This window comes from Providencia burhodogranariea DSM 19968 (assembly GCF_000314855.2).
Taxonomy (GTDB): domain Bacteria; phylum Pseudomonadota; class Gammaproteobacteria; order Enterobacterales; family Enterobacteriaceae; genus Providencia; species Providencia burhodogranariea.
Window position 1 is genome coordinate 57,672 of record NZ_KB233226.1, and the last position, 57,671, is coordinate 115,342.

Consider the following 57,671-nt stretch of genomic DNA (forward strand, 5'->3'; position numbering starts at 1 on the left):
AAAGCTATTGGTGGCACCACGAGCACCAGAATCTAATACCTCAACATTTTGATACAGCTTCTTCACAAACTCTTTTGCTTTTTCTGGGTCTTGCTGGTTTTTATCCAATGCATAGCCCCATGCTGCAAGGTAGTTCCAACGAGCGCCACCAGAAGTTTTCGGATTTGGTGTCACGATAGAAACATCTTGTCGGATAAGATCATCCCAGTCTTGAATATTTTTAGGGTTCCCTTTACGCACAAGAAAGACGATTGTTGACGTGTAAGGTGCCGAGTTATCTGGCAGGCGTTTTATCCAATTTTTATCTATTCGACCACTTTCCGCGATTGCATCCACATCATAGGCTAAGGCTAGCGTCACAACATCAGCCTCCAGCCCATTAATGACGGATGTTGCTTGTTTACCAGAGCCACCATGAGATTGACGGACAGTGACTGTATCACCGGTTTTATCTTTCCAGTGTTGACTAAATGCTTCATTATATTGTTGATAGAATTCTCGAGTTGGGTCATAAGAAACGTTCAGTAATTGAATATTTTTCGCCCATGCTCCGGTTGTCAGCACTAATAAAAATGCTGTTGTTGCCTGCCATTTCTTCACCATTCTGCCATTCCTCTTTGTTTTAATGTTAAGGCAGGCTGACAGATCTCCTAGATAACCGGAAATAATTAAAAATGACCACTTATATTATACTGGAATATGTCTATTCATTTTAAAATAAATAACGTGAATGATTAATTTCATAAAATATAAATAGATTATGAATGTAAGAAAAAAATAAAAAACAAACTCCATATTATTTTTTATTATCTGAACATGATTTCTTTTGAATACTAAAAGTCTTTATAGACCCGAAAATAAAGTTTTAATACTGTTGTAGCACTTTTAATACCAAATCATAAATAAAAGCAATTTAATTCACCTAAAACATAACTCAATTTATCAGTTTGATTAGTAGACACAGCTAAGTTACAGCTTGAGATATGACAGAAAATTTTTATTCATTTATCACTAAGGAAATCGTATATGCATCGTATTACTCCATCTAACACATCACGACTCACATTCACTTCTTCTAACAATGAACGTACTTTTAGTAATACAAATTTGACACCTTCCCCCCTCAAAAAAAATGTTACTAATGTTAGTAACAAAAGTAACAGCAATAAAATAACTCAAGCTAAAAAACTAACTAATAAACAACAACCAGTCTTGACCTCAGACCAACTTCATAAAACATGGCAACAATGGCAAAAAGAAGCACCCTACACAGAAAAACAATCAAGAGAAAAAGTAGTAAAAAAGCTCATCGAAAATTTAAAAACCCAAAATTCCTCTCTTAATTTGGCACGATGCCAAATAAGTTCTTTACCTATCCTATCTCCGCACGTCACGGAATTAGATATATCATCTAATAAATTAGAGATATTACCAGAAAGTATTAGTACATTGGAGAAATTAACTTGCCAAAATAACAAATTGAAAGTACTACCACCATTATTTCAAAACATAATACATTTAGATTGTTCTAATAATTTATTGGAAGAATTACCACTATTTTCTAATACAATGAAAAAATTAGATTGCTCGAGTAATAAATTGAAAGAGATTTCATTATCTTCGAGTAATTTAACCACCCTCAATTGTTCTAATAATCAGTTAGAAAAATTATCAATATCTAAAAACACACTGAAAACATTAGTTTGTTCTAATAATCAGTTAGAACGATTAGCAACACTTCCTAACACACTGATAAATTTATACTGTTCAAATAATAAGATTAAAGAATTACCAAACATTCCTAACAGCGTACAAACCTTGAACTGCGCTAATAACCAATTAAGCAAATTATTGGCTCTTCCGGCGAACCTTGATTCATTAGACTGTAAAAATAACAGACTAGAGGCTATATCAGAGTTTCCATCTAATCTAAAAAAAATTGATATTGAGAATAATCAATTAAAAGAACTACCTCAATTTCCCAATGAATTAACTTACCTAAATTGCAAAAATAACAAACTAACCGACTTACCAGAGATATCTTCTAAGCTCATTGCACTTTATATTGATAAAAATAAGCTAACTAACTTAAAGGATATTCCAGCCAGTCTCGAAATTTTAGAGTGCCATGACAACCTTATCAGCGAAATATCAGAAACGATAGTTAACATATTTAAGCATGAGTACGGCAGACTATTTATTGGAATTAATCCGCTATCTGAACAAGCAATCGAACATCTCAAAAAAATAGTTCTGTTGAGCGCTAACCAACATATCTCTGCTGAACAATTAAAATCACCAAAAACGCCTTATAACCCTTATAGCCTGACTCAAGCAGGATAATTGGTGTTTAAAAACAAATGAATAGTGCGAGTTATTACATAAAGTATGATGAAATTGATACTTTATTATAAATAACTCGCATTACAGCTAGGTGCCTAATAAAGCGATACTCATAGTCGATAAATTAGTACAATTTTTTCGCAGTATCGTACCAATCTTTCTTAAATACGCGTTTCATATTCATGACTGCATCAATAATATCATGATGGATCAATTTTTCGTTTTGAATACCAACACAACGACCACCATAACCTTCCAGTAGCAATTGAATTGAATAAGCCCCCATACGCGACGCTAAAATACGGTCATAGGCTACAGGAGAACCGCCACGCTGAATATGACCAAGCACTGTCGCACGAGTTTCGTGATGTGTTTCTTTTTCGATATATTTTGCTAATTCATCAACATCACAAACATGTTCAGTAATAGCCACAATTGCATGGCGTTTACCTTTTTCAATGCCTTGTTTAATCTCCGAAAGTAGTTCTTCACGGTCAAATGGCATTTCATTTTCAGGTAAAACTAAGAATTCACAACCACCCGCAATCGCCGCAGATAGCGTTAAATCGCCGCAGTAACGCCCCATCACTTCAACAATAGAAATACGTTTATGAGAGGTCGATGTATCACGTAGGCGGTCAATGGCTTCGACCACTGTTTCAAGCGCAGTAAAATAGCCAATGGTATAATCCGTTCCAGCAACATCATTATCAATTGTGCCTGGTAGGCCGATACATGGGAAACCTGCTTCTGTTAGCGCTTTTGCTCCGAGATACGAACCATCTCCGCCAATAACCACCAGCGCGTCAATATGATTTTTTTTCAGATTATCAATGGCAATAGCACGAACTTTTTCATCACGGAATTGAGGGAAACGGGCAGAACCTAAGAAAGTACCACCGCGGTTAATCATGTCAGAGACACTATAACGGTCCAGCTGTTTCATACGATTTTCGTACAAACCGAGGTATCCATCATAAATACCCATCACTTCTAAACCTTCACCTAATGCAGCACGTACAACACCACGAATAGCAGCATTCATACCTGGTGCATCACCACCACTCGTTAAAACCCCAATTCTTTTAATCTGTTTGACCATGATGACCTCTGACTAATGAATATAAATTGCAAATCTCCGAAAAACACAGCCTTACCGCACTTTCCCAAACCAAATTCTATTATAAATCGTCAGTGCTGAATTGTTTCACCTAACAGAATAATACGGTAAAGCTACATGCATCCACCTGTTCTCAATCAAAATTTAATGCTTTATTGTGACCTAGCTAACATAATTCTAGCGCATAAAATCGTTCTGCGCGGAAAAGCTGGCCTACTATATCTGGAGTTGTCTTGCTTCGAAACAAAAACTAAGTATGAATAATAGCACTTAATTAATACAGTTACGTCATGCAAGGAGTGAAAGTAGGAAGTGAGTTACTGGTTGTCAGTGAGTATTACTGAGTTAAATATAGCTGCGGAGTTTCTTCGAGCACCCTGTTAATCGAATTACATCGCTATCGACCATAGCTTCACTTATTGCTTAGAAATTAATGCGACTACCTCGCCATAAACGGCGAGGGTTTCCTAATTATTTTTGCCCGAGCAAAAAATAAAAGCACAAATATAGCAACTCACGTATTAAGTATAAAAATATCGAGTAAGATGAAAAAAGATTGGCGCAGCAAAACATAACGAATCGATACGGTCTAACATGCCACCATGCCCTTCAATAATGGCACCAAAATCTTTAATTCCGCTATCGCGTTTAATTGCCGACATGCATAGTCCACCAACAAATCCCATTAAAGTGATCGCCAAAGACATTAATCCTGCGACCCACCAGCTAAAAGGAGTAACCCAATATAAACAGATACCAATCAATACCGAGGAGAGTATTCCCCCAATAAAACCTTCAATGGTTTTGTTCGGACTAAGTTTTGGCACAATAGGATGCTTACCAAACAATTTACCAAATACATACTGTAAGACATCGGAGATTTGTGTCACCACGATCAGAAATAGCAATAACTTCACATTCTCGCCTTCATAACCTTGGATATCTAACATCAGTAAGGCAGGAACATGACTTAAACAGAAGACAGTAACTAACATTCCCCACTGAATTTTCGCCGTACGCTCAAGAAAATGGTAAGTATCGCCAGCTAATGCAATTCGTGTTGGTAAGAAAAGAAACACAAATACCGGTACAAAAATTGAAAATAAACCATACCACTGAATACCGACTAAGACATATTGCAGTGGTAAGAAAATAAAGAAGCACCAAAATAAAGCTTCATGATCACTACGTCGGGTTGGCGCTAAGGTTATAAACTCCCTCAGAGCAAAAAATGAGATCAGCGCAAATAAGATCACCACGCCAATATTGCCGATAACCACCGCTAATACGCAGATAATACACATCAACCACCAAGCTCGTATTCTGGCATTTAAGTTATCAATGGTTGGATTACTGTTTGCACCTGAATATCGATAGGCGAGGATCCCACCAATCACACTCGCTACAACAAGTATGCCAAATACAACTGATAGCAATAACGCTATTTCGCTATCCCACATACTCATGGCATCAGCTCCTCTAATGCAAGTTTTGCACGCTGTAAAAATTCTGTTTTAAGCTCATCTTCACCTAACGGGGTTAATGGTTTCCCGACAATTGCCGAGCAAATAATTGGCACCACTAACTTAGAGCCTTTTGGTAATACACGATTTAAATTCTCAAGATAAACAGGAACCACTTCTACGTTAGGATATTTTTTAACTAAATGGTAGATACCACTTTTGAAATTATTTAGTGATTCACCATCACCACGAGTGCCTTCAGGAAATAAAATTAATGATTCCTCTTTTTCTAATATGGCTTCCAGTGGTTCTAATACATTTTCTTTTACGGAGCCTTCGCCCTTCCGCTCAATTAACACTGCACGAAAAACTTTATTGACTAAATAACGACGAAATGGTGTTTTATCCCAATAATCTTTAGCCGCGACTGGGTGAACGGAATGACGCATTAGCGGTGGTAGCCCAGCCCAAATAACAAGTCCATCAAGATGGCTAGAATGATTAGCATAGTAAATACGTGAAGCCATTGTAGGCTGACAACCAACCCAACGCGTGCGTACTCCTGTCAACAAACGACAAGTGAACGACAACAACATTCCCATCGTTTTTGCCAGCAGAGAAACCCTCTGTGCTTTTTCCATCTTTTTCCCTTGTGATAGTTTTTTTATTTTCTCGATTGGATCATTCAGTGATAACCAAAAAATAAGTTTTATCTACTCTAAATAATTCGAGTTGCATGTAAGCGACAAATCGAGTGTGGGCAACAACCATGCAAGTTGAAGTATGACGAGTTAAGATAAACAGGGATATCTAATAGTACAACAGGTAAGGTCTGATTTCGTTTATTTTGAGATAATACTCTCAAACAAACTTGGAATAACAAAAACAACAGAGCAGCTGATATTTTAGGTAACCCGAAATATGGCTGAAGAAAATGCAAGAAAATAAACGCATTAATATTACTTAATTTATTTTAATATTTAAGGCCAATATGAATGATAAAAACAACAACGAATTGTAACTTGAAAATAAAGGCACCTTAAATAATTCAACAGTGCCTTAATAACCTAAAGCATACCCAAGTTAGATACTTGGGTCGCTAAATATTATACTGCTTGAGATATCACTTTTTATCCGCAGCGATACGGTCGCGAATATTTTGAGCACGTTCTGCTGATGGTGGATGTGAATCAAACATACTTGTTTCACCGCCGCCCAGTTTTGCTAATTTATCAAAACTAGTTACTAGACCTTCTGTCTTAATACCGCGTTTTTTCAGCAAGTCATAAGAGAAGTTATCAGCTTGGCTTTCTTGGAGTTGAGAGAATTGAGAGTTAACCAATTTTTCGCCCATCGCAGCAACTTGAGAAGCACTCAATTGCTCAACGACGCCACCTGCTGAAGCTGCTGCGGTACGTGCTGCAACAGTAGCATAAGCGACTTGCATTGCTTTACGTGAATGACCCAGTGCTACGTGACCCATTTCGTGACCAAGGACACCTTCAACTTCGTTGTCATTCATCAGATCCATCAGACCACTGTATACACGGACACAGCCATTCGCCATTGCCCATGCGTTAACATCATCAGTTTGATAAACTTTATAGTTAACCGGCGTCCCATTAACTTCATTACCTAATGCTTTAGCAATTTTATCTAAACGTTTAGAGTACGTGCTTGAAGCTGGAGCAATTTTATTTTGTGCATCCATCTCTTTACATGACTGATCACTTAATTGTTTAACATCATTATCAGTCAATGTTGCGGCTTGCAGTAATTGCATACCGGAGTTAGTTAGCATCCCTTGATCTAAATTTTTACAACCAGTCAAAATGACAGCTGAGACAGCGATAGCAATAAGCGCCTTCATTTTCATAAAATTATTTACCTTAATAATATATACAACTCTTCTTTTTAAGCGTTAAAGACTATAAATTCTGGGGAAAATAACAATAGGAATATAGTGAGATAATAATCATTATTTCAATTTAATCCATTTATTATTTTCATAACGAAATCGACAGTATAATAAATCACACTATCCAAAATAAAACAAAATAATATCATTATCAATTAAGAGGTATAACACCAATTAAAACAATAAAAAAGAAATTGAAACCCACATTAAACTAAATATAAATATAAAACCTTTCATAAATAATAAATTAAACAATTAATATTCTTATTACTAACGTTTGGTGTGATTTCATCACTATATAAGAAAAATGTTTATCATGTATCGATAAGTATAATTCGCTATTTTGGTTCTAGTGATTCAACTATGCGTATAACTATGCTTCCTGAAGTATGATGAATAACCGACTTTCTGTAGACATCATGATGCAAATTTTGGCGTATTCCACAATATGACGGGGACTCAAATACCACTCAAACCCAAATAATGATTAAAACAGCCTTTGCAAGACATTGTTTATTTAGGGCGGATCAGCGATAAAAAAAAAAAAGCCCCTAAAAGGGGCTATAAAAGACAGGGATGGTGTCTATGGCAAGAAAAAACTCACTTATTGCTACTTCACTACTTCAGTCAATAGAATCAAGGATCAAAAGATTCAATTAAATTCGTTTACTGCAAAGCCTGATATTGAGACATTTTTTGTTGATGTATCTGTTCAAGTTGGGCTTTTTGCTCCGGTGTTAACATCAGGTACAATTCATGATGAATACGAGCCATTTCAACACGCTGAGCTAATTCTTTTTGCAAACTATGTTCTAGCTGATCACGCACCGCTTTTTCATCAAACTGGTCCGCGACGATTAAATTGTGTAGTGCTTCACGCTCTTTCACTGAAACTGGATTATCAAACTGATAACGACGCTGTGTTGCCATTAAATCACGTAATTGCTGACGCTGTTTTTCATTTAACGTGATACCATTAAACATAAATGTGCTTATTTGTTCTTCACTATTAAATAACTCATTATGTTGCAGTTGAGTCATTAATTGACCTGAAGATGTTGGCTCATTTTGCATTTGCAGCATCAGAGGGGCTGACGTCTCACCAGTTAACATTGAATTTTCTGGTGTATCCCCAAAAGCCGTCACTGACCCGATAATGAATGCAGAAGCTAACGTCAACATTACTGTTGTATTTGCTGTTCTTTGCATTCTGTACTCCTTGTTCCCGGACAGTGCTCGTGATTCAATGAGGACAACTATACGCTGGCGCCTGCAAACTAGCGTCAGAGCATGTAAAAGAACGTAAAGTCATGGAATCGTGAAGATTGTTATCGTATAACGGCAGTCGGAGGAGTTAAATATATGCATAAAATCCTATTAGTTGATGACGACCGTGAACTCACGTCGCTCTTAAAAGAACTGCTGGAAATGGAAGGTTTCAATGTTGTCATCGCCTATGATGGTGAACAGGCATTACAACAGATCGACTCATCCATTGACTTGTTATTGCTCGATGTCATGATGCCAAAGAAAAATGGTATTGAGACATTAAAAGAGCTACGTCAAATCCACCAAACCCCGGTTATTATGTTGACTGCGCGCGGTAGCGAACTCGATAAAGTACTCGGTCTAGAGTTAGGTGCAGATGACTATCTACCTAAACCGTTTAATGATCGTGAATTGGTTGCGCGTATTCGTGCGCTGCTACGCCGTTCAAATTGGAGCGATCAAAACCAAGGTGACAATAGCAATACCCCAGTCCTACAAGTCGATAAACTGCAACTTAACCCTGGTCGTCAAGAAGCCAGTTTTGACAGCGAAATTCTTGATTTAACTGGAACCGAATTCACTTTGCTGTACTTATTAGCACAGCATCTTGGTCAAGTGGTTTCAAGAGAGCACCTTAGTCAAGAAGTGTTAGGTAAACGCCTAACCCCATTTGACCGTGCAATCGATATGCACATTTCGAACTTACGTCGTAAGCTTCCAGAACGTACAGATGGCCAGCCTTGGTTTAAAACATTGCGTGGTCGTGGATACCTGATGGTCTCAGCAACATGATAAATAGCTTAACCGCAAGAATATTTGCGATTTTCTGGTTTACCCTCGCACTAGTACTAATGCTAGTGCTGATGGTACCCAAGCTTGACTCTAGGCAGCTCACTGTTCTTATGGAGAGTGAGCAACGCCAAGGTGAAATGCTTGAACAACATATTGAAGCGGAGCTCGCACAAGCTCCGATGAATGACCTTCTTTGGTGGAGGCGCATTTCTAATTCCATCAAAAAATGGGCACCACCGGGTCAGCGGCTTATTATTGTCACTAGCGAAGGCCGAGTCATTGGCGCGATGCCGAGTGAAATGCAAGTTATCCGTAACTTTATCGGGCAATCAGATAACGCAGATCATCCGAGAAAGAAAAAATATGGCCGAGCTGAAATTCTGGGTCCTTTTTCCATCCGAGATGGTGAAGATCACTATCAACTTTATTTAGTTCGCCCAGCAAATAGCCCACAGTCTGACTTTATTAACTTATTGTTTGACCGGCCATTCTTGCTATTAATCGCGACAATGCTGATCAGCGCCCCATTATTGCTTTGGCTATCTTGGAGCCTTGCTCGCCCTGCTCGTAAATTAAAAATGGCGGCAGATGATGTCGCAAAAGGTAATTTGCGACCTCACCCTGAGCTAGAAGCTGGCCCTCAAGAGTTTCTTTCTGCGGGTAACAGTTTTAATCAGATGATTAGTGCATTAGATGGCATGGTTACCGCTCAACAACGTTTGATCTCTGATATTTCTCATGAATTACGCACACCACTAACTCGACTCCAGTTGGCAACTGCCCTATTACGCCGTCGACATGGTGAAAGTAAAGAACTTGAGCGTATTGAGACCGAAACTCATCGTTTGGATAGCATGATTAATGACTTATTAGTGTTATCACGCAGCCAGCATAAAAATGAAATCCTTAGGGAGAACATTAAAGCGGATGAATTGTGGGGCGATATTTTAGATGATGCCAGCTTTGAAGCCGAACAGATGAACAAAACGTTAGATGTAACTGGCCCACCGGGTCCATGGCCTCTTTATTGTAACCCATCCGCAATCGGCAGTGCGTTTGAAAATATTGTGCGTAATGCACTTCGTTATTCAAATACACATATTGCTGTCGACTTTAAAGAAGAAAACAACGGTGTATTAATTACTGTCGATGATGATGGTCCGGGCGTTAGCGCAGTTGATCGTGAGCATATTTTCCGTCCTTTCTACCGCACAGATGAAGCACGTGCGAGGGAAACAGGTGGAACTGGCTTAGGGCTTGCTATTGTCGAAACGGCGGTATCACAGCATAAAGGCTGGGTTAAAGCAGATGATAGCCCACTCGGCGGTTTACGCTTACAGATTTGGCTACCAGAGCATGGTCGGTAGTTTACCCAAAATAATCACCTGAGGGGCATTGCGGTAACTCGCTAAGGTTTCTCGATATAATGCCAACAATACTGCGATTCAGGCGACTGAACGCAGTATTGTATTTTTCGCATACCATTCAAATGACTGCTTCAGATATTCCCACCTAATTCCAACTAAATAGAAACATAAATGTCACTTTAACTTACTTAATATTTCAAATATAAAACAGTTAACGTTACTAATACCCACCAATTAGGTTTTCCAAATAAATATTCTAACAATTAGTAATTACTTATGACTAAATATTATAAAATCACACCTCATAGGTAATATAACTTAATTACGCTTACGATAATATTATAATAACTCCCCCCCCCCCTTTAATTGGTATCAATTAAGATTAATAACTAACAAACAAACTTTACTCGTAAAAAAAAAGAACTTAGCATGAAAAAATAAAACAAACTCAGAGTAATTAACCAACAATGATGACGGCCTAACATCAAAAGATCTTAAGTTTAATCCTATAAAGATCTGTTACGTTATAATTCACTAGCCAAATATGATATACCCCTTATAATACTCACTACATGACTAATAAGTGCGATAAATTCATACGTTAAATTACTTATACGTGATTAATATAACAGTAATTATATTATGGGAATTAGCAACGCGTACTTAAATAATATTTTCTTCATAAATAAAGCTATTGCGATACTTATATAAGTACATTATCCAAATAGCCACATGATATTAGAGCGCATATAACCTGAACTATTACAGGGACAAAGGCTTAATCATCATAACTTATTATTTTTATTTTTGTTTCAAATACAAATTTTTAGACGAACTCAACTTTACGGATCTATCAATGAAAAGAATCAAGCTGACAAAATCAGCCATCTTAACTTTATTGACTGTAATAAGTAGCAGCACAGTTGCGAGTGGATTAATCCTCCCGAACGATAATCTACGTAATGACCTTGCATGGCTCTCAGAGCGCAATGTTATTCAACTCAGCCTCTCAACATGGCCACTCTCTTCTGAAGAAATCAGCCGCTCACTAAATAACGCCAATATCACCAATAATGAACAAGAAGCGATTGTTCAGCGTATTAAACGGCAGCTTAACCGCACAAAAAACAGCGTTCAATTACAGACCTACCTATCTTCAAGTAAGCCATCCATGCCACAAGGTTTTGCACAAAGTGAATATAGTGACTTTCGCTATACCATTGAAGGTAATTACAGCACAGAAGATGTCGATTTAAACTTAAAAGCCAATGCAGAGCGTGCACTACGTGTTGAGAATGGTTCAGACTACAATCTCAATGGTTCGTATGGTGGAGTGAAAATTTGGAACCAATGGGTAAGCTTTGGTGAAATTCCACAATGGTGGGGTCCTGGCCATGACGGCAGCTTAATCCGTACTGATGCAGCAAGGCCTGTAACGGGTTTTCTTATTCAACGTGCTGACCAAAGCCCATTTGAAACCCCTTGGCTTTCATGGATTGGCTCATGGCAATACCAGCTCACTGCTGGGCAAATTAAACAATATTCCTCTCAACCAAACACCAAACTGATTGGTCTACGAATGACCATGAACCCAACTGATTTCTTTGAATTAGGCGGTTCTCGCATGGTGATGTGGGGTGGTGATGGTCGTCCGGATAACTGGAGTTCTTTCTGGGATGCAATGGTCGGTAAAGATAATACCGGCGATAAAAGCAAAGATCCGGGTAACCAACTGGCAGGGCTAGACTTTAAACTTAAGCTTTATCCTCTCATTAATTTACCGGTTAGCGTTTACGGCCAAATGATTGGTGAAGATGAAGCAGGCATGTTCCCATCGAAAAATGCCTTTATGGGGGGTATCGAAGGTTACCATACCGCATGGGGTCAACCTTTGAGCTGGTATATTGAAGGTGCCAATACACACACCGAATGGAACAAGAACCGTGTGATGTACCAGCATTTCATCTATACCGATGGTTATTACCAACAAGGTGCGCCATTAGGTCATGCGATGGGGGGTGATGGCCGTATGTTATCCGCCAAAGTAGAATACTCTGTTGATGATGACAACCGTGTTAGTACTCGTGTGGTGTATGCCAAAGTTAACAAAGAAAGCCTACCGCAAAATAATATATTCCCTAAATCTGAAACGATTAAAGGTGTTGATTTAGGTTGGTGGCATAATTTTGACGATAAAGTCACCACTGACACTAAAGTATGGTTATCGAAAACTGATTACGATATGGGTGATGATATCGGTGCATCAGTGACAGTAACCCTACCACTTAAGTGGTAATGTAATAGATGAGGTGCCGGAGATAAATATTAAACTCCGGCACCTCATCTATAAGCTATCACAATTGATAATCATATCTTACCAATGAAGTAGGATTTAATCGTACTAAGCTAAATTATCAAGCAAAAGTGATATATTTCTGACTTGTTTCTTTTTATTTAACACTCTACTGACGTATTAATAGGCACATATGAATTTAACTCATAGAGTAAGATGATAGAAATATGGTTATTATTCATTTTTAAAAATAAAATTCTATATACTAATTCTAGGTGTTAATTTTAAGCGTAACCCAATGATTTAAAATAACTTATATTTACAGCTAAATATAGGAATATTCTTTAAGGCAATCACAATAATAGTCATTGCCAATAATTGATGTTATTATTACGTGCTTTTTTTAGGCCCTATTACGCCCAAAAAGTGTAACAATTTGGGTCTAAAAAAGATAAGTATTGCTTACCAATTAATCAGTTATTGAAAAAGAGTAGCTTTTTCAAATGGTAAGCACAAATAGAAAATTCAATGGCGCTCTGGGACCCGACAACCCAGTGCGGTAGCTATGGGTATACCTAACTACATAAAGGCCAATTTAGTATAATTATTCAACTATAATTGATATGGAACTATGCTATATAGTGATACCCTATCTTTGTTCTTTGTAGTGGTTACGATAGGAAGTAATATCAAAAGAAATAAATTATGACAAACCATAAAAACAACAATAGAATTGTAAAAAATACATTATTTTTATATTTTAGAATGATAATCACTCTATTACTCTCTTTATATACATCAAGAGTAATATTACAAACATTAGGAATCGATGATTTTGGTATTTTCAATGTAGTTGCAGGTATTGTTACAATGCTATCCTTCATGAGTGGGGCAATGACATCTGCGACACAAAGATTTTTTTCTTACGAATTAGGAAAAAATGATCAAAAACAATTGTCTAATGTATTTAAAATGAGCATGAATATACATATATTGATAATTGTAGCCTCAATAATAATAGCAGAAACAATAGGAGTATGGTTCTTAAATACGTATATAATTATACCCCAAGATAGAATAATAGCAGCTAATTGGGTATTTCAATTTTCTATAATATCTTTTTGTATTACCGTATTAAGTATTCCATATACTGCAAATATAATTGCACATGAAAAGATGAGGCTTTTTGCTTATATAGGTATAATTGATGTAGTATTAAAGTTAATTATTGTTTTCCTGCTTAGAGTTACAAATGAAGATAAGCTTATAACCTATTCCATTTTACTTTCTATTGTGAATTTTTTAGTATTGTTTTTTTATTATTTATACAATAAATATAATTTTAGAAATTCAAATTTCAAATTATATTGGGATAAGATTCTTTTTAAAAAATTATTTAGTTATACTGGCTGGAATTTATTCGGAAACCTTGCATCAGTAGGTTATAATCAAGGAATTAATATATTACTCAACATTTTTTTTGGCCCTTCTGTGAACGCAGCCAGAGCAATATCATTTCAAGTAAATACAGCAATAAGTGGTTTTGTAGCAAACCTTCAAACCTCCGTGAGCCCTCAGATAGTGAAGTCTTATGCAATAAATGATATTAATAATATGAAATCACTCGTATTTTCTTGCTCTAAATATTCCTTTTTCCTAATGTACTTTTTATCATTACCTATTTTATTAAAAACAGAATATATACTTGAAATATGGCTTGGGGAAATACCTGATTATACTGTTATTTTTTGCCAATTATTAATTATAGATACATTGATTATTAGCTTTTCAAGTTCGTTAATGACAGCCTTTCAAGCAACAGGAAAAATCAAAGGTTATCAGATTATTGTTGGTTCACTGTTAATATTAAATATACCACTATCATATTTAATATTAACATTAGGTGCCCCCCCCCAATACACTTATACCATTACTATTACTTTATCTCTAATCGCACTTACCTTGCGATTGAAATTATTAGAATTGTTAATCCCTAAAATCACATCTGGTTTTTATTCTAATGTTATTTTAAAATCAATTATTATCGTGGTTTTATCTTTTATTCCATCATGGATAATATCAAAATATATAGATAATCATATTTTACATTTTATCATTTTATGTATATCAGTATGGTTAATTGTTATCACTAGCATTTGGCTAATCGGCTTTAATGCTAGTGAAAGACAATATATAAAAAATATAATATTACGTAAATTTAATGGGTAATTTATGAGCTGCAGTAAAATTATTGATTCTGTCGTTAAAAAAGATTTGTGTACTGGTTGCGGTCTATGTGCTTCAGCGTGCTCTAGCAAGTCACTTAGAATGAAATTAAATGAATATGGTTTTTATACACCAGTCAAAATAAAAGAATGCAAAGATGATTGTACATGTATTAATGTATGCCCATTTAACCCGAATCCCGAAAGTGTAGTCAAAACAGAGAATGAAATAGCTGATTTATTCTTGAAAGAAAATACGCATGAACATCCTAAAATAGGCCACTATATTGGTCTTTACGCTGGTCACTCCATTAAGCATAGACTAACTTCATCGTCTGGTGGGATAGCAACATATTTACTAACTGAACTATTAAGAAAAGGCATTATCCAACACGTAATTTCTGTAAAAGAATCAGAAAGTGATAATTTGCACTACGAATATTCCATAAGTAGCTCTGAAGAACAGTTAAATGCGGCCGCAAAAACAAAATATTATCCCGTGACATTAGAGAATGTTTTAAAAAAAATACAAGAACTTGAAGGTAATTTTGCTATTGTTGGCGTTGCATGTTTTATCAAAGGAATAAGGCTTGCGCAATATTATGATCCTACTTTAAAACAAAAAATTAAATTTTTAATAGGAATTATTTGTGGTGGAATAAAAAGTACATTTTTTGCAGAATACTTGGCAAGTAAAGCAAGCGCATCACCACTTGAATATAAAAAGCCAGATTTTAGAGTAAAGGATATCAATAGTACTGCACATAATTATGCGTTTTCATGCATAGATAAAACTGGCGAACAAAAAATTATAAAAATGTGGAAAGTCGGTGACATGTGGGGAACTGGCTTGTTTAAAGCAAATGCATGTGATTTTTGTGATGATGTGACTACTGAACTAGCAGATATCTCTTTAGGTGATGCATGGTTAGAGCCATACTCCAATGATGGAAAAGGTACTAATGTTATAGTAACAAGATCTATACTAGCTGAAAATCTTCTTCAAGATGGCGTTCTAAAAAATGAATTGGATATATCAATCTTACCACAAGAGCAATTTTTAGCATCCCAGCAAGGAAGCTATAATCATCGGCACGCAGGGCTTTTATATAGAAAGAATAAAGCTTTATCGAAAGGAGTTAATGTTCCGCCAAAAAGATTTGATAACTCTAATATATCTTTATTGCTTAAGCTAATCCAACAAATGAGAATGATAACAAGAAAAAGAAGTTTAGAAATTTGGGCTGAGCAAAAAGATTCATTTGTTTTTGATAAGAAAATGTATAATAACTTATTTATTTTAAGAAAATTGACTAGATTAAATCATATTCAACGCGGAATTATTAAACGAATTAAAAAGGTTATTTCATAATGAAGATCGGAATTTTAACCCAACCACTGCGCAATAATTATGGCGGTTTATTACAAGCTTATGCGTTGCAAGCATTTTTAAAAAAACACGGTCACGATGTAATGACCGTGGATTTTCAAAAAGAAAACAAACCTAGATTTTTTGGGTTTAAGGGAATTGCATTAAATATAACTAAGAAATATATTTTTAGAAAAAAAATCAAATCTATTCTTCCCTTAACTGAAAAAGATAAAAATAAAATAAACCAACACTCAGCTCGTTTTATAGCTCAAAACATTAATAGAACTCAATTAATAACTAGCCTAGAAGAATTTACCTATCTTACTCAATATAATTTTGATGCTTATATCGTAGGAAGTGATCAAGTTTGGCGTCCACCTTACTCCCCAGGAATGTCTGCCTTTTTTCTTGAATTTTTGAAGGATGATATTAAAACAAAACGTATCGCATATGCTGCTTCTTTCGGTGTTGACCACTGTGATGAGTTTTCTAAAGATGAACTTATTAGATATACAGCCCTCGCTAAAAAATTTGATCTCATTGGCGTCAGAGAAGATTCTGCTGTCAATTTATGTGATAGACATTTTGGCATAAAAGCAGAGCATGTATTAGACCCTACACTTTTACTTGAAAAAGATGATTATATAGAATTAATTAAAAAAGATAATCTTCCTCCTTTAGATGGCGATATGATGGTGTACGTCCTGGATCAAACAGAAGAAAAGAAAAGAATCATTAGTGAAGTTAAAAATAAATATAAACTAAAACCATATAGTATCATGCCTAATGATATTGATGATGTTTATCCACCAGTGACAAAATGGCTTAAAGGGTTTATGGATGCCAAATTTATAGTGACCGATTCATTCCATGGCGTTGTCTTTTCTATTATTTTTAACAAGCCGTTTATTGCAATTGGAAATAATGATAGAGGATTAGCTCGTTTTTTATCTATTTTAAAATTATTTAACTTAGAAAATCACCTCATAGTTCAATTGCAAGATCTTGAAAAAACACTTAACCTACTACCCATAAATTATACGATAATAAATGATTTATTAAAAATCAAAAAAGAGCATTCTGTACTATTTATCACAAATGCTCTAGGTGAAAAAAAATAACATGCCAAAAATATCTGTAATAATGCCGGTATATAATTCAGAAAAAAACATAGAAAAATCGTTAATAAGTTTAATTACTCAAAAACTAAGCGACCTAGAGTTTATAATTATTGATGATGGCTCAACGGATAATTCTTTATCTATTATAAAGGATATATTAGATAAATATTCCAGCCATAATAATACTGTCACCTTAATTACACGTGAAAATAAGGGCGTTGCGGCAACTCGAGCCGAAGGAGTAAAATTAGCTCAAGGTGAATATATAATTCATTTTGATAGTGATGACTGGGTAGATGAAAACTGGCTACAATATTTATATAAAAAAGCAATTGAAGATAATGCGGATATTGTAATATGTGATTATACTGAAGTATATAAAAGAAAAAAAATTCATATTCATCAGCAGCATTTTTTTTCAAAACAAAGAAATATAGAAGCCTTACTTACTGGGCAAATCAGTAATATGAACTGGGATAAATTAGTAAGAAAATCTATTCTTACTGAAAATAACATAACATATATTAAGGATTTAAATATGGGGGAGGATTTTTTAGTCACGTTAATGATGATTTATCACTCTAATAAAATCTCTCATATATCTGAACCACTTTATTATTATAATAAAACAAATCAAGACTCACTCACATATAACTACTCAAAGCAATCACTTGACGATATATTGAATGTAACTAAAACAGCAGAAACATTTTTAATAAATAATAACTACTTAAGCAACGTTCAAGAAAGCTTTGATTATTTCAAACTAAATGTTAGAGCCTTTTTCATTATTCATTCAAATGGAGAATTGGGAAATATTAAAAAAGGATTAAACTTATATCCTGAAACTAATTATTTAATAAATAGTTATAATGCACCCAAAATATTAAAAATAATGTTTTTAATCAATAAACATGGATTACTTTTTTTACATCAGCCTATAGATAAATTATATTTTATTTATAGGAAATTAAGAAATATTAAATTAAGTATGTAGAAAATTAAAATACAAGCAACAAGGCACTATCTAACTATACCATATCCATAATTAGCTATAAACACATAGCTAATAGCGAGAGTAAGTCTTTAGGATAAAATTCAAATAAATTTAACTCTGATAACAACATTATACCCTCTTAAACAATTACCTCATCCATAATGGAAAATAATATTTTAAGTAAATTTAATCAATTAATTTATCAATAGGGTCAAGCTTAGCAATGAAGACATTAATATACGTAATATCTTTAACATCGGAGCACGAACGTCGCAAAAATATATCTGACCAGTTAAAGAAATTTAATTTAGATTTTTCTTTTTATGATGCAATTGATTTTAGATTCACGGATGAATCGACAGTAAACTCATACGTTATTAATGATACAGAATATAACAAACCTTCACGACCTTTAACAAAGGGGGAAATTGGATGTACACTAAGTCATCTAAAACTTATCTCCTCATTAAAACACATTTCATCATCCTCAAATTTTCTAATTTTAGAAGATGATGCTATTATTGATAAAGATTTAGCTAAATTTATATCCTCAAAAAAATTAAATGAGTTTGATTGGGATTTGATTATTTTAGGATACTCTAAATTAAAAAAAGACGAATTTAAAAAATTCTATTTTAAAGAACCTATTAACACGATACAACAAATTAATAATATAAAAATAGGTAATGTATGGAAAGATTGGACATGTGGAACAGTCGGATATATTATAAACCATAAAAGTATAAATAAATTTGATTCTCTAACAGTATCTAGCATGGCTGATGATTGGCATTATATTAAAGAAAAACTAAATTTAAAAATATTTCATTCTAGACCACTATTAATATGTGAAGATTTCAGTACTTTTGCAAGCAGTATAGAAGGTGAACGCAAAGAATTTTTAAAAAAAGAAAATATCATATTAGAGCCGATAAGATTAATGAGAGGATTATATAGAAAGCTATTTTTCATAGCAAAAATCCCAAAGAAGAGATAACAATATGTTCTATTATTTACCAGTATTAATATTATTTATATTTTCAATTCTTTCCATTTTTGAAAACAAAAAAATAATTTCTTTACTATCTGTATTTACATTTATAATGTTATCTTTATTTTTGTCTTTACGAGTAAACGTTGGATTTGATTGGTTTAGCTACCTGGATATATTTAATAATAGAGCAGGTTATGAGATAACTGACCCTGGCTATGTTTTTGTTAATTCATTATTTGATAATTATAGTACATTAGTTTTCACAATAACAATATGTATATCGATATCACTATTACTTACTTGCATTAAATATTCTAATAATATAAGCCTTACATTATTATTACTAATAATTACAAATGTTTGGTTTTATAATTGGCTTTATTACAGGCAATCCTTGGCTATATTTATTATATTAATACCGTTCCTATTTCAATCTAAAAGAAATATTACGTATATAATGGCATGCATAATAGCTTCACTATTTCACTCTTCAGTATTATTAGCCATTCCTTTTATTATATTTAGGAAAATAAAAATCTCTAAAAAGAGCATATATATATTATGCATAATTGCTACTTCTTTCGCTTATTTATCTACTTATACGAAAGACCTAATATTATATATTTCTACTTTTGTTGATTTTGGATTTAATCATTATCTTAGCGGAGGAAATGTTTTCGGTGAGACAAAGAGCACCCTAGGACTAACTAAAATATGGATATTGATTATTTATATATATTGCGTATTTATTGATAACAATAATGACCAAGAATCATATAGCATAAGAAACCTAGCTTTGTTTTTTATTATATTCCAATTACTATCTATTCCTGTTGATATACTTAATAGAATAAGCATGTATTTTTCAATATTTTACCCCATCTATATTAGCAATGCGTTATATAAAAACCTAAAACAACGTTCATTTTTCTTTGTAATCCTATTTGTTATTCTAATTTTTTTTGTATTCTACTTTAATTATATTTCAGTCTCAGATATAGGTGAATATCAGTTATAGATATTTTAGCTTACTAGTAAATTAGTAATCTTATTAGTAATGAAATATTACACTTTCCTTTAGAAAACTAATCTTGGTAATATTTAAATAATGAAAATTGCATTTGTCATTACAGGTCTTGGAATGGGTGGTGCTGAAAAGCAAGTTTGTGCGATTGCAGATAAACTGGCAATCAATAATGACGTTATTTTAATCTCTCTTTCAAATGAAAAAATTATTATCAAACCTGAGAATATTAATATAAAATTATTTTCTTTAGGGATGAAGAAAACCCCCCTTAGTTTCATCTTAGCGCTAAAAGAAACAAGGAAAATATTAGCAGATTATAAACCAGACATTGTACATAGCCATATGATTCACGCTAATATATTTTCTCGTATACTTCGATTATTTATCAGAATGCCGGTATTAGTTTGCACAGCCCATAGTAAAAATGAAGGAGGAAAATTAAGAACATTACTTTATAGAATTACTGATAATTTAGCTACGATATCTACTAATGTTAGTCAAGAGGCTGTAGATTCCTTCATTTCACAGAAAGCAACAAAACCAGGAAGAATGATTCCATTTTATAACGGAATTGATACCGATAAATTCCACTATGATGCTAATATACGAAAGAACAAGAGACAAGAAATAAATATTAGTGAAGAAACAAAAATTATATTAGCAGTTGGTCGACTAACTGAAGCTAAGGATTATCCTAACTTATTACATGCTTTTTCAAAATTAAATAAATCTACCCAGCCTAAATTACTTATTATTGGTGATGGAGAAGATAAAAATAAATTACTACAACTTGCAGATAAATTAAATATATCTCAGTACGTTATTTGGCTAGGAATACGGCATGATGTTCAGGACTGGATGTCTGCCTGTGATTTATTTGTCTTATCATCCGCATGGGAAGGATTTGGATTAGTCGTAGCAGAAGCGATGGCGTGTGAGCGTCTAGTCATTGGCACTAACGCAGGAGGTGTAAGTGAAGTAATCAATGAGTATGGGCTCCTTATTCCAACAAATGATTCCGATGCGTTATCTTCTGCAATAGTACAATATCTATCTCTTACAACCCATGAAAGAAATATTATTGGTGCCAATGCAAGAAAACATGTAATCGATAAATTCTCTCTAGATAAAATTAGTCATGAATGGCTAAAATTATATACTGATTTCTTAAAATAATTTATATATATATACTTAGCATATAAAATACTTAAAATAACCTATTGATTTAGAGAAATATTTGACATTATAAGTAAAAATTAAATTAACAAATAATAATTCAATCTTAAATTGTTATTAATAAGGTTTTATAGAGGTGTTATGAAAATAGCAATAATAGGAACTAATGCTTCTAGCATTTTAGGTTTCCGCAAAGATTTAATCATCTCGTTAATTGAAAAAGGACATGAAGTATTTGCTTTTGCAATTGACTATACTTCTGATGAAAAAAACAGAGTAGAGAATTTAGGAGCCACACCAATAGATTATCAACTAAAACGAACAGGATTAAATCCTATTCATGACATTAAAACTCTGATTCAACTAAGAAAAACCCTTATTAATATATCTCCAGATGTTGTATTTTCTTATTTTGCTAAGCCAGTTGTATTTGGCACCCTCGCCGCTGTATTAGCTAGAATACCTAAACGGATAGCTATGCTTGAAGGTTTAGGATTCACTTTTACAGAACAACCAAGGCATGTATCAATAAAAACTAAATTTATTAAGCAGATACAAGTATATTTATATCGATTAGCTTTTCCATTTTTAGATCGTATTATTTTTCTAAATAATGATGACCCTGTAGACCTAATTGAAAAATACAATTTAAAAGTGAAAGAAGTAAATATACTTGGCGCAATCGGTTTAAATTTGAATGATTATCCTTATTCTGAGCCACCCATTCAACCAATCCGGTTTATTTTTATTGGTCGATTACTTGCAGAAAAAGGAATTCATGAATATGTTGCTGCTGCACGTCTAGTTAAAAAGAAATACCCCAATGTTGAATTTATAATTTTAGGGGGATTAGATGAGGGTAATCCTGGTGGATTAAGTCAAAACCAATTAAATGACCTTATATCTGATGAACTAATAACTTATCCTGGGCATGTTGGGTGCGTAACTGATTGGTTAGCAAAATCTAGTGTTTTTGTTTTACCATCCTACCGGGAGGGGTCACCAAGGAGTACTCAAGAAGCGATGGCTATAGGTAGAGCAGTCATTACAACCGATGCGCCTGGCTGCCGTGAAACTGTAGAAAATGGTATAAATGGATTTATAATCCCTAAGTACGATATAAAAGCACTGGCAAATAAAATGGAATATTTTATTACTAATCAAGAGCAAATAATTAATATGGGTAATAAAAGTTATAAAATAGCAATAGATAAATACAATGCGAATGATATTAATTCACGACTAATTAATATGTTAATTAATTAGCAATATCCAATTTAGCATTCTAATACACTCCATATTAGTAAATTTTAAAAATTAAATCACAACGTATTATATCTAAGTTATGATTAATCATTAAATAACAGTATCGAATTACTTTTACTAAAAATACCTTCAGTGCAAACAACTTAAAATATCATATTAAATATGTATAAGTGGGGATGATGATAATGCCCATCACTTATACCTTATCTAAACATTTTTTATCATAGGATGGTCTTGTGCTTAGTAAGCGTCTCCCACTTACACTATTAACTGTCAGTCTGTTTCTAACCGGCTGCACAATCACTCCCGGTGTCTACATGTCAACCTCAGGTAAAAATGTTGTCGACACTGGTGATCGCGATATCTCAAAATTTGTTGATATCTACCCGATTTCACCAAAACTATTAGATGAACTGTATACCCCACAAGATATTGCCAAACCAAACCCGACCCTTGATAAGCAACTTTCAACTTATGAGTACCGCGTTGGGGTGGGTGATGTATTAACTATAACAGTTTGGGATCACCCTGAATTGACTATTCCTGCTGGTTCATACCGTAGTGCCGCAGACTCAGGTAACTGGGTTCACTCTGATGGTACTATCTACTACCCATATATTGGTAAAGTGAAAGTTATCGGTAAAACGGTCACTGAAATCCGTACCTTAGTCAGTGATCGCCTTGCAACTTACATTGAGTCACCGCAAGTCGATGTTAGTATCGCGGCATTCCGCTCACAGAAAATCTATGTTTCGGGTGAAGTTGGTAAGCCGGGAACATTGCCGATTACTAACGTGCCATTAACCATTCTTGAAGCCTTTAATACCGCCGGTGGTCTAACGGAGAAAGCCGATTGGGATAATGTGGTACTAACACGTAACGGCAAAGAAATTAAAATCTCACTCCAATCCTTAGTACAGTATGGTGATTTAACTCAAAACTACCTGATGCTACCAAGTGATGTACTATATGTGCCGCGTAATGATGGCCAAAAAGTGTTTGTGATGGGTGAAGTTAGCCAACCAACCACGTTAACCATTGATCGTGCAGGTATGAGTATTACCGAAGCCTTGAGTAAAGCCAGTGGCGTTAACCAAACCACAGCGAATGCAACCGGTGTCTTTGTTATTCGTCCACTTAAAAATCAGTCATCTGGTGATAAAGAACTTGATGAGCTGTTACCGAAGAAAATGGCGGCGGTTTATCAATTAGATTTATCGGATGCCACCTCAATGGTGATGGGCACTGAATTTAAACTCAAGCCTTATGATTTGGTCTATGTAACAGCGGCTCCTATTGTACGCTGGAACCGTTTGATTACCCAGTTACTACCAACTATCGCAGCCTATAATCAGTTAACTGAAGGCACTAAGCGTATTCATGATTGGTAATCACCATGTTTAACAATATTCTCATTGTTTGTATGGGTAATATCTGTCGCTCCCCGACAGGGGAGCGTTTGTTACAAACTCATTTTCCCGACAAAAAAATTCACTCCGCGGGTATTATCGCTAAAAATGATATGCCCGCCTATGATAGTTCAATCCGCATTGCCCAAAACCATAGCCTCTCATTAGAAAACCACCAGTCACGTCGTTTAACCAGCGAATTAGCTAAAGAAGCAGACTTAATCCTAGTGATGGAATGCTCACATATTGATAAAATCCATCGGCAATTCCCCGAAACCCGTGGAAAAGTGATGCTGTTTGGTCAATGGCTAAATAAAACTGAAATCCCAGATCCCCATAAACGTAGTGATGAAATGTTTGAACATGTTTATCAACTAATGGAAAAAGCCGTCTTGCAGTGGCAAGGGAAAATTTAATTTTACTTTTGGAAGACTCAACGTTTAACTGATTATGAACATGACAAAACACAGCTCCCCAGCCTCAGATGAAATCGACCTGTTGGCGTTATTTAAAGTATTAAAGTCGAGCTACCTTAAAATTGGCTTTTTTACCATTATCTTTATTTTAATTGCCGCGGCGTATAGCTTTCTAGCAACCCCGATTTACCAAGCAAACGCCACGCTGCAATATGATAAAATGAGCCAAGTCTCGCTATTAGACCAAATGAGCGATGTCATGCCATTTGCAAATAATAATAGCCAAGTAGACTCTGAGATTGAAGTGATTAAATCACGGATGGTATTGGGTAAAACAGTCGCTAACCTTAATTTAGATACCAGTATCACTCCAGCCGGCTTTTTAAATAAAATATTCAAAAGTGATGCCCAAGCCACTGTTGCACTTTATTTCGTACCCGATACTTTGGTCGGGGAACCTGCAACTTTAACCTATTTAGGTGACAACCAGTATTCACTGAATATTGATGGGCAAGTGGTCGAAGGTAAAGTTGGTGAATTACTCAAGCATGATGATATAAACCTATTAGTATCATCTTTAGTTGCAGAGGTAGGCCAAGAATTTACATTGGTTAAAAATGCCCGCTATCAAACAATTGAAAATCTGCGTAATACCCTAACCATTGCTGAAGTCGGTAAAGGAACAGGTATTCTTAGCATGTCAATTAAAGGGGCTGATAAAGCTGAGAACGTTAAAATCCTTAATAGTATTATTCAAAACTATGTTGACCAAAATACCGAGCGTAAGAAAGAAGTTACTAATAACACGCTACTGTTTTTAGACGAATACTTACCGAAAATTAAAACCAAACTGGATAACTACGAAAACCAGTTAAATACTTTCCGTAAAAAGAATGAATCGATTGATTTATCTTTAGAAGCAAAAGCTGCACTTGATACCGCATTGCAGGTCGAAGCAAAGCTTAATGAGCTCACTTTTAAAGAAGTCGAAATACAGCAACTGTATACCCGAAATCACCCTGCTTATCAGTCACTGATTGATAAACGCCAGCAGCTGTTACGTGAAAAAGATAAAATTACCCAAAGTATTCAGAAGTTACCGAATACTCAGCAACAGATTGTGCGTTTAACCCGTGATGTGGAGTCTGAGCAAGCGATTTACAACCAATTAGTGGGCAAACAGCAAGAACTTAGCGTATTAAACTCCGGTATTACTGCGGATGTGCGAATTATTGACACTGCTGAGTCACAGCCTAATGCCGTTGCGCCGAAAAAAGCATTAATTTTAGTTCTCGCTGCCATTCTCGGTTTTATTATCGGTTGCGCGTATGTGATTGCTCGTGAATTTTTTAATAATAAAATTAAAGGAACGGAAGATATTGATGCGCTGGGAATTAACGTTTATGCGACGATCCCGTACTCAGAAGTTGAGAAAAAAATGGTTGCGGCTGGTAATAAACGGCCACTTTCCCTTGAAAACCCAGCAGATACCGCAGTTGAAGCCATTCGTTCCCTGAGAACCAGTGTCTACTTCTCAGTCATGAACCAAGGTAACAATCTTGTCATGGTCACCAGTGCTTCGCCTGGGGTCGGTAAAAGCTTTGTCACCTCTAACATGGCGGTTGTGTTAGCAAATGCGGGCAAAAAAGTGCTGTTGATAGACACTGACTTACGTAAAGGCCGTATTCATCAAGCTTTTGATTTAAATAATGAGTCAGGCCTTTCTGAGTACTTATCTCAACAAGATACCACCCAGCCAACGATTCACCGCAGTGTAATTGAAAATCTTGATGTTCTTTGCCGTGGTAAAAACGTCACTCACTCCTCTGAACTGCTAATGAGTGAGCGTTTCAAGCATTTGCTCGATGACGTGAAAGGGCAATATGATATTGTGGTTATTGATACCGCACCGATACTCGCCATTACAGACTCCGCGGTAATCGGTAAATATGTCGGTACTTCACTGCTTATCGCCTTCTACGGCGTGAATACGGTGAAAGATGTTGAACTGTCGATGAAACGCTTTAAGCAAAATGATATTGAAATCACAGGTGTGATCCTCAATGGTATCGATTCAAAATCAGACGACTATAACTATGTGTATGAATACTAGCCGCACAGGAAAGTGAAATGAATAACGCAAAAGTCTTAGTAACTGGCGGGCTTGGCTACATTGGTAGCCATACCTGTGTACAGATGATTGAACAAGGTATTCAGCCGATTATTTTAGATAATCTGTGCAATGCCAACCCTGAAGTGCTTAACCGCATTGAAACGATTACCGGTACAAAACCGACTTTTTATGAAGGTGATGTGCGTGATCAGACTATTTTAGACGCAATTTTTGCTGAGCATGCCATCAGTTCAGTCATTCATTTTGCTGGCTTAAAAGCGGTCGGCGAGTCAGTACAAAAACCGATTGAGTACTATGACAATAACGTCAATGGGACTTTGGTATTGATTGAGAGCATGAAAAAGGCAAACGTAAAAAGCCTGATCTTTAGTTCTTCTGCGACTGTGTATGGCGACCCTGAAGAAGTGCCACTAACCGAAGAATCAACGGTTGGCGGTACGACTAATCCATACGGCACAAGCAAATATATGGTTGAGCGTATTCTCACTGACCTGAATATTGCTGACAAGGAATGGTCTCTAACTTTACTGCGCTATTTTAACCCTGTTGGTGCTCATCAATCCGGTTTGATTGGTGAAGACCCTCAAGGTATTCCAAATAACTTAACACCTTATATTGCGCAGGTGGCGGTTGGTCGTCATAAAGAAGTGATGGTCTTTGGTTCTGATTACCCAACACCAGATGGAACTGGGGTGCGTGATTATATCCATGTGATGGATTTAGCGAGCGGGCATATTGCCGCCTTAAATAAAGTAAGCCAAAAAGCGGGATTGCATACTTATAATTTAGGAACAGGTAAAGGCACTAGCGTTTTAGAGATGATTGCCGCATTTGAAAAAGCATCTGATAAGCACATTCCATATAAAATTGTTGATCGTCGCCCGGGTGATATCGCTGAGTGTTGGTCTAGCCCTAAAAAAGCACTGGCAGATTTAGGTTGGCAGGCTCAGTACTCTGTTCAAGATATGGTCAATGATAGCTGGCGCTGGCAAGCTCAAAACCCTAACGGCTATAAACGTTAAGCGTTAATTAAATCCAATACATTTGAAAGCGGGCGCATAATCAAGCCCGCTTTTTTGTTTTTATACTTTATACAAGTCATACTTCAAGTTGTATGCCAGCAGAAAATTAAACCGATTCTCGCTTAATAAGCTCAGTGCGGTATGAGTAATCTGTTCATTTAATTTAAACGATAACGCAGATATTCCTTAACAACCACATGCAACTTGATTGATTTGCGCGTAAAATCCTTACCTATTGTTTCCCTTAACTTTGCTGCTTAATGTAGCCATTCTCTATGCCACATATTGTTTTGTTCGAACCTGAAATCCCACCAAATACGGGCAATATTATTCGTCTTTGTGCCAATACTGGCTTTAGCCTTCACCTTATTCATCCGCTTGGTTTTACTTGGGATGATAAGCGTCTGCGCCGTGCAGGGTTAGATTACAGCGAATTTGCGGATATCAAACATCATCATGATTACTTTGCTTTTTTAGAAAGTGAAGGCTTGAACCCTGATAATAACCAGTCTGCTACTGGGGCGCGGGTATTTGCGCTGACCACCAAAGGTAAGCCTAGCCATAGCAATGTCAGCTATCAACAAGATGATTATTTGATGTTTGGCCCTGAGACTCGTGGGCTGCCACCTTATGTGCTGGACAATATGCCAATAGAACAAAAAATTCGCATTCCAATGCTTGCCGATAGCCGCAGTATGAATTTATCGAATTCAGTGGCAGTGGTGGTATTTGAAGCATGGCGGCAATTGGGTTACCCCGGCGCACTGCTTAAAGATTGAATATGATTAGAGCTCAATATTAGATTGATTGGGCTTTGATTTATGATTAAAAAACGTGACATGTCACGCCGAATTTTTTATCACAAAGTTGAGTCACGCAATAAGCTTTATTGATACTCGCATTCAATAATCAATTAAAAGATTACGAATAAATCAAATGCCATCACCATCTTCAAAGCCATAAAGAGCGCCGTTGAAGTTTTGATCCATTTCGAGTGAAGGTTTATCGCTATTAGGTTTACCAACTATACGGGCGGGCACGCCAGCAACGGTGGTATGAGGGGGAACATCACGCAGTACAACAGAGCCTGCGCCAATCTTAGCACCACGGCCTATTTCAATATTGCCCAGAATTTTAGCACCGGCACCAATCATCACGCCTTCACGCACCTTTGGGTGACGGTCGCCACAGGTTTTCCCTGTACCGCCCAATGTGACAGATTGCAAAATTGAAACATCATTTTCAACAACCGCAGTTTCACCAATGACGATACCCGTTGCATGGTCAAGCATGATGCCACAACCAATTCGAGCCGCAGGATGAATATCCACCCCAAACGAGACTGAAACCTGATTTTGTAGATAAATCGCTAATGCTTGGCGGCCTTCTAGCCATAACCAATGGCCAATTCGATAGGCTTGCAGTGCATGAAAACCTTTCAGGTATAGTAGTGGGGTTGAGTATTTATCCACCGCAGGGTCACGTAAGCGTACGGCTGATAGATCCATAGCCGCAGAAAAAATCATTTGTTCATCATTACGATACGCTTCTTCAACAATCTCCCTCACTTCTATTGCAGGCATGATCGGGGAGCTAAGCTTGTTTGCTAACATATAACTCAGCGCGCGACCAAGGTTGTCATGCTTTAGCAGCGTTGCATTAAAAAAACTGGCTAGCAGTGGTTCACATTCAGCAAGTGACTTTGCTTCATCTTTGATAAACCCCCAAATCCTATCCAATTCTTCTCGCGACATAATGACTCACTTAAAATTTATTATTTTAGATACCTTATACTTCAAATTGCTTGATTGCGAATGAAGCTCAGCGAGTTGGGGCATATTGTTTATTTATGACCCCACCACCTGCTTTTTTTGTCACAGACAAGCAACTTGAATGATTTTAGGTATTGTCTTTAGATTTTGACATGTCGGCAATTTCATCTTTTGTTGCACGTCCCAATAGGGCTTGTGCTGCCTCTAAAACATTTTTATGGCAATAGAGTATTTGATAAATTTGCTCAGTAATTGGCATCTCAACACCTGCACGCTCAGCCAGTGCTTTCACTTCTTTAGTATTGCGATAACCTTCAACTACTTGGCCAATCTCTTGTTCTGCTTCTGTCACGCTAACACCATGACCAAGCATCATACCAAAACGACGGTTACGAGATTGGTTATCAGTACAGGTTAACACTAAGTCACCTAACCCTGCCATGCCCATAAAGGTGGAAGGATCTGCACCCAAAGCAGCACCAAGACGACTCATCTCAGCAAGACCACGCGTGATTAAAGCGGTACGTGCATTGGCACCAAAACCCATGCCATCTGAGATACCCGCGCCGATAGCAATAACGTTCTTAACCGCGCCGCCCAGTTGTACTCCAACCATATCGGAGTTCTTATACACTCGGAAGCTTTTACCGCAATGGAATAGCTGCTGAAGTTCATCACCAAATTGGCTATCAGTCGCTGCGATTGAAATCGCTGTCGGCATGCCTGCGGCTAACTCTTTGGCAAAAGTCGGCCCCGATAAAACCGCGAGAGGAATTTCATTGCCTAATACTTCACGTGCTACATCTTGTAATAAGCGCCCCGTGTCTCTCTCTAAGCCTTTGGTTGCCCAAATAATGCGTGAGCCAGCTCGAAGATAAGGTTGGATTTGCTTGAGTACATCACCAAAAACATGGCTAGGTACCACGATCAAGATATTAAGACTCACTTCCACGGCGCGTTTAAGATCCGTTTCGAGAGATAAACTATCAGGGAAAGAAACGCCAGGCAAAAACGCCTGATTGCTACGTTCTTGTTCTAACTTATGGATATGCTTAGGGTCATGGCCCCAAAGCACAACCTGATGGCTATTACGTGCTAACGTAATTGCTAAAGCGGTGCCGTAAGAACCGGCACCGATCACTGTCATTGAAGCAGTATTCATTAAGCGTCCTATTGAACTTCGCTGCTCGGCGCTTGTTCACCTTGCTGCTGCAAATAGCTCATAAATAGCGCATCAAAGTTTACTGGAGCCAGGTTCAGCTGAGGGAATGTACCACGACCGACCATGCTTGTGATTGCTTCACGTGCATATGGGAACAGAATGTTCGGGCAGTATGCACCTAAACAATGCGCCATTTGCGTACCATCGATACCTTCGATAGAGAAAACACCTGCTTGCTGAACTTCGCACAGGAATGCAGTTTCTTCACCCAGTTTTGCTGTTGTAGTAACACGCAAAACAACTTCATAAACGCCTTCGCTTAATTGGGTAGAAGAGGTATCCAAATCCAATTTAATTTCTGGCTGCCACTCATGTTGGAAAATATGTGGTGCATTAGGTGCTTCAAATGAAATATCTTTGGTATAGATACGTTGGATTTGAAATACCATTTCTGAGTTGTTTTGTTCTGACATAATTTTAGTACCTTTTAACTTCCATATGAATTTTAATCATGAACCCCGTCATACGTTAAATTGCAGGGTTTGGTACAATGAAGCTTCCCAAAATTGCAGACTGATTAATGCGTATAAATAGATTTTATAATCGCCAGCCTGCAATTTAAATTATTAAGAGTATAGACTCATCAGAGCAACTTCATCTGCTACCTTTTCGCAATTTGAAAGGTTTGTATGACGCTTACATGCCGGATAAATTACTTTTTACCACGCGCTAACGGCAGGTTCTCACCTGACCAGCCAGCAATCCCTTCTTTCAGGACAAAGACTTTTTCAAAACCGTGTTGTGCTAATTGCTCAGCAGGCTTACCTGATTCCATACCACTTGCAGAAACAACAATCACTGATTTCTGCTTATGTTTTTCTAGCTCACCTAAATTATTATCTTTAATTTCGGACGGCGTTAGGTTGATAGAATCGATAATGTGCCCTTTACGGAAATCGTCACGTGTACGTAAATCCACAATGACAGCTTCTTCTTTATTAATCAGAGCAATCGCTTGTGCGCGAGTGATCACTTTTGATTTAGAGAACAAACCTTTAAAGGTCATTAAGACCACAGCGATAAGTAGCGCTATCCAAACCAGACTCAGTAACATATTCCGGCTGACGAATTGCATGATTTCTTGCATCATGGGGGGCAATCACTCCCGTTAGTTAAAAACGAATATCAAAGGGCTCAGAGTATACCTGTGTGTTGAACTAATTACAGCCAGTTAGCGCAAACAACATTGATTTTTTTGCGAAACACTATGCAAAAATAGCCTTTATTCACAACAAAATGGCTTTTTTTTATACTAAACCATGGCATTTAAAGGTATACAACACATGAAATACGTTGAGTTTCGCTAAGCCTAAGCATTGGTTTTTGAGGATAATTCAACTTAACAATTATATTTAATACTTGTTATATCTTAGTTTTCGTAGATTTTTATTGGCAAATGCGGATAACTCACGACAAAAACTCACAAAAAACAATAGGCCACCATAATAATATTTGATTTAATGATACAAAATTGAACGATACACTATACAATCAATAAAATGACAACATAATAGTGGTCGAATTATAGCCAGAGCACTATTCGTTTAGGACATCAGTGCTGCAAAGCTATTTCGATGAAAAAGTAGAAGAATATAGGTAACACGGTAGCTTAACTCGCTAAGTGATACACTTTATGTGTCAACATAATTGTCAACGTACGCGCTACAACATTAAGTATGACGGGTAAATTCATAATATTTTTCAATAATATTAAGAATTGGGTGCTAGTAACCGTGGCTATCAGATGAAATAATTAGCTATCGCATTTATTCGAGGTTTTCTATCAGAATGGCCAACAATCATAACCGGATGAAAATATCATTTATTCGTCAGGCTATTGCCTCAACATTGCTCGCTTGTGGCTTAATATCCCTACCGTTGACGTCTGCGATAGCGGCCAATCAGATCACAGAAAACAAAGATCAGCTGCAAAACCTGCTGCAAAATATTGCTGAAAAAGAAAAAAGTGTAAAAGACCAGCAAGCTAAAAGAGCCGCGCTTTTAGGTCAACTCCAGCAACAAGAAAAAACTATTTCTGCGGCTGGCCGTGATTTACATGAAACTCAAACCCAACTCAAACAATTAGATAAAGATATTTCTTCGTTAAATAGCAATATTAGCCGGTTACAAAAACAAAAAACCGAACATGAAAGGTTACTGTCTGAACAACTGGATTCCGCATTTAGATTAGGTAAGCATCAAGGTCTATCACTATTTTTGAAAGGTGAAGAAGGCCAACGTGAAGAGCGGATCCTTGCTTATTACAGCTACCTAAATCAGGCACGCGAAAAAAACATTAAACAGCTTGAAACCACAACCCTTGAATTGCATCAACAAAAACAATTAGAACAAAAAAAACAAGCAGAACAAAAATCAGCACTTGCGCGTCAGCAACAAGAGAAACGTAAATTAGATAACGCGCAAGCAGCAAGAAAAGACACACTAACCGCACTTGAAAGCACGCTAAAAGAAGACCAAAAAAATCTCGCCGTCATGAGACAGAATGAATCGAGACTACGCGATAAAATTGTTCGTGCAGAGCGTGAAGCGAAGGCAAGAGCAGAACGAGAAGCGCGTGAGGCAGCAAGAATTCGTGCTGAGGTTGCCGAAAAAGAACGTAAAGCGAAACAAACAGGTGCAAGCTATAAGCCTTCTGAGAGCGAACGTTCACTGATGTCACGTACAGGAGGGCTTGGCCGCCCAGCAGGGCAAGCATTATGGCCGGTACGTGGGCAAATTTTTCACAATTATGGCGAGGCTATTTCCGGCGAATTAAGCTGGAAAGGTATGGTTATTGGTGCCAATGAAGGGACACAAGTTAAAGCGATTGCAGATGGCCGAGTATTACTTGCAGACTGGCTGCAAGGTTATGGCCTCGTAGTCGTGGTGGAACATGGTAAAGGCGATATGAGCTTGTATGGTTACAACCAAAGTGCCCTTGTTAATGTTGGGCAAGAGGTTCGTGCTGGGCAGCCCATTGCATTAGTCGGAAGTAGTGGCGGTCAAGAGCGCCCTGCGCTGTACTTCGAAATTCGCCGGCAGGGTAAAACGGTTAACCCGCGTCCATGGCTAGGTAAATAACCGCAAGTATCCGTCATACATCGAGATGCATGCTGACCATACTCAAAATAATTTAAATTCGAGTTTGGCGACAAATAAAGATAGTCGGGGAATATAGATAAACTATGTGACTCGACTCGCTAAGAGCAGTCAACAACTCTGCAACTTGAAATATGACGAGTATAATTACATGCATCTCGAATTATTTAAGCTATAGTCATAAATTAGTTTACGTGTAAATAAGCAATAAAGATCAACCACACCCAGATAAAGCATTCTATTCTCAACACACGCGCTACAACTTAAAGAATGACGAGTATAAATAGTTAGGGAAATAATTATGTTGAAACACCAGCCTTCAAAAGTGCTCATTTGTTTATCTCTGTTAGCGATGAGTCTTCAGGCTAGTGCTGCAAAATTAGCGATTGTCATTGATGACTTTGGCTATCGCACTAAAGAAGATAATCAAATTTTAGCCCTTCCAACGCCTGTCACTATTGCAGTCTTACCTGATTCACCCCATGGCCAGTTAGTTGCCAATAAAGCACATCAGCAAGGGCGTGAAATCTTGATCCACATGCCAATGAAACCATTGAGTAAGCAGCCGTTAGAAAAAAATACGCTCGCACCATCAATGAGTGCAGCGGAAGTTGATCGAATTATTAAACGCGCCATTAGCCAAGTGCCTTATGCAACAGGCATGAACAATCATATGGGAAGTGAAATGACATCCAGCTTAGCGGGGATGCGCAATGTGATGAGCTCACTCGCTCAGTCTAAATTTTTCTTTTTAGACAGTGTGACGATTGGTAATACGCAAGCGGCTAAAGCAGCCAATGAATTTGGTGTTCCTGTGGTACGCCGCCATATTTTTCTCGACAATCACCAATCCGAAGAAGAGACGCGGGCACAGTTAAATAAAGCAGTCGCCTACGCCCGAAAACATGGTAATGCGATTGCGATTGGTCATCCTCACCCATCAACAGTGCGCGCATTGCAAAAATATCTTCCCCAATTACCTGCTGATATTGAGCTAGTTGCTGTTAGTGCATTGCTCAATAGCCATGAGCAACCTAAAGGCGAAAAACCAAAAGAAAACAAACCGTTAAAAATGCAACCTGAAAGCCCTAAACAGCCACCAGAAAAAGTGCCTACTGAGCCAAAAATCAAGCAGCCAGAACCCATTAGCGTTGGTATATGTGAATTTGAATTACCAGAAACTGGTTCAGAAACTCAGCTCGAAGGAATTAATATTTTGATGTTTGTTGTTGAGGCAATATATCAAGACAACACGCTACAGCCCTTGTTGTCAAAAAATAAACGCCCACTGTTTATGCAGCAAAAACCTTAGTTGCGACATACCTTAATCTTCAAGTAGCCCTCAGAAATGGGCTGCTTGAAACCTGAAAAGATAGTTATTTAAAATAATTCGAATGTTAACTAATTCCTGCTGACATCAACGTTAGTGCGGCTTAAGCAGAATTTCTTGACATCCTCCCCGCCCTAAAGGGCGGGGATTCCTACAGTTAGACGGCGATGCCCCGCCGCGAGGATGTTCTTTGCGGCGTTTACGTCGCGGTCATGAGTGGTTCCACACTCACAACAAGACCATTCTCTTATTCCAAGACCTGCTCTACCTTTCGGACTGTTGGCGGAGATTGCCCCGCAACACGAACAAACTTGGGTGGAATAACTTTCGTTGACCACTGCAAACACCACTGACCGCGCTATCGCTTTATATTCCAGTTGGGTTTTGAGCATTGACCAGCCTGCGTCTAAAACGCTTTTAGCCATTTTAGTTTTAGCTAAATTGCTGGCGCTCACGTTGCCTACGAAGATTGCAGCATTGTGTTTAACCAATGCTGTGCTGTATTTATGTAAGGCATCTTTACGGCGATTTTTAATTTTTGCGTGTATGGCTCTCACTCGAGCTTTTTTATTCGCCCGCTGTGCCTTACCTAAAACTGGCTCTAAATCGCGGTAGAAGTTACCTCGCGCTAGCTTTTCGCCGTGGGATGGTGTGGCGTAGTCTTTCAGTCCTAAATCAAGCCCTACAGCAGTTTTTCCTTCCGTTGGCTGGCTTTCTGCCTGTACACAAATATTAAAATACCAGCGCCCACGACTATCCTCAGAAAAACTACCCGCACGGAATTTATAGCCACTCATTCCGTAACTATCCCAAACCTTAAAAAGATGCCCAGCAAACTTAACTTGCCCGTTCTGCCAAGTAGCCGCGCGAGATTTAAACGGTATCCAGCCCAATGACCGTTTAGTACCGCCACTTATACGCCAACGGAGTTTTGCCCGCTTAAATTGCTTTCGCGCCTTGCCATGCTCGGCTATAACTTCCTGAATGGTCGCGCTGCCAATAGTCCAGCCCCTTTCTTTCTGGATGCCCGCCGTTAACTTTTGTACATCAAACGCGGTTAGCCATTTTGGAACCTGCGCACCAAATTCACCCACATTGCTATACGCTTTGTAGGTTATCTCATTTGCCAGATTAAATGCTTGGTTGACCTCATACGCCATTTGACGCAATAAAGCGGCGTGTTTGTCTTTCACTCTGACTGATAATGTTTTGGTGTAAATGCTCATATGGCATTATAATAAGCAATTGGCGGCATAATTTCAAGGTTGGTCTATGGAGAGAATTAGGACGGGTCGGCATTGTGTTTTCATGCTTCACGCTCATTTAATTTTTATAACTAAGTATCGCGGGCGAATTTTTGAAGGAGTTCATTTAGCGAAGATGGAGGAAATTATGCGCGGAGTCTGCGTACAATTTGAGGTTGATTTAGTGGAGTTTAACGGAGAACAAGATCACATCCATATGCTAATAAATTTCCCGCCGAAAGTAGCAATCAGCAAGCTGGTTAATAGTTTGAAAGGGGTCAGTAGTCGCAAGATGAAATTGCACTTTCCTGAACTACATAAGCCAGCGTGGAAGAATGACGCACTTTGGTCGCCGTCTTATTTTGCTGGTAGTGTGGGCGGTGCGCCTCTTGAGGTTTTAAAGCGGTATATTGAGCAACAAAACCGCCCTCATTAGCCCGATTGCTCGGGCTTTGCTCTACCTCCCCTCCCTAAAAGGGAGGGGCTTCCCGCAAAAAATAGGTGACATGTCACGGTGATCGTATTTTTTCGCTTTTGCTATTTCATCACAATCAATAGCCGTAAATTATCCAATAATTATACCAATCGTAATTACGCGATAACACAATGTAATCCCGAATCACATCATTATGTGATTCGGGTAATGACTTGCTCAGCCAAAACAAATTGACGTATTACGGCTACGAATTAATCCCAGTTCAATATCACCTTGCCCGATTGACCCGACCTCATAATATCGAACCCTTTTTGGAAATCATCGATAGAGTATTCATGGGTGATAATCGGCGAAAGATCTAAACCTGATTCAATCAATGCAACCATTTTATACCAGGTTTCGAACATTTCCCTGCCATAAATCCCTTTGATAAATAACCCTTTAAAGATGACTTTTCCCCAATCTATCGCTATTTGAGATGATGGAATTCCTAACAGAGCAATTCGGCCACCATGGTTCAGTGTGTCCAGCATAGTATTAAACGCGGCTGGCGCCCCTGACATCTCTAAAGCCACATCAAAGCCTTCTTTCATATCTAGCTCGTTCATCACATCTTTGAGATTTTCACGACTAACATTTACCGCGCGCGTGACGCCCATTTTTTTTGCAAGATCAAGGCGATAATCATTAATATCAGTGATCACGACATGCCGAGCACCGACGTGACGACAAATCGCAGCAGCCATAATACCAATAGGCCCAGCACCCAAAATCAATACATCTTCACCAACTAAATCAAAAGAAAGCGCCGTATGCACCGCATTACCAAACGGGTCGAAGATAGCAGCAATATTGTCAGGAATGTTATCGGGGATTTTAAAAGCATTAAAGGCAGGAATGACAAGATATTCAGCAAAACTACCCGTTCGGTTGACACCAACACCTATCGTATTTCGGCATAGATGCGTTCGACCACCACGGCAGTTACGGCAATATCCACAGGTGATATGCCCTTCCCCTGACACTCTATCGCCTATTTTAAACCCTTTAACTTCCTGCCCAATTGCAACAATTTCGCCAATATATTCATGACCGACCACCATTGGGACTGGGATAGTCTTCTGTGACCATTCATCCCAGTTATAGATATGTACATCCGTACCACAAATTGCTGTTTTACGAATTTTAATCATCACATCATTGTGACCAAGTTCCGGCTTCGGAACATCTGTCATCCATATACCCGTTTCTGCTTTTAATTTAGACAGTGCTTTCATTGTGTGGCCTTATTTAATTATTTTAAGAAATAACATTTAGTTTTTTGCCAATGCGGGTGAATGCGTCAACGACGCGTAAGATGTCTTCTTCACTATGAGCGGCAGACATTTGCGTGCGAATGCGCGCCTGCCCTTGAGGGACTACAGGGTAAAAGAAGCCCGTCACATAGATGCCTTCTTCAAGGAGTTCGTTTGCAAATTTTTGTGCGAGAGCCGCATCCCCCAACATAACTGGGATAATAGCGTGATCAGCACCTGCCAAAGTAAAACCTGCGGCAGACATTTTTTCGCGAAATAATGCAGCGTTATACCATAAGCGAGAACGCAACTCATCACCTTGACTCATCATGTCGATCACTTTAATTGATGCTGAAACAATGGCTGGAGCGAGTGAATTTGAAAATAAGTAAGGGCGAGAACGCTGACGTAACCATTCAACGACTTCTTTTTTAGCTGCGGTATATCCACCAGACGCACCACCAAGTGCTTTACCTAAAGTGCCCGTGATAATGTCAATACGCCCCATGACATCGCAATATTCATGAGTGCCACGACCATTTTTACCGACAAAACCCACAGCGTGAGAATCATCAACCATAACAAGTGCTTGATACTCATCCGCCAAATCACAAATAGCTTTAAGGTTCGCAATCACCCCATCCATCGAAAAAACGCCGTCAGTCGCAATCAAGATATGGCGAGCTCCGGCTTTTTTTGCTTCTTCAAGGCAAGTTCTTAGCTCTGCCATATCATTATTGGGATAACGATAACGTTTCGCCTTACACAAACGCACCCCATCAATGATTGATGCGTGATTTAATGCATCAGAGATCACCGCATCTTCCGGCCCTAACAAGGTTTCAAATAACCCGCCATTAGCATCAAAGCACGAGGAGTAGAGGATTGAATCTTCCATTCCCAAAAAGTCCGCTAATTTTTTTTCGAGAACTTTATGATTATCTTGCGTACCACAAATAAAACGCACTGAGGCCATACCAAAACCATGGCTATCCATCCCCTCTTTTGCTGCATTAATTAAATCGGGGTGATTGGCTAAACCAAGGTAATTATTCGCACAAAAGTTAACGACTTTCTTACCACCGACAATTTCAATATCCGCATCCTGCGAAGAGGTGATAATGCGCTCACGTTTAAACAACCCTGCCGCTTCTGTTTGTTCTAATTGCTGATTAATCTGCTGATAAAATTGCGTTGACATGATTTATTCCTATTATTGGACTACTTTTCAGTTTAATAATAGACACTATAACTAGCGACTTACGCAGCATAAATAAGTCAAGTTTGCAGCCAAGATCACGATCATTGTCCTATAAAAAGAAAGTGTTGAGGATGTTTGTCTGTCACTTATGCTGTCGTCAGCGTTGAGAAATGTTATTATGCTAAATAATTCATATTCATTTTGTACTTAACCCATTTGAGGTATGCCCGATGATTATTGTCACTGGCGGAGCTGGTTTTATTGGTAGCAACATTATCAAAGCATTAAATGACGCAGGCCGTACTGATATCCTAGTTGTGGATAACCTGAAAGATGGTACTAAGTTTTCCAACCTTGTTGACCTCGATATTGCAGATTACATTGATAAAGAAGATTTTATTCTCAGCGTGATTGCAGGGGATGATTTTGGCGATATCGACGCGGTATTCCATGAAGGTGCTTGTTCATCAACCACTGAGTGGGATGGCAAGTATATGATGGATAACAACTATCAATTTTCAAAAGAGTTACTGCATTTTTGTTTAGAGCGTGAAATTCCCTTCCTTTATGCTTCTTCAGCGGCAACTTATGGCGGTCGTAGTGATAGCTTTATTGAAGAGCGAGAATTCGAAAAACCTCTAAATGTCTATGGTTACTCTAAATTCCAGTTTGACCAATATGTGCGTAATATTCTGCCTGAAGCACAATCACAAGTCTGTGGGTTCCGTTATTTCAATGTCTATGGGCCACGTGAACAACATAAAGGCAGCATGGCTAGTGTCGCTTTCCACCTAAATACACAAATCAATGAAGGTCAGAACCCAAAACTGTTTCAAGGCAGTGAAACCTTCCGTCGTGATTTCATTTATGTTGGCGATGTAGCCTCAGTCAATTTATGGTTCTGGCAAAACAATGTGTCAGGGATCTTTAACTGCGGAACGGGTGAAGCAGAATCTTTCCAAGCAGTTGCTGATGCTGTAACGCAATTTCATAAAGATAAAAATGTGTCCGTTGAGTACATCGAATTTCCAGAAAAACTCAAAGGCCGTTATCAAAGCTTCACCCAAGCAGATATGACTAAGTTACGCGCCGCTGGGTACAAAGCACCATTTAAAACGGTCGCAGAAGGTGTCGCAGAATATATGCAGTGGCTGAATAAAGAAGACTAGGACGATTGGCCTTTCTGAAGGCCAGTCGTTATTAGAGATAAATATGTTTTAATCCGCGAGAGGTTTGTCACAAACCTCTCTGCTTGATTGCAGCACCATTTATAAACTATCTTCTCGCATGGCATGTAGGGAAATGGCAACTTGAAACACACAGGATATCTATTTCTTTAGATTACGTGCCTCATTAGCACTGATATCTTCATATCAACGCTAATATTTATCGCCGCAATTTTTAAATTTATATTTAACCATCGCGGTAAACTTAAAAGGTCAGTAGGCCCTAGTGTAAACTTTATGAAAATATTGGTGATCGGCCCTTCTTGGGTTGGGGATATGATGATGTCGCAGAGCTTATATCGCACTTTAAAAGCTCAATATCCTGAAGCTCAGATTGATGTCATGGCGCCACAATGGTGTCGCCCTTTACTGGCGAAAATGCCTGAAGTGAACGCTGCAATCCCAATGCCATTGGGCCATGGTGCGTTGGCTATTGGTGAACGTCGTAAGCTAGGTATTAGTCTACGCGAAAACAAATATGACCAAGCGATTGTCCTACCCAATTCATTTAAGTCTGCTTTAGTTCCAATGTTTGCCAAAATAGCCAAAAGAACCGGCTGGCGCGGTGAAATGCGTTATGGATTGCTTAATGATATCCGAACCTTAGATAAAGCCGCTTTTCCACTGATGGTTCAACGTTATGTTGCGCTCGCTTATGATAAACAAAGTATTCATAGCGCAACTGACATCCCCGAACCTATTTTGTGGCCTAAATTAGCAATCAACCAACAAGAAGTCGCTGACGCGAACAATGCATTTAACCTTGATAATACTCGCCCTATTATTGGTTTTTGTCCGGGGGCTGAATTTGGTCCAGCAAAACGTTGGCCTCACTATCACTATGCTGCACTAGCAGAACAATTGATCAGCGAAAAAGGCTTTCAAGTTCTGTTATTTGGTTCACAAAAAGACCATGATGCGGGTGAAGATATTCGCCAAAGCTTAACAGAATCGGCACGCGAACATTGTACTAACCTTGCAGGAAAAACCTCGTTAGAACAAGCCGTAAACCTGATTAGTGGCTGCCAAGCCGTAGTGAGTAATGATTCGGGATTAATGCACGTTGCGGCAGCTTTAGACAAACCTCTCGTCGCACTCTATGGGCCAAGTAGTCCCGATTTTACTCCACCATTATCTGATAAGGCGGAAGTGATCCGCTTAATTAGTGGCTATCATAAAGTCCGTAAAGGCGGTGGCGAAAGCGGCTATCACCAAAGTTTGATTGATATCCAACCCCAATTAGTGATTGATGCATTGACCCGTTTACAGATAGGTATCGATTAATGCGCGTACTCTTAGTGAAGACATCTTCAATGGGGGATATCTTACATTCCCTACCCGCATTAACAGATGCTCAGCAAGCTCTACCTAATATCCAATTTGATTGGGTCGTTGAAGAAGGTTTTGCACAGATCCCAACATGGCACAGTGCGGTTAATCAGGTGATCCCTGTGGCAATTAGACGTTGGCGTAAAAATTGGTTTTCTGCACCGATCCGAGCCGAACGTGCGGCATTTCGCGAGAAATTACAAGCAACCCGATATGATGCGATTATTGATGCGCAAGGTTTACTGAAAAGTGCTTTATTAGTCACTCGACTTGCTCATGGTACAAAACATGGCTATGACCGCCATAGCATCCGTGAACCTATCGCCAGCCTATTTTACGATCGTCGTTATCGTATCAGCAAACAACAACATGCCGTTGAACGCATTCGTCAGTTATTCGCCGATAGCCTAGGTTACACCTGTCCGAAAAGTCAGGGAGACTATGCGATTGCCCAGCATTTTTTACATACCTCGACCGAGCAACAAAGTGGTTATGTGGTCTTTTTGCATTCAACAACTCGAGATGATAAGCATTGGCCTGAAGAACATTGGCGTCGTTTGATATTATTAATGGCAGAAAGTGGCTTAAAAATAAAGTTACCTTGGGGCGCAGAGCATGAGCATCAAAGAGCATTGCGGTTAGCTGATGGATTTGATTTTGTCGAGGTCTTGCCAAAACTCACCTTAGCAGAAGTCGCACAGCAAATTGCGAATGCTAAAGCGGTTGTCTCTGTCGATACTGGCCTCAGCCATTTAACGGCTGCGTTAGATAAGCCTAACTTTACCTTATTCGGCCCAACAGACCCCGGATTAATTGGTGGTTATGGCCAAGAGCAACACGAAATAAAGTCGACCGATAATTTAATGGCGCACATCACGCCAGAAGTGGTTTTTGAACAATTGAAAAATTGCCTATAAAAAAATGGCTAACTGTATTAGGGGATGTTGACCTTTGCTGCTTATTTTTACTGCACCAATTGATTGAAATGACATTAGTTTCATTCTACCGGTTGAGGTTATTAAAAAACATCATCATAACCCCAAACCGTAAAGGAAAGCGCCCTTCGGGTTCGATTAAACGTAATTTTTCGCTGTGTTGAGCGGCTCTTGCCAAGTCCACTCGCCTTGCTTCTTTTTGTCTTAACTAAAGACGTGTAATTCGAATAAAAATCGACCTTCAAAGATAAACGGCCCCGAGGGCCGTTTTTATTCTATTTGACTGGCATCTAAGTATTATTGCGATGTAACTTGCTGGCCTGGTGCAATAAACCCAAAACACATGGTTTCTAGGTTGGCATCTGGCTCTGAACGATAAATTACATCTTCTTTTTCGATAGTAAACTGTGGCCAGTATTTACGCATTTTAGCAAAATTTTCATGTGCGCAATCATCGTATTTTTGCCCAAGTAATAATGCACCATGCTGGCGGATCTCAGCCTCTGTAATACCACGGTTATACACATTAGGTGGCATATGATGTTCTAATGTCCAAGGTTGTATGACATGAGGCCGGTCTTTCCCATAGACAATAAACCACTGATACAAATTATCTTCACCACCCACATAGTTTAAAGGCACACCATATCGTTGGTACCAACGTTGTTCACCTTCTGCAATGAGAGTTTTTACACCAATAAATTTTTGTCCTGCTCCACGAATATTTGCAGCCTGTACGATGCAATAGCCTAACAAGATAACACCACCGAAAATCGCCAAGCCTATCAATGATTTTTTTAATGTTTTTTTCGGCATTACTGTTATTGAGCCAACAAATAAAGGTGCGCATACCGCCATGAACGGTTGAAGCCATTCGGTTATACGACCACCATCATGGAAAGAAAACCAACCGTAAATCACTACTAATGGAAATAAAATCAAAAAGTTAGCCATGCGGTTAGCAAGTGCTTTCGGCCAACCAATCTTCCCACCACAGCTATATAAAATAACCGCAGCAATAACCAAAGGATAAAATACGCTTAATGCGGCTTGAGTTGTGTGTAGATTAAAACCTGGATCAATTTGTGAATCGACCCATTTAAAAGCAGAGAAATCACTCGCCATTAACCAAAAGAAATTAGGCAATACAATGGCAAACCAAAGGGCTATCGCTAAATAAAAAATAGGATGGCGATAACTTTGGCGAGCTTGCTTAACAAATAGCGTTAATAGAAATACTGAGCCTACAAGCGATAAAGTCGAGTATTTCCCCATGGTTGCCAAGCCGGCAAATAATGCAAAAAGTAGCCACCAAGCCGGATTTTCATACACAGCTCGCAAGAAAAAGTAAATTATCCAAGCCCAAAAGGTCACTAAAATATAATTATCATTATAAGGAATGATATCGAAATTAATGACTCCAGATAAATTCAACATCAGCATCGCAAACCAAGCTAAGTCTCGACGCCCTGTTAAATAATATGCGAGCTTCCAAACGCCCACTAAACCAAATGCAATTCCGACAAAATGGATAAAATACCAATAAAAACTATAGGATATCCCTAAATGAATGGCAGGCCACATAACTGCACCAACAAACCAAGGATTTTTAGGTGATCCCCATTCTCCATTCATTCCCCAATTCACGGCCTCAACCGTATCATAAGGAACTGTTGGGTCTAAATAAAAGCTGGCAATGATCCATGCAATGGCATAGCCAATGACCCATAAATAAACATATTTATTTGATGCTGATTGATTGATTGCAGGCATAGGTCTTAAAATAGTTAAGTAAAAATAGCTGTCATCTATTAGGCGTATTAGATGTCTTCTCAAAGAAAAGCCTAATAGTGCGAATAACAATTAAGCGATGGATTCTACTATAGTTTATAGCGAATAATAAGAAAGGGAGACAATTAGTCAGTACTTATTGTGGTTTTATTCAAGTTAACTCATCTAAATTAGACATTATCTGTGTATAACGCAGCTAAAAACAAATTGATATATAACAAAAATAAATACCCAAGTTAATTCGAGTGATATTTAAATAATAAACGAAACTAACTCAGGTATAAATTTATTGCTCTTTTGGTGGCAAATAAGGTTGTAGTAATTTTAATAACCTTTGTAATGCGCCCTGATTTTCATGTAACACTTCAGCAGCATGGCGCCCGTAATACAAGCGATAATCTTCATCAGAGAGAAGGCTGGTCACGGCTTGTGCCATTGACTCACTATCCGTGACTGTTATCAGACCGTCTGCTTGTTTTAACTTCGCACAAATATCTTTAAAATTAAAGGTATGTGGTCCCATCAGAACAGGTAATGCATGTGCCGCTGCCTCTAGTGGATTATGCCCGCCAGTTTCAACTAGGCTCCCACCAACAAATGCCAGATCAGCAATTCCATACAGCAACATTAATTCGCCCATAGTATCGCCAATTACCACCTGCACATCTGATGCAGGGATAATGCCAGCACTGCGACGAGTAAACTTCAACCCAGCTTTTTGGGTTAATTCTTCTGCTTTCGCAAAACGCTCAGGATGACGAGGAACTAAAATTAATAATAAGTCTGGAAAGCGCTTGAGGAGCTGCTGATGAGCCTCTAAAACAAGAGCTTCTTCACCTTCATGAGTACTCGTTGCAATCCAGACTGGGCGATGTGCAGCCCATTGCCTACGCAGAGTTACTGCTCTGACTGCAAGCTCTGGAGTCACTGAAATATCAAACTTTAAACTGCCCGTAACGTTTAATTGAACTCGTCTTAAACCTAGCTGAATAAAACGCTCACCATCCTCTTGATGCTGAGCCGCTACCATAGTGACATTACGCAGCATACGTTTCACAAAATTACCTAATTTTTGGTAGCCAGCAGCTGAACGCTCAGATAAACGAGCATTTGCGATCACCAGCGGTATTTTGCGACGATGAAGTTGATTGATCATATTTGGCCATAACTCTGTTTCCATAATGATGACCAATTTGGGGTCAACCTGTTTTAGGAAACGGCGCATAGAGCCTGGGAGATCATAAGGAAGGTAAACATGATAAACGTCATCACCAAATGCAGAGACAACTCGCTCAGAGCCAGTAGGCGTCATGGTGGTCACGGTAATAGGAAGTGACGGATAATGGTGACGAAGTGCTCGGACTAACGGCACTGCTGCCAATGTTTCACCAACTGAAACTGAATGCAGTAAAATCCCGCCGGGTTCAACTTTGCCGGCACAGAAGCCATAACGTTCACCCCAACGTTTACGATACGCGGGCGCTTTACGGCTTCGCAATAATAAGCGAATCCAAATGAGTGGCTGGATGAGATAAAGGAGTACCTGATATAAACGCAATAACATTCGATCTGATTCACTTACCAAAATTGGCGCTATCTTAACATAAACCTTTCGTGAAGGTGTGCAGAATATACACCTAAAACTCACCTTAAAATTAACTTAAACGGTCATTCGTCAGTTGCAACAACCCTGAATAATCGATACTGTTGAACCTACGCATATCTTACTTAATTTAAATTAATTAAATAAGTATTAACAAACAATGAGATATCACCGCCATGAAACATAAAGCTATTTACCCGGGTACCTTTGACCCGATCACTTCAGGACACGTTGATATTGTTACTCGTGCAGCGGCGATGTTTGACCATGTTCTTCTCTCTATCGCCAATAGTCAGCGTAAAAGCCCGATGTTTACCCTTGAAGAGCGCGTAGACCTTGCAAGAAAGGTAACTTCACATTTAGATAATGTTGAGGTAGTCGGTTTTTCTGAATTGATGGCGACCTTTGCACAAAAGCACGGTGCAAACATTCTTATTCGTGGTGTTCGTTCTGTCGCAGATTTTGAGTATGAGTGGCAACTCGCGAATATGAACCGCCACTTTGTCCCTGAATTAGAAACTGTTTTTTTGTTACCGTCTCAAAGCCTTTCTTTTGTTTCATCATCATTAATAAAAGATGTGGCCCTTCACGATGGCGATGTTTCTTCTTTTCTACCGCCGATCGTGGCTGAGGCAATGCTGAAAAAAATGAATAAAGCCTAATCTGCTTTTTGACACTGTGGGCAATAAAAGGTGCTACGTTGGCCCTGTTTGATACTCTGAATTAACGTGCCACAAACAGCGCAAGGTTCACCTTTCTTACCGTACACATAGAGTTGCTGAGCAAAATAACCAGGCTTACCATCCGACTGAAGGAAGTCTTTCAACGTCGTTCCTCCTTGTTCAATCGAACGTTGTAACACTTTTTTAATTTGTTCAACCAATGCTGACGACTGATTAAGTGTCAGTGTATTGGTAATTTTTTCTGGTGAAATACCCGTCGCAAATAAAGCTTCGTTTGCATAAATATTTCCAACACCCACCACTACCTTGTTATCCATCAGCCAAGGCTTAATCGCGATTTTTCTTTTGGATGCTTGCTCAAATAAATATTGAGCATTAAATTCATCGGAAAGAGGTTCCGGCCCTAAGTGTGACAATACAGAGCTTGTATTCAGATCATCACACCATAACCAAGCACCAAAGCGCCGAGGGTCGGTATAGCGCAGGACTTTGCCATCACGAAGAATAAGGTCGACATGGTCATGTTTTTCTTCAGGTAATTCTTCCGTTAGTATGCGTAAACTGCCTGACATGCCAAGATGGATAATAATCCAACCTGTTTTCAGCTCAATCAACAGATATTTAGCACGACGCTGAACACTTAAAATAATTTCATCAGATAAGCTTTTAATTTGCTCGGATACTGGCCAGCGTAACCGGCTATTACGCACAACCGCATATTGTATGGAATTACCCACTAAGTGAGGTTCTATACCTCTGCGACTGGTTTCAACTTCGGGTAGTTCGGGCATGAATAAGCTCTCTACTTACAAATCATGGATACCATTTATTAATAACGCTTACTAGCTCATCCCTAACAATTTCCCACGTGAAATTATCATATGCATATTTTTTAGCTGCTTTCGCTATTTCATTTGCATTAGGGTGGGCTAAGGCACTATGAATATCTTCAGCCATACTGCTTGCTGTTAATGGCTCTCTAAATATAAAACCTGTTTCATTATGTGTGACAAATTCAACCATTGCACCTCTTTGGCTAGCAATAACAGGATGACCTGATGCCATTGCCTCAAGGGCAACCATACAAAAAGGTTCATTCGTTATAGAAGGTACAGCAATTACATCTGCGATTGAATAAAAGTGACGAATTTTTTCAGGATGAACGCTTCCTAAGCAAATACATTGTTCACCTAATTGTTTAGCATAGGTTTTAACTTCATTCTGATATTCAGCATTCTCACCTTTTTGAGCGGCATCAAGATCGCCAACGACCACCAATTTATAGTTAGGATGACGTTTAAAAATGATGTTACAAGCATGCATTAACTCCAATAAGCCTTTATCGCGTGCAATTCTTCCCGCAAACAGAATAACTTTATCTTGTACATTTAAGCCAACATCTTCACGGTTAATTTCTGGAGGTAAAGCATATGCATCAGCGTCAAAGCCATTTCTTACAATTTCAATCGAGGCTTCAGGTAAACGATCTCTAAACCAATTGTACATAAAGCGGCTCGGAACAATCAGTTTGATATCTGCAGGTATATTTTGAGGAGAAAAAAAATTATGCATATGCAACACAACGTTTTTATGACCCTCTTTTTTTATTATTTTTTTAAATAACTTAATATCATTATGGATGAAAATAACACTCTCATCATGAGCATTATGAGCAAATTTTCTTTTGATGTTTAAGATTCGATCAGCATATGAGTAAGGGTCTATTCTTGTCCATTTTTTAAATACACGGGTATAAATTCTGCCAAACTTTATTCGCTCAATGGTACATTTTTCATTGACATAAGCGTAATTGGAATAACCTTTATTTTGGATACAAACAATCCGATTTTCTATTTCAAATCTTTTTGCAACGTTGTACATCCATGATTCAATAGCAGCAGCGCTTTTAGGCGGAATCGAATAAATGGGTGTAACTGTAAAAATTATTTTATTAATCATTCTATTATAATTTCACACCTATAATTTTCATTGATAAGTACTTGATACCTGAAATACACCCTCTTACCAATTTCCCCTGCTTCAGCAAATGCTTATACTCTTTCTTTTTTTCAACAAATTTAGTCGCTGACTTTAAATTACTTAACGACCATGGTGAACCCTCTAGAGCCGTATAGAATGATTGAGCAGATGGATAATTTGCCCAACTATGCCATGGCTTTGTTATTCCAGTGTAATGAATAAGAGCTGTATTCGGTGTTATTACTGACTTATACCCTTCATGAGTCTTATCATACAACTCATTTTTTAAGGTGTAGATTGTATTAAATCGTTTATCAAGTTGAACTTGCTTGTTAACTAAAAGAAGATTTAAAACATCTTGATCAGGATATTTATATAATTTTTTGGCATCAGATCTAGAGAGTAATTCAAAGCAGCGACTAGTAACTTCTTGCTCTTTCCACAGCTTCAAATTAATAAACATAACACCTGAATTAAAATAGGTTTCCGTTAATTCTGGAGTATGAAGCCTAGAGCCGCTTTTAGATCTTACCGATGGGTCATCTGCTATAACACCACAAACTACTTGGCTAATGAGATTACAATCTAAATTAAGTTCACTATTACAAATAACGTCTGCATCAAGATATAAAGCATAGTCATAATCAGTAGATAGGTAATCAAGTGCAATTAGCCTAAAATACATCGCAGATGACCAAACATCCGAGGCTGGAAGTTTTTTTAGTTCACTACTATCTAATTCATAAACAATGAATTCTGTGGAGAATTTTTCAGCAATAGACTTTGTTTTGTTTAAAAAATCATCTGTTACCGTATCTAAAAAAAAATGAAACCGAAAATCAGTATTTGGATTATTAAGCAATAAGGATACAGAAGAAACTCCAGCACCAAGCTGATAGTTTTCATCTGTCCCATAAATGATGTCTAGACATTCACTATTAGCACTATGATTAGTCGTGCTAAAAACATGTTTATTTAAAATTATGTTATTCATATTTAGACTCATTATTGACAAGGCTAGCGTTCATCATTGCTATTAAAAAACCAATTAAAATGCCTAATGGCTTTAAGTTAACTTGCTCAAACATTCCTCTAACAAGATAAAAACCAAGCAAGCTTATGAATAAGATGATACCCGCAAAGTAAATATTTTTATTACCTTGGCTATTCTTGATTTCTTTGTAAGAGCAATAACACATTGATATAAAAAGAATACAGAAAGATAATAAACCTAAAATACCGGCTGAAAACCAAATGCTAAGCCAAATGTTATGTGGGCCGATAGATTTCCTAAATGTCCATTCTGGATGATTATCAACTTCACTATTATATTTTTTAGCATAAACTTTATCACCAAACCCATAACCAGTTAGTGGCTTCATCATAATAAGTTCAAGTGCAGTACCTTGTGTTCCGTTTTTATATCGATAACTACTATCAGTTTGTTCCAACTTGTAAAATAATTTTTCAGTATGCTGAGGGTCATTCACTTTTAATGAAATAACTCCAATAATCGATAATGTTAGGCCAATAGCTATCAGCTTCCAAGGACGTTTAAATAAAAAGAAAATCATTGCAGAAATCGCGACAGCAACCCATGCTCCTCGAGATAAAGTTCCAAGAAGAATAAATAGAAAAAGTAAACTCAACACATAAAAATAAAAAAGTTTTGATTTAGGAAGAACATACCAAAGCACTAAAATCAAAGGAAAATAAAAAACCAAGGCATCAGAAACACTTCTAAATTGGTATGTCGTAAATGGAAGAACCCCATTGTTATATGCGATATAGTAACGAATTAACTCAACAAGCAAAATAACCACTAATCCTGAGCAAAAACTTATAATCAACAAATTAGATATACTACCTTTACTCTCTTTATAAAGAAGAATTGGGAATATAAGTGCTAATGATAACACTCCATAATTTAAGAATACATTATTGATAGCTTTTAATGATATGCTCTGCTCAATAGAATAACTTATTGATATATAGGAGATAATGGAGAATATCACGGTTAAAATAAATATTTTTTTATTTATTCGCTGTATAACGTTTTTAGTATCTAAAAATAAATAACACAATGCTGTTATTACCATTGTGTAAAATAGTATGTGCTTATATCTCGTAACATTTTCGACAAAAAACAAAGATACAAATAAAAAAATCAATACTTTATTATATTTCGATACGACTGCTTCATTTCGCTCTAAAAATGACATAACTTTCCAACTTTTTAGCTAATGACTAAATTTAACCCATATGTATTTCAAATACATACCTAATCCTGGGAGAAAATTTCTTTGATTTATCTTGTGCTTTGCGCAATACCGTAAATGATTACTGCTTTTAGCTTTTAATAATGGAACATTTTTCCATGGAGATGCATTTTTCGCATTCAAAAAAGGTTTAGCGGTATCATAACAGGCCCATTCATGCCAAGGTTTGGTCGGTCCAACATAGTGAATGAAGACAGTGTTTTCTTTTACGGGATAATCAAACGTCTTCTTTAGTTCATAATTCAAACTAAATTGGGTATTATAAACGCCACTTAAGTGAATTACATTATCACATAGCAATATATTCAATACATCTTGATCTGGATAACTAATTCTTTGAGCAAGATCTTCATCAACGAGTAAAGCCATTGACTCGTTTGTAATATTATTTTCTTTCCAAGCTATTAGATTCACATACATGACACCACTATTAAAATATCCTTTAGAAACCGAAGGAGACCCTAAATTATCAGCTCTTTTTTTCCACCAATTTTTATCTCTTTCCGTCACAACTGCTGCAACCTTATTCTCCAGATTCAAATGAGTAAGTTCATCAATAGAATTATTGCAAATCACATCAGCATCAAGGTAGAGTAAATAATCAATTTTATTGATAAAATATTCAGCAACTATAAATCGAAAATAAATAGCGTGTGTCCAGTTTTTAGTTGTTGGCAGAGATTTAATGCTATTAGAGTCAATAATGTAAATAGTGAGCAGAGTATTATACTGAGAACAGATTTCTCGAAATCTTACGACATCACTATCATTTATTGAATCATCAATGAAAATGTGGAAAGAGAAATTAATGTTTTTATTGTGAATTAGTAGTGAAACAATAGATACACCACAACCATACAAGAAATTTTGATCAATACCATAAGCTACATGAAAATATGATGATATATCAACATCAGAGGTTCCAACGGATATAACTTGTTTTATCATGTTATCAAATTCAATTGCCATATAGCCTCTCAAAAAATATTTTTCTTCGCTTACTTATAAGCCACGACGTTCTGTACGCATTTGGATTTTCTGGGCTTTACTGCTTGCCTTCTCCATCAACGCTTGCTCTTTCCGTATAATTTTTCGCAACGGTAACTCAAAGTAAATCTTCATAAATCGAAAGATATCTCTTGTTGTTAGCCCAATATTCAATGATGAAAAATATAGCCCAATCAAATCCTTATCACGCCAACGAGTAGGAACTTTCTGCCTTAGCTGAGCTCGGTGTAAATCGATTACTGAGATTTTTAAATCTGACTCATTACCGGTGGTAAAAGGTAGATGAAGTAAAAAGTGGCAAATGTAGCAGTCACGATGGTTAATTCCTATCGAGTGCATTTTACGCACCATCTCGGCGACTCGGCGAATAAACATCTGTTTGATTTTAAAATCAGGAGAAGTACTATTCCAATCAGCACAGTAATCCTCTAAGCTCACTGTCGGTGTTAAATCTCGTGTGATAATAAATGAATCGCGTCGTAATGGGTTCCACCCTTTCTGGCCAAATGCACGACCATCCATGGTATCAACACCAGCCTTAGTTAAACGGTGTATTGCATTCCATTCTCTATCTGCACCAAGTACCGGTAAACGCAATGAAAATAAATTTTTTAATGCTTCTTTCAGCGTCGTACCATGGTGAATTTTAATAAAATAACTCTGACCTTCTAGCTCAAAGCGTAATGTTTTTCGGCTTTCTAGTTGACGAAAAACTTCACCTTCTAATCGCTCAGTTTCAACAAATGGATCTTTGTTTTTCCACAGCTCACTAAACGGTGTTTTAAGTTCAATCATCTAGGTTTCCTAAAATAATATTAGCCGCTTTTTCGGGTAAGCTGTATAGGTCTTCGATATCAGCATAATTCTTCGCTTTTTCAGACCAATTTTTTAATTGTTCTTTATTCTGCAAACTTTCTGAAAGCGTATTATTTAATGCCTGTTGCGTAAAGGGTTCATTAATAACAGCTCCGCATTGCGCCTGTACAATAAATGGCGCGTATCCGCATACCTCAGTCACAATCACAGGTAAACCCGCTGTAATTGCTTCAAGTAATACAATACCCGCAGCTTCTTGGTAGGCGGGATGCATCAATATATCTGCCGCAGCCATAAGCTCAGCAACATCATTACGCCCACTAAAAAATGAAACCTGATGACCAATGCCTAAATTTTCAGCTAAATGCTGATACTTAGCCGGTTTATCCTGCCCAACAACCATCAGTAAGGTATCTTTCTTGATACTCTCAGGCAATGCCGCCATCGCCTTTAACGTTCTATCAACACCTTTGCGTTTAAAATCGGAACCTACTTGTAGTAATAAGAATGCAGATTGTGATATTTGATTTTTTTCACGATAAATACGTTTTGCATCGGGGATCTGTTTGTCGTGTTTTCTATCTTGCGCAATACCAGGAGGCAGCATATAGAAACGATGCTCTTCCGTAGCATAATGCTTTTTAAAATGGGCAATTTGATGCGGCGTTAACATCAATAATTTGGTTGGTTTCCCTGCTTGAAAAACCGCTTTTTCAAATGCGGCATAATGCTTATAACGCGGCGTCAGTTTATAGAAAAATCCTTTTTCATTAGCCACTTTTTCGGCATAACAGACATCCGCAGCATAATAGATATCCAGTCCCGGCATTTTATTGAAACCCACGATACGGTCAACTGGATATTGTTTTATATGTTGATGCACCCACGCGCAATATTGGGCATTACGGCCATGATTCGTTTGTGATGTTACGGGAACAATGATTACCTCAAACTCAGCAGGTATTTCACCATCCCAAGATTGAGTATACACACGAATATGATGGCCTCTTGCCTGACAAGCTAGTGCGATGCGCAAAAAATCACGTTGTAAACCACCAAACGGGAAGTATTTGTACAGACAAAATGCCAATATCATATTAAAACCTTGTCATCATTGAACGAATATTCATCGGTAGCACCTTCTCTGTTGCTTTTATAACATCAGATGCTGGGATGATAGAAAGATATTTTTTATTTCTATCAAGCTCTTCTCTTGGTGGCATAGGTTCATAGTCCCCGGCCCAAAATTGCTCAACATTGTCGCTCCAAGGGCGCCAAAAAACATTATTAGTCGCACCAAATAAGCATACTATCGGTGTTTTCACCGCTGCTGCTATATGCATAGGTGCAGAATCAACACCAATAAATAATGCAGCATGTGCGATTAGAGCTCCAAGCTCTGGAAACGATGTTTTACCGGCTAGTTCAGTGATCGGCTTGGTTTTACAATTTGAAGCGATGTTACCAACACAATCCAAATCTTCTTTACTTGGTCCTGAAGTCAACACAACCTGATAGCCACGGGCTTGTAACGCATCGATGACTTCTGAAAATTTTTCATCGTCCCAACACTTAAAGATCTGACGTGCAGTTGGTTGGATCACAACATAACTACTGTGAACACCTAGCTCCAATAACTTTTGATTAATATTTTCCCAATCCTGCTCTGAATAAGACATCGTTAAATGTGTTTTTAGATTCTTTATATTTAACGGTTCAAGGACAGAGAGATTATTCATCACGACATGCTCACCATGAGGAACGGTCAGATGCGTGAAGCTTTTAAGCCAATATCTAGAATTACGATGGCTAAATTGGTGTGAAATTTTCATTTTGGCAGGAATTGCGCGGACAAGTGCAGAAACTATCCATTGATCGGCGAGGTTAACCACCAAGTCATATTTATTGCGGCGTAGCGTCGATAGTAACTTCATAAAGTTACATACTTTACTTAGCCCATTGTTTTTTTTGCCAACCATGCCATATAAGGCATGTATTTCGCTATTTTCAGATAAAATGGGGATCGTATCCTGATAAAGCAATACATCAATCTCGGCATCTGGATAGTTTTGCTTTAATGTACTGATGACGGGCGTTGTCAGCAGCATGTCCCCATGAAATCGCATCTTGATTACAAGAATTTTTTTAAACTGTTTTTTCACCAGACACTCTTATTTTATATCTATAAGCAAAATGACGTAGTTCTTTGACACAAACTAACACTATTAATTCAATGAATAATAAATATGTTACTACTTTAAGAACAATCGATATAGTTTTGAATGTCTATTAAGCCAATCTATTAATTTTTGGCATAAAAAAACCCAGCCGAAGCTGGGTTTTTCACAAAAAGGCGAAAATTATTTAATTTTTGCTTCTTTGTAGATCACATGCTTACGAACTACTGGATCAAATTTTTTCAATTCCAGTTTTTCTGGCATGGTGCGCTTGTTCTTCGTAGTGGTATAGAAATGACCTGTACCTTCAGAAGAGACCAGCTTGATTTTCTCGCGAATACCTTTAGCCATTTTTTAGCTCCTTAGTACTTCTCACCACGGGTACGCAGTTCAGCAAGAACTACATCAATACCCTTTTTATCGATAACACGCATACCTTTAGCAGATACACGCAATGTTACGAAACGTTTCTCAGACTCAACCCAGAAACGGTGAGAGTGCAGGTTTGGCAAAAAACGACGCTTGGTCGCGTTTAATGCGTGTGAACGATTGTTACCGCTCATTGGACGCTTGCCAGTAACTTGGCAGACTCGTGACATGTCTATTCTCCAAAAATCTAATCAGCTCGAGCTTCTTTGTTCTGGGTATGGCCGCCTCGTCAGGCTTAGGAGCCCATCTCAGCAAACTTTATTGACTGAAAAGATTGTTATCATCCTAGTAAAAAATTTACTGAGATAGGCTCTTCTCGCCAAACCCAAGATCCTCAAAGGTGGCGTAGTATACGCTTTCAATCGTTCCCACTCAAGCCCAATGCGGCGAAAGTTGTCATTTTTTAGTCAAAAAAACGATTTTACAACCACCCTCGTTCGAGGAATGAAACACAATGTTTATGTCCGACGACAAAATGGTCAAGTAATTTAATCTCCATTAAAGTACAGGCATCCTTGATACGAAAAGTCACTTGCCTGTCTGCTTCGCTGGGTTCTGCATTACCTGATGGGTGATTATGAGCTAATATCACTGCACTTGCATTCATTTTCATTGCAAAACGAATGATTTCTCGGGGATGAACCTCAACACGGTTAATCGTTCCTTTAAATAACTCTTCATGACAAATTATCTGATGTTGATTATTCAAAAGTAACACAATGAAAACTTCTCGCTCCTGCCCTGCAAATAATTCAAGTAACCTAGTTTTTAATAGATTTGGGTCTGAGATCACATCTTCATATAAAAACTGCTCTGCAAAAAAACGACGTGCTAGTTCACTAATTGCTTGAAATTGTGAAAACTTACAAAGCCCCATTCCTCTGCATTTTGTTAAGCTTGAATAATCTGCCTGCAACAGAAGATACAAAGAACCAAATTCTTTTAGTAACCGTTCAGCCAACTGCAGAACTGGCTCACCATGACTGCCTGTACGTAAAAAGATGGCTAACAGCTCGATATCAGTTAACGCAGCAGCGCCATACGCTAACATTTTCTCTCTTGGTTTTAAGTTATTGTCATATTCCATCATTGGCACCATATCTAATTCCTTTTCTCTTTTTTATAGGCGGAAGCCAAGAGCAACAATGCATTAAAAGCCAATTTGCGTAGCACTTCGCAAAAATAAAAGGGTGATGATATATCCAGTACTCTCACCTATCTTTCTGATGTGATAATATGCTCTTCATGATGATTAGATGGATAGAACAATGACACAGCTATCAGGTAAACAAATAGTTCTTGGTATAAGTGGTGGTATCGCCGCTTATAAAATTCCTGAACTAACCCGCCGCTTACGCGATGAGGGCGCTGTAGTTCGTGTAGTCATGACTGAAGGAGCAAAAGCGTTTATTACTCCTTTAACATTACAGGCCGTTTCTGGTCATCCTGTATCTGATGACTTACTGGATCCCGCAGCAGAAGCAGCAATGGGCCATATTGAGCTAGCAAAATGGGCAGATATCATCATTTTGGCGCCAGCTACCGCAGATTTAATTGCCCGCTTAAGCGCTGGTATGGCCAATGACTTACTCACCACAGTTTGTCTAGCATCAGCTGCTCCCATCGCTGTTGTGCCTGCAATGAATCAACAAATGTATCGTGCAACGGCAACACAAGAAAATTTAATCCGACTGAAACAACGCCAATGTATGATTTGGGGACCTGATGAGGGTAGCCAAGCTTGCGGGGATGTTGGCCCGGGTCGAATGATCAATCCATTAGATATTGTTCGTCTTACCCGTGAACACTTCCGTTCACAAGCTGACTTACAAGGCATAAAAATCATGATTACTGCGGGACCTACCCGTGAAGATCTAGATCCAGTACGATTTATCAGTAATCACAGCTCAGGGAAAATGGGTTTTGCAATTGCAGAAATGGCAAGCAGACGCGGAGCACAAGTTACTTTAATAGCGGGCCCCGTCAATTTAGCAACCCCTGCTGGAGTAACACGTATTGATGTCATTAGTGCATTCGATATGTATGAACAGGTACATCAAACCGTTACAGAACAGGATATTTTTATTGGTTG

General features: G+C 37.8%; 51 protein-coding genes (2 of these 51 cut by a window edge). 25 read left to right on the forward strand and 26 right to left on the reverse strand.

Annotation, left to right across the window (positions count from 1 at the left end; genetic code table 11):
- Window positions 1-603 carry the 5' portion of a sulfate ABC transporter substrate-binding protein gene (locus tag OOA_RS17830; protein WP_040691906.1) on the reverse strand. Its footprint begins 399 nt before the window's first position, so the window shows 603 of its 1,002 coding nt (coding positions 1-603); its start codon is at window positions 601-603; its stop codon lies beyond the left edge, outside the window.
- A 423-nt stretch (window positions 604-1,026) separates the two neighbouring features.
- On the opposite strand from OOA_RS17830, the gene OOA_RS17835 reads away from it, so the two are divergent.
- Window positions 1,027-2,343 (forward strand): NEL-type E3 ubiquitin ligase domain-containing protein, encoded by a 1,317-nt coding sequence (locus tag OOA_RS17835; RefSeq protein WP_008913565.1) that lies wholly within the window; start codon window positions 1,027-1,029, stop codon window positions 2,341-2,343.
- Window positions 2,344-2,467: 124 nt separating this feature from the next.
- Here OOA_RS17835 and pfkA read toward each other — a convergent pair whose 3' ends face one another.
- The 5 genes from pfkA to OOA_RS17860 all read right to left on the reverse strand — a co-directional run bounded on the left by pfkA (window position 2,468) and on the right by OOA_RS17860 (window position 8,053).
- Complete coding sequence (gene pfkA / locus OOA_RS17840; protein ID WP_008913566.1) at window positions 2,468-3,445, reverse strand: 6-phosphofructokinase; 978 nt, start codon at window positions 3,443-3,445, stop codon at window positions 2,468-2,470.
- Window positions 3,446-3,984: 539 nt separating this feature from the next.
- On the reverse strand, window positions 3,985-4,929 hold the full coding sequence (locus OOA_RS17845; protein ID WP_008913567.1) for a phosphatidate cytidylyltransferase: 945 nt from the start codon (window positions 4,927-4,929) through the stop codon (window positions 3,985-3,987).
- Window positions 4,926-5,567, reverse strand: coding sequence for a lysophospholipid acyltransferase family protein (locus tag OOA_RS17850; RefSeq protein ID WP_008913568.1), 642 nt, complete (start codon window positions 5,565-5,567; stop codon window positions 4,926-4,928). The genes OOA_RS17845 and OOA_RS17850 overlap by 4 nt, the downstream gene beginning before the upstream one ends.
- A gap of 482 nt (window positions 5,568-6,049) precedes the next feature.
- On the reverse strand, window positions 6,050-6,802 hold the full coding sequence (gene loiP, locus OOA_RS17855) for a metalloprotease LoiP (RefSeq protein WP_008913569.1): 753 nt from the start codon (window positions 6,800-6,802) through the stop codon (window positions 6,050-6,052).
- A 708-nt stretch (window positions 6,803-7,510) separates the two neighbouring features.
- On the reverse strand, window positions 7,511-8,053 hold the full coding sequence (locus OOA_RS17860) for a Spy/CpxP family protein refolding chaperone (protein ID WP_008913570.1): 543 nt from the start codon (window positions 8,051-8,053) through the stop codon (window positions 7,511-7,513).
- A 153-nt stretch (window positions 8,054-8,206) separates the two neighbouring features.
- Here OOA_RS17860 and cpxR point away from each other — a divergent pair, with 153 nt between their 5' ends.
- From cpxR to trmL, 16 genes are all read left to right on the forward strand, one after another.
- On the forward strand, window positions 8,207-8,905 hold the full coding sequence (gene cpxR / locus OOA_RS17865; RefSeq protein WP_008913571.1) for an envelope stress response regulator transcription factor CpxR: 699 nt from the start codon (window positions 8,207-8,209) through the stop codon (window positions 8,903-8,905).
- Window positions 8,902-10,272 carry an envelope stress sensor histidine kinase CpxA gene (cpxA, locus tag OOA_RS17870; RefSeq protein WP_008913572.1) on the forward strand — a complete coding sequence of 457 codons (1,371 nt, stop codon included), beginning with the start codon at window positions 8,902-8,904 and terminating at the stop codon, window positions 10,270-10,272. The genes cpxR and cpxA overlap by 4 nt, the downstream gene beginning before the upstream one ends.
- Window positions 10,273-11,128: 856 nt before the next feature.
- Window positions 11,129-12,568, forward strand: coding sequence for a capsule assembly Wzi family protein (locus tag OOA_RS17875; RefSeq protein ID WP_008913573.1), 1,440 nt, complete (start codon window positions 11,129-11,131; stop codon window positions 12,566-12,568).
- Window positions 12,569-13,270: 702 nt separating this feature from the next.
- Window positions 13,271-14,794: an MATE family efflux transporter gene (locus tag OOA_RS17880; protein WP_008913574.1), complete on the forward strand. Its 1,524-nt coding sequence runs from the start codon at window positions 13,271-13,273 to the stop codon at window positions 14,792-14,794.
- A gap of 3 nt (window positions 14,795-14,797) precedes the next feature.
- Complete coding sequence (locus tag OOA_RS17885; protein WP_008913575.1) at window positions 14,798-16,162, forward strand: Coenzyme F420 hydrogenase/dehydrogenase, beta subunit C-terminal domain; 1,365 nt, start codon at window positions 14,798-14,800, stop codon at window positions 16,160-16,162.
- The gene (locus tag OOA_RS17890) at window positions 16,162-17,283 is read left to right on the forward strand and encodes a polysaccharide pyruvyl transferase family protein (RefSeq protein WP_008913576.1); all 1,122 of its coding nucleotides are present in this window, start codon (window positions 16,162-16,164) and stop codon (window positions 17,281-17,283) included. The genes OOA_RS17885 and OOA_RS17890 overlap by 1 nt, the downstream gene beginning before the upstream one ends.
- Before the next feature lies 1 nt (window position 17,284).
- Window positions 17,285-18,280, forward strand: a complete 996-nt coding sequence (locus OOA_RS17895) for a glycosyltransferase family 2 protein (protein ID WP_008913577.1) — start codon at window positions 17,285-17,287, stop codon at window positions 18,278-18,280.
- A gap of 223 nt (window positions 18,281-18,503) precedes the next feature.
- Window positions 18,504-19,277 (forward strand): glycosyltransferase family 25 protein, encoded by a 774-nt coding sequence (locus tag OOA_RS17900; RefSeq protein WP_008913578.1) that lies wholly within the window; start codon window positions 18,504-18,506, stop codon window positions 19,275-19,277.
- A gap of 4 nt (window positions 19,278-19,281) precedes the next feature.
- A complete protein-coding gene (locus OOA_RS21420) occupies window positions 19,282-20,292 on the forward strand; it encodes an EpsG family protein (RefSeq protein ID WP_008913579.1) in 1,011 nt (336 codons plus the stop codon).
- Between the two features lie 90 nt (window positions 20,293-20,382).
- Window positions 20,383-21,477 carry a glycosyltransferase gene (locus OOA_RS17910; RefSeq protein ID WP_008913580.1) on the forward strand — a complete coding sequence of 365 codons (1,095 nt, stop codon included), beginning with the start codon at window positions 20,383-20,385 and terminating at the stop codon, window positions 21,475-21,477.
- A 141-nt stretch (window positions 21,478-21,618) separates the two neighbouring features.
- Window positions 21,619-22,743, forward strand: coding sequence for a glycosyltransferase family 4 protein (locus OOA_RS17915; RefSeq protein WP_008913581.1), 1,125 nt, complete (start codon window positions 21,619-21,621; stop codon window positions 22,741-22,743).
- Between the two features lie 236 nt (window positions 22,744-22,979).
- Window positions 22,980-24,134, forward strand: coding sequence for a polysaccharide export protein (locus OOA_RS17920; protein WP_008913582.1), 1,155 nt, complete (start codon window positions 22,980-22,982; stop codon window positions 24,132-24,134).
- Window positions 24,135-24,139: 5 nt separating this feature from the next.
- The gene (locus tag OOA_RS17925) at window positions 24,140-24,568 is read left to right on the forward strand and encodes an arsenate reductase/protein-tyrosine-phosphatase family protein (RefSeq protein ID WP_008913583.1); all 429 of its coding nucleotides are present in this window, start codon (window positions 24,140-24,142) and stop codon (window positions 24,566-24,568) included.
- 34 nt (window positions 24,569-24,602) lie between these two features.
- A complete protein-coding gene (locus OOA_RS17930) occupies window positions 24,603-26,681 on the forward strand; it encodes a polysaccharide biosynthesis tyrosine autokinase (RefSeq protein ID WP_083880306.1) in 2,079 nt (692 codons plus the stop codon).
- A gap of 17 nt (window positions 26,682-26,698) precedes the next feature.
- Window positions 26,699-27,724: a UDP-glucose 4-epimerase GalE gene (gene galE / locus OOA_RS17935; protein WP_008913585.1), complete on the forward strand. Its 1,026-nt coding sequence runs from the start codon at window positions 26,699-26,701 to the stop codon at window positions 27,722-27,724.
- Between the two features lie 275 nt (window positions 27,725-27,999).
- Window positions 28,000-28,503, forward strand: a complete 504-nt coding sequence (trmL, locus tag OOA_RS17940; RefSeq protein WP_008913586.1) for a tRNA (uridine(34)/cytosine(34)/5-carboxymethylaminomethyluridine(34)-2'-O)-methyltransferase TrmL — start codon at window positions 28,000-28,002, stop codon at window positions 28,501-28,503.
- A gap of 153 nt (window positions 28,504-28,656) precedes the next feature.
- Here the strand turns inward: trmL and cysE are convergent, their stop codons facing one another.
- From cysE to OOA_RS17960, 4 genes are all read right to left on the reverse strand, one after another.
- Complete coding sequence (gene cysE, locus OOA_RS17945; RefSeq protein ID WP_008913587.1) at window positions 28,657-29,478, reverse strand: serine O-acetyltransferase; 822 nt, start codon at window positions 29,476-29,478, stop codon at window positions 28,657-28,659.
- Between the two features lie 145 nt (window positions 29,479-29,623).
- The gene (gene gpsA, locus OOA_RS17950; RefSeq protein WP_008913588.1) at window positions 29,624-30,658 is read right to left on the reverse strand and encodes an NAD(P)H-dependent glycerol-3-phosphate dehydrogenase; all 1,035 of its coding nucleotides are present in this window, start codon (window positions 30,656-30,658) and stop codon (window positions 29,624-29,626) included.
- 8 nt (window positions 30,659-30,666) lie between these two features.
- Window positions 30,667-31,131, reverse strand: a complete 465-nt coding sequence (gene secB / locus OOA_RS17955; protein WP_008913589.1) for a protein-export chaperone SecB — start codon at window positions 31,129-31,131, stop codon at window positions 30,667-30,669.
- Window positions 31,132-31,370: 239 nt separating this feature from the next.
- Window positions 31,371-31,805 (reverse strand): rhodanese-like domain-containing protein, encoded by a 435-nt coding sequence (locus OOA_RS17960; protein ID WP_008913590.1) that lies wholly within the window; start codon window positions 31,803-31,805, stop codon window positions 31,371-31,373.
- A gap of 701 nt (window positions 31,806-32,506) precedes the next feature.
- On the opposite strand from OOA_RS17960, the gene envC reads away from it, so the two are divergent.
- Together envC and OOA_RS17970 are read left to right on the forward strand one after the other, a co-directional pair.
- On the forward strand, window positions 32,507-33,799 hold the full coding sequence (gene envC / locus OOA_RS17965; RefSeq protein ID WP_008913591.1) for a murein hydrolase activator EnvC: 1,293 nt from the start codon (window positions 32,507-32,509) through the stop codon (window positions 33,797-33,799).
- A gap of 319 nt (window positions 33,800-34,118) precedes the next feature.
- Complete coding sequence (locus tag OOA_RS17970) at window positions 34,119-35,129, forward strand: divergent polysaccharide deacetylase family protein (RefSeq protein ID WP_008913592.1); 1,011 nt, start codon at window positions 34,119-34,121, stop codon at window positions 35,127-35,129.
- A 152-nt stretch (window positions 35,130-35,281) separates the two neighbouring features.
- Here OOA_RS17970 and OOA_RS17975 read toward each other — a convergent pair whose 3' ends face one another.
- The gene (locus OOA_RS17975) at window positions 35,282-36,373 is read right to left on the reverse strand and encodes an RNA-guided endonuclease InsQ/TnpB family protein (RefSeq protein ID WP_040691911.1); all 1,092 of its coding nucleotides are present in this window, start codon (window positions 36,371-36,373) and stop codon (window positions 35,282-35,284) included.
- Between the two features lie 46 nt (window positions 36,374-36,419).
- Between OOA_RS17975 and tnpA the strand changes: the two genes are divergently transcribed.
- On the forward strand, window positions 36,420-36,827 hold the full coding sequence (tnpA, locus tag OOA_RS17980; protein WP_008913594.1) for an IS200/IS605 family transposase: 408 nt from the start codon (window positions 36,420-36,422) through the stop codon (window positions 36,825-36,827).
- A 251-nt stretch (window positions 36,828-37,078) separates the two neighbouring features.
- On the opposite strand, the gene tdh is transcribed toward tnpA, so the two are convergent.
- Both tdh and kbl read right to left on the reverse strand, forming a co-directional pair.
- Window positions 37,079-38,104, reverse strand: a complete 1,026-nt coding sequence (tdh, locus tag OOA_RS17985; protein ID WP_008913595.1) for an L-threonine 3-dehydrogenase — start codon at window positions 38,102-38,104, stop codon at window positions 37,079-37,081.
- 22 nt (window positions 38,105-38,126) lie between these two features.
- Window positions 38,127-39,323 carry a glycine C-acetyltransferase gene (kbl, locus tag OOA_RS17990; RefSeq protein ID WP_008913596.1) on the reverse strand — a complete coding sequence of 399 codons (1,197 nt, stop codon included), beginning with the start codon at window positions 39,321-39,323 and terminating at the stop codon, window positions 38,127-38,129.
- A 230-nt stretch (window positions 39,324-39,553) separates the two neighbouring features.
- Here kbl and rfaD point away from each other — a divergent pair, with 230 nt between their 5' ends.
- The 3 genes from rfaD to rfaC all read left to right on the forward strand — a co-directional run bounded on the left by rfaD (window position 39,554) and on the right by rfaC (window position 42,795).
- Window positions 39,554-40,492: an ADP-glyceromanno-heptose 6-epimerase gene (rfaD, locus tag OOA_RS17995; RefSeq protein ID WP_008913597.1), complete on the forward strand. Its 939-nt coding sequence runs from the start codon at window positions 39,554-39,556 to the stop codon at window positions 40,490-40,492.
- 294 nt (window positions 40,493-40,786) lie between these two features.
- Window positions 40,787-41,833, forward strand: a complete 1,047-nt coding sequence (gene rfaF, locus OOA_RS18000; protein ID WP_008913598.1) for an ADP-heptose--LPS heptosyltransferase RfaF — start codon at window positions 40,787-40,789, stop codon at window positions 41,831-41,833.
- Window positions 41,833-42,795, forward strand: coding sequence for a lipopolysaccharide heptosyltransferase RfaC (gene rfaC / locus OOA_RS18005; RefSeq protein WP_008913599.1), 963 nt, complete (start codon window positions 41,833-41,835; stop codon window positions 42,793-42,795). Before rfaF ends, rfaC begins: the two co-directional genes overlap by 1 nt.
- A gap of 315 nt (window positions 42,796-43,110) precedes the next feature.
- Here the strand turns inward: rfaC and OOA_RS18010 are convergent, their stop codons facing one another.
- Window positions 43,111-44,586 carry an ArnT family glycosyltransferase gene (locus OOA_RS18010; protein WP_008913600.1) on the reverse strand — a complete coding sequence of 492 codons (1,476 nt, stop codon included), beginning with the start codon at window positions 44,584-44,586 and terminating at the stop codon, window positions 43,111-43,113.
- Between the two features lie 304 nt (window positions 44,587-44,890).
- Entirely contained in the window at window positions 44,891-46,168 is a 1,278-nt protein-coding gene (gene waaA / locus OOA_RS18015) for a lipid IV(A) 3-deoxy-D-manno-octulosonic acid transferase (RefSeq protein WP_008913601.1), read from the reverse strand.
- Window positions 46,169-46,383: 215 nt separating this feature from the next.
- On the opposite strand from waaA, the gene coaD reads away from it, so the two are divergent.
- Window positions 46,384-46,869, forward strand: a complete 486-nt coding sequence (gene coaD / locus OOA_RS18020) for a pantetheine-phosphate adenylyltransferase (protein ID WP_008913602.1) — start codon at window positions 46,384-46,386, stop codon at window positions 46,867-46,869.
- Here coaD and mutM read toward each other — a convergent pair.
- From mutM to radC, 11 genes are all read right to left on the reverse strand, one after another.
- Complete coding sequence (gene mutM, locus OOA_RS18025; protein ID WP_008913603.1) at window positions 46,866-47,681, reverse strand: bifunctional DNA-formamidopyrimidine glycosylase/DNA-(apurinic or apyrimidinic site) lyase; 816 nt, start codon at window positions 47,679-47,681, stop codon at window positions 46,866-46,868. The two genes, coaD and mutM, sit on opposite strands and share 4 nt — an antisense overlap.
- A 22-nt stretch (window positions 47,682-47,703) precedes the next feature.
- Window positions 47,704-48,849, reverse strand: a complete 1,146-nt coding sequence (locus OOA_RS18030; protein ID WP_008913604.1) for a glycosyltransferase — start codon at window positions 48,847-48,849, stop codon at window positions 47,704-47,706.
- Between the two features lie 4 nt (window positions 48,850-48,853).
- Window positions 48,854-49,864, reverse strand: a complete 1,011-nt coding sequence (locus tag OOA_RS18035) for a glycosyltransferase (RefSeq protein ID WP_008913605.1) — start codon at window positions 49,862-49,864, stop codon at window positions 48,854-48,856.
- Entirely contained in the window at window positions 49,857-51,092 is a 1,236-nt protein-coding gene (gene rfaL, locus OOA_RS18040; RefSeq protein WP_008913606.1) for an O-antigen ligase RfaL, read from the reverse strand. The genes OOA_RS18035 and rfaL overlap by 8 nt, the downstream gene beginning before the upstream one ends.
- A gap of 18 nt (window positions 51,093-51,110) precedes the next feature.
- Complete coding sequence (locus OOA_RS18045) at window positions 51,111-52,118, reverse strand: glycosyltransferase (RefSeq protein ID WP_008913607.1); 1,008 nt, start codon at window positions 52,116-52,118, stop codon at window positions 51,111-51,113.
- A 33-nt stretch (window positions 52,119-52,151) separates the two neighbouring features.
- Window positions 52,152-52,952, reverse strand: coding sequence for a lipopolysaccharide core heptose(I) kinase RfaP (gene rfaP / locus OOA_RS18050; RefSeq protein ID WP_008913608.1), 801 nt, complete (start codon window positions 52,950-52,952; stop codon window positions 52,152-52,154).
- Entirely contained in the window at window positions 52,945-54,069 is a 1,125-nt protein-coding gene (locus OOA_RS18055) for a glycosyltransferase family 4 protein (RefSeq protein ID WP_008913609.1), read from the reverse strand. The genes rfaP and OOA_RS18055 overlap by 8 nt, the downstream gene beginning before the upstream one ends.
- 1 nt (window position 54,070) lies before the next feature.
- The gene (gene rfaQ / locus OOA_RS18060; protein WP_040691913.1) at window positions 54,071-55,135 is read right to left on the reverse strand and encodes a lipopolysaccharide core heptosyltransferase RfaQ; all 1,065 of its coding nucleotides are present in this window, start codon (window positions 55,133-55,135) and stop codon (window positions 54,071-54,073) included.
- Window positions 55,136-55,333: 198 nt separating this feature from the next.
- The gene (gene rpmG / locus OOA_RS18065) at window positions 55,334-55,501 is read right to left on the reverse strand and encodes a 50S ribosomal protein L33 (RefSeq protein ID WP_004265124.1); all 168 of its coding nucleotides are present in this window, start codon (window positions 55,499-55,501) and stop codon (window positions 55,334-55,336) included.
- 11 nt (window positions 55,502-55,512) lie between these two features.
- Window positions 55,513-55,749 carry a 50S ribosomal protein L28 gene (gene rpmB, locus OOA_RS18070; RefSeq protein ID WP_008913611.1) on the reverse strand — a complete coding sequence of 79 codons (237 nt, stop codon included), beginning with the start codon at window positions 55,747-55,749 and terminating at the stop codon, window positions 55,513-55,515.
- 251 nt (window positions 55,750-56,000) lie between these two features.
- A complete protein-coding gene (gene radC / locus OOA_RS18075) occupies window positions 56,001-56,669 on the reverse strand; it encodes a RadC family protein (protein ID WP_008913612.1) in 669 nt (222 codons plus the stop codon).
- Window positions 56,670-56,847: 178 nt separating this feature from the next.
- On the opposite strand from radC, the gene coaBC reads away from it, so the two are divergent.
- Window positions 56,848-57,671 carry the 5' portion of a bifunctional phosphopantothenoylcysteine decarboxylase/phosphopantothenate--cysteine ligase CoaBC gene (gene coaBC, locus OOA_RS18080; RefSeq protein ID WP_008913613.1) on the forward strand. The gene runs 397 nt beyond the window's last position, so 824 of the gene's 1,221 nt are visible here — the first part of the coding sequence; it begins with the start codon at window positions 56,848-56,850; its stop codon lies beyond the right edge, outside the window.

What these genes read in the sequence shown, in the direction of transcription:
- OOA_RS17835 (WP_008913565.1), top strand. Translation starts at nt 1,027, where the DNA reads ATGCATCGTATTACTCCATCTAACACATCACGACTCACATTCACTTCT.
- pfkA (WP_008913566.1), bottom strand. Translation starts at nt 3,445, where the DNA reads ATGGTCAAACAGATTAAAAGAATTGGGGTTTTAACGAGTGGTGGTGAT.
- OOA_RS17845 (WP_008913567.1), bottom strand. Translation starts at nt 4,929, where the DNA reads ATGAGTATGTGGGATAGCGAAATAGCGTTATTGCTATCAGTTGTATTT.
- OOA_RS17850 (WP_008913568.1), bottom strand. Translation starts at nt 5,567, where the DNA reads ATGGAAAAAGCACAGAGGGTTTCTCTGCTGGCAAAAACGATGGGAATG.
- loiP (WP_008913569.1), bottom strand. Translation starts at nt 6,802, where the DNA reads ATGAAAATGAAGGCGCTTATTGCTATCGCTGTCTCAGCTGTCATTTTG.
- OOA_RS17860 (WP_008913570.1), bottom strand. Translation starts at nt 8,053, where the DNA reads ATGCAAAGAACAGCAAATACAACAGTAATGTTGACGTTAGCTTCTGCA.
- cpxR (WP_008913571.1), top strand. Translation starts at nt 8,207, where the DNA reads ATGCATAAAATCCTATTAGTTGATGACGACCGTGAACTCACGTCGCTC.
- cpxA (WP_008913572.1), top strand. Translation starts at nt 8,902, where the DNA reads ATGATAAATAGCTTAACCGCAAGAATATTTGCGATTTTCTGGTTTACC.
- OOA_RS17875 (WP_008913573.1), top strand. Translation starts at nt 11,129, where the DNA reads ATGAAAAGAATCAAGCTGACAAAATCAGCCATCTTAACTTTATTGACT.
- OOA_RS17880 (WP_008913574.1), top strand. Translation starts at nt 13,271, where the DNA reads ATGACAAACCATAAAAACAACAATAGAATTGTAAAAAATACATTATTT.
- OOA_RS17885 (WP_008913575.1), top strand. Translation starts at nt 14,798, where the DNA reads ATGAGCTGCAGTAAAATTATTGATTCTGTCGTTAAAAAAGATTTGTGT.
- OOA_RS17890 (WP_008913576.1), top strand. Translation starts at nt 16,162, where the DNA reads ATGAAGATCGGAATTTTAACCCAACCACTGCGCAATAATTATGGCGGT.
- OOA_RS17895 (WP_008913577.1), top strand. Translation starts at nt 17,285, where the DNA reads ATGCCAAAAATATCTGTAATAATGCCGGTATATAATTCAGAAAAAAAC.
- OOA_RS17900 (WP_008913578.1), top strand. Translation starts at nt 18,504, where the DNA reads ATGAAGACATTAATATACGTAATATCTTTAACATCGGAGCACGAACGT.
- OOA_RS21420 (WP_008913579.1), top strand. Translation starts at nt 19,282, where the DNA reads ATGTTCTATTATTTACCAGTATTAATATTATTTATATTTTCAATTCTT.
- OOA_RS17910 (WP_008913580.1), top strand. Translation starts at nt 20,383, where the DNA reads ATGAAAATTGCATTTGTCATTACAGGTCTTGGAATGGGTGGTGCTGAA.
- OOA_RS17915 (WP_008913581.1), top strand. Translation starts at nt 21,619, where the DNA reads ATGAAAATAGCAATAATAGGAACTAATGCTTCTAGCATTTTAGGTTTC.
- OOA_RS17925 (WP_008913583.1), top strand. Translation starts at nt 24,140, where the DNA reads ATGTTTAACAATATTCTCATTGTTTGTATGGGTAATATCTGTCGCTCC.
- OOA_RS17930 (WP_083880306.1), top strand. Translation starts at nt 24,603, where the DNA reads ATGAACATGACAAAACACAGCTCCCCAGCCTCAGATGAAATCGACCTG.
- galE (WP_008913585.1), top strand. Translation starts at nt 26,699, where the DNA reads ATGAATAACGCAAAAGTCTTAGTAACTGGCGGGCTTGGCTACATTGGT.
- trmL (WP_008913586.1), top strand. Translation starts at nt 28,000, where the DNA reads ATGCCACATATTGTTTTGTTCGAACCTGAAATCCCACCAAATACGGGC.
- cysE (WP_008913587.1), bottom strand. Translation starts at nt 29,478, where the DNA reads ATGTCGCGAGAAGAATTGGATAGGATTTGGGGGTTTATCAAAGATGAA.
- gpsA (WP_008913588.1), bottom strand. Translation starts at nt 30,658, where the DNA reads ATGAATACTGCTTCAATGACAGTGATCGGTGCCGGTTCTTACGGCACC.
- secB (WP_008913589.1), bottom strand. Translation starts at nt 31,131, where the DNA reads ATGTCAGAACAAAACAACTCAGAAATGGTATTTCAAATCCAACGTATC.
- OOA_RS17960 (WP_008913590.1), bottom strand. Translation starts at nt 31,805, where the DNA reads ATGCAAGAAATCATGCAATTCGTCAGCCGGAATATGTTACTGAGTCTG.
- envC (WP_008913591.1), top strand. Translation starts at nt 32,507, where the DNA reads ATGGCCAACAATCATAACCGGATGAAAATATCATTTATTCGTCAGGCT.
- OOA_RS17970 (WP_008913592.1), top strand. Translation starts at nt 34,119, where the DNA reads ATGTTGAAACACCAGCCTTCAAAAGTGCTCATTTGTTTATCTCTGTTA.
- OOA_RS17975 (WP_040691911.1), bottom strand. Translation starts at nt 36,373, where the DNA reads ATGAGCATTTACACCAAAACATTATCAGTCAGAGTGAAAGACAAACAC.
- tnpA (WP_008913594.1), top strand. Translation starts at nt 36,420, where the DNA reads ATGGAGAGAATTAGGACGGGTCGGCATTGTGTTTTCATGCTTCACGCT.
- tdh (WP_008913595.1), bottom strand. Translation starts at nt 38,104, where the DNA reads ATGAAAGCACTGTCTAAATTAAAAGCAGAAACGGGTATATGGATGACA.
- kbl (WP_008913596.1), bottom strand. Translation starts at nt 39,323, where the DNA reads ATGTCAACGCAATTTTATCAGCAGATTAATCAGCAATTAGAACAAACA.
- rfaD (WP_008913597.1), top strand. Translation starts at nt 39,554, where the DNA reads ATGATTATTGTCACTGGCGGAGCTGGTTTTATTGGTAGCAACATTATC.
- rfaF (WP_008913598.1), top strand. Translation starts at nt 40,787, where the DNA reads ATGAAAATATTGGTGATCGGCCCTTCTTGGGTTGGGGATATGATGATG.
- rfaC (WP_008913599.1), top strand. Translation starts at nt 41,833, where the DNA reads ATGCGCGTACTCTTAGTGAAGACATCTTCAATGGGGGATATCTTACAT.
- OOA_RS18010 (WP_008913600.1), bottom strand. Translation starts at nt 44,586, where the DNA reads ATGCCTGCAATCAATCAATCAGCATCAAATAAATATGTTTATTTATGG.
- waaA (WP_008913601.1), bottom strand. Translation starts at nt 46,168, where the DNA reads ATGTTATTGCGTTTATATCAGGTACTCCTTTATCTCATCCAGCCACTC.
- coaD (WP_008913602.1), top strand. Translation starts at nt 46,384, where the DNA reads ATGAAACATAAAGCTATTTACCCGGGTACCTTTGACCCGATCACTTCA.
- mutM (WP_008913603.1), bottom strand. Translation starts at nt 47,681, where the DNA reads ATGCCCGAACTACCCGAAGTTGAAACCAGTCGCAGAGGTATAGAACCT.
- OOA_RS18030 (WP_008913604.1), bottom strand. Translation starts at nt 48,849, where the DNA reads ATGATTAATAAAATAATTTTTACAGTTACACCCATTTATTCGATTCCG.
- OOA_RS18035 (WP_008913605.1), bottom strand. Translation starts at nt 49,864, where the DNA reads ATGAATAACATAATTTTAAATAAACATGTTTTTAGCACGACTAATCAT.
- rfaL (WP_008913606.1), bottom strand. Translation starts at nt 51,092, where the DNA reads ATGTCATTTTTAGAGCGAAATGAAGCAGTCGTATCGAAATATAATAAA.
- OOA_RS18045 (WP_008913607.1), bottom strand. Translation starts at nt 52,118, where the DNA reads ATGGCAATTGAATTTGATAACATGATAAAACAAGTTATATCCGTTGGA.
- rfaP (WP_008913608.1), bottom strand. Translation starts at nt 52,952, where the DNA reads ATGATTGAACTTAAAACACCGTTTAGTGAGCTGTGGAAAAACAAAGAT.
- OOA_RS18055 (WP_008913609.1), bottom strand. Translation starts at nt 54,069, where the DNA reads ATGATATTGGCATTTTGTCTGTACAAATACTTCCCGTTTGGTGGTTTA.
- rpmG (WP_004265124.1), bottom strand. Translation starts at nt 55,501, where the DNA reads ATGGCTAAAGGTATTCGCGAGAAAATCAAGCTGGTCTCTTCTGAAGGT.
- rpmB (WP_008913611.1), bottom strand. Translation starts at nt 55,749, where the DNA reads ATGTCACGAGTCTGCCAAGTTACTGGCAAGCGTCCAATGAGCGGTAAC.
- radC (WP_008913612.1), bottom strand. Translation starts at nt 56,669, where the DNA reads ATGATGGAATATGACAATAACTTAAAACCAAGAGAGAAAATGTTAGCG.